Here is a 52585-nt window from a genome sequence, read left to right as displayed (position 1 = left end):
GTCGTTACGTTCGTTCGCCGCATTTAATTGCGTTTCGAGCTGGCGATATTCGCGATCGCCGTCGATAACATAATCAAGAGCCGGTTGCGCCAGCGCGGGCGTTTCCTGATTCACCCACGCCAGTTGCCAGGTGGCCGGGAACGTAAAGCTGCCGCCGTCGGCGCTGAGTTCATTTTTCAGCAGCGCCAGCAGGGTCGATTTTCCGCAGCCGTTTTTACCGACCAGGCCCACTTTCTGGCCCGGATTAATGGTGGCAGTGGCGTTATCCAGCAGGACACGCACGCCGCGACGAATTTGTAACGAGGAGAAAACAATCATAAGGTGCCGTATGTTCAGACTATGTTAATTTGTCATTATGATAATGTAAGGTGAAAGGCAATATGCCGCACCGGGGCGCAATGGTAGCCCAAAATGATGATTAAAACGACGCCCGGGAGGGGAATGATGTCGCAGACAGCGAAAGTATTGCTGCTGTATGCCCATCCGGAATCACAGGACTCGGTAGCCAACCGGGTTTTGCTTAAACCGGCCACGCAACTGCAAAATGTAACCGTGCACGATCTTTATGCGCATTATCCTGATTTTTTTATCGATATTCCGCGCGAGCAGGCGCTGCTGCTGGAGCATGACGTGATCGTGTTTCAGCATCCTCTTTATACCTATAGCTGCCCGGCACTGCTTAAAGAGTGGCTGGACCGGGTGCTCAGTCGTGGGTTTTCCAGCGGTCCGGGGGGAAATCAACTGGCGGGAAAGTACTGGCGTAGCGTGATCACTACCGGTGAGCCGGAAAGCGCTTACCGCTATGACGCGCTGAATCGCTATCCGATGAGTGATATTTTACGCCCTTTCGAACTGACGGCCGCCATGTGCCGTATGCACTGGCTTAATCCAATGATTGTTTACTGGGCCAGACGCCAGACGCCGCAGGAGCTGGCCAGCCGGGCGAAAGCTTACGGTGACTGGCTGGCGTCGCCCATCACGCCGGGAGGTCAGTAATGGAAGGTTCCAGTCTGTTACTGGCGGGGGTGCTGTTTTTGTTTGCGGCGGTGGTGGCCGTGCCGCTGGCGGCGCGTCTGGGCATCGGCGCGGTGCTGGGGTATTTGCTGGCGGGGATCGCTATTGGTCCGTGGGGGCTGGGGTTTATCAGCGATGTCGATGAAATCCTGCACTTTTCCGAATTAGGCGTGGTGTTCCTGATGTTTATCATCGGGCTGGAGCTGAACCCCGGTAAGCTCTGGGCGCTGCGACGGTCGATTTTTGGCGTCGGGGCTGCGCAGGTGGTTTTCAGCGCGGCGATCCTCGGCGGACTGCTGATGCTGACGGATTTTTCATGGCACGCGGCGGTGATCGGCGGGATCGGGCTGGCGATGTCCTCTACCGCGATGGCGCTGCAACTGATGCGTGAGAAGGGGATGAACCGCAATGAATCCGGGCAGCTCGGTTTTTCGGTGCTGCTGTTTCAGGATCTGGCGGTGATCCCCGCGCTGGCGCTGGTGCCGTTGCTGGCCGGGTCGGCGGACGATCATTTTGACTGGATCAAAATCGGTATGAAGGTGCTGGCGTTTGCCGGGATGCTGATTGGCGGACGGTATCTGCTGCGTCCGGTGTTTCGCTTTATCGCGTCTTCCGGGGTGCGTGAGGTGTTCACCGCTGCCGCGCTGCTGCTGGTGCTGGGATCGGCGCTGTTTATGGATGCGCTGGGGCTGTCGATGGCGCTGGGGACGTTTATCGCCGGGGTGCTGCTGGCGGAAAGTGAATACCGGCACGAGCTGGAATCGGCCATCGACCCCTTCAAAGGGCTGCTGCTGGGGCTGTTTTTTATTTCGGTGGGCATGTCGCTCAACCTCGGCGTTCTCTATACCCATCTGTTGTGGGTGATCGCGAGCGTGGCGGTGCTGGTGGCGATCAAATCGCTGGTGCTGTATCTGCTGGCGCGGATCTACGGCCTGCGCAGTTCGGAGCGGACGCAGTTTGCGGGCGTGCTGAGTCAGGGCGGAGAGTTCGCTTTTGTGCTTTTTTCCAGCGCCTCCTCACAAAAACTGTTTCAGGGCGATCAGATGGCGCTGCTGCTGGTCACGGTCACGCTGTCGATGATGACCACGCCGCTGCTGATGAAAATTATCGACAAACGCCTCTCCAGGCAGTTCAACGGCCCGGATGATGAAGATGAAAAACCGTGGGTCGATGACGATAAACCGCAGGTGATCGTAGTGGGATTCGGGCGTTTCGGTCAGGTCATTGGCCGCCTGCTGATGGCCAACAAAATGCGGATCACGGTGCTGGAGCGCGATATCAGCGCCGTCACACTGATGCGCAAATACGGTTATAAGGTCTATTACGGCGATGCCACGCAGGTCGAGCTACTGCGTGCGGCGGGGGCGGAAGCGGCGGAATCTATCGTTATCACCTGTAACGAGCCGGAAGATACCATGAAGCTGGTGGAGATCTGCCAGCAACATTTTCCGCATCTGAATATTATGGCGCGCGCGCGAGGGCGTGTAGAAGCGCATGAGCTCCTCCAGGCGGGCGTCACGCAATTTTCGCGCGAGACGTTTTCCAGTGCGCTGGAACTGGGCCGCAAGGCGCTGATTTCGCTGGGGATGCATCCGCATCAGGCGCAGCGTGCGCAGCTCCATTTCCGCCGTCTGGATATGCGGATGCTGCGCGAGTTAATGCCGGTACATACCGACACGGTACAGATTTCCCGCGTGCAGGAGGCCCGGCGCGAGCTGGAGGAGATTTTCCAGCGCGAAATGCAGCAGGAGCGTCGCCAGCTTGACGGCTGGGATGAACTGGATCAGGAGTAAACTATGCCAATACGTAAACGTTTTATTGCCGGGGCAAAATGTCCCTCCTGCCAGGCTCAGGATTCGCTGGCGATGTGGCGGGAAAATAATGTTGATATTGTTGAATGCGTTAAGTGTGGACACCAGATGCGCGAGGCGGATAAACAGGCGCGCGATCACGTTCGCAAAGAAGAGCAAGTCATCGGCATTTTTCATCCCGACTAGCGAGATGGCGCAGCTTTTTTTAAGCTAAGGGGTACACGGGTGCAGAATTCCGCTACAATCTGCGCCACTATTCTTCCCTTGCTCAGGAGATATCATGAAAGTAGCAAAAGACCTGGTGGTCAGCCTGGCCTATCAGGTACGTACAGAAGACGGTGTATTGGTTGATGAGTCTCCGGTAAGCGCGCCGCTCGACTATCTGCATGGTCACGGCTCCCTGATTTCCGGTCTGGAAAATGCGCTGGACGGCCATGAACCAGGCGATAAATTCGACGTTTCCGTTGGCGCGAACGACGCTTACGGTCAGTATGACGAAAACCTGGTACAGCGCGTTCCTAAAGACGTCTTTATGGGCGTTGACGAACTGCAGGTCGGTATGCGTTTCCTGGCTGAAACTGATCAGGGTCCGGTACCGGTTGAAATTACTGCCGTTGAAGACGATCACGTTGTGGTTGACGGTAACCACATGCTGGCAGGCCAGAACCTGAAGTTCAGCGTGGAAGTGGTCGCGATCCGCGAAGCGACGGCTGAAGAGCTGGAGCACGGTCATGTCCACGGTGCGCACGATCATCATCACGATCATGAACACGGTCACGATGGCTGCTGCGGCGGTCATGGTCATGACCACGATCATGAACACGGTAAAGGTGGTTGCGGCGGTCACGGCGGCTGCGGTTGCCACTAATCTGCTGATAAAATGCAAAAAAGCGGGGAGTACCCGCTTTTTTTATGCCCGTCAGTAATGAGGCGGCGGCGTCTCTTCCGACTGCGACGCGATGTTCGACGGCTGGCTGGCCTTGAGTTTTTCCGCCATTAAGCGCACGTGCTCCCGCAGTTTCGCCATCTCCATTTCGTGAGCGGTGACGGTCTGGTTAAGATCCTCAATCGTAATTTCCTGAAATGCCAGGCGGCTTTCCAGTTCCGCCAGTCGCGCGTCCAGTGTTTTGTCCTGCATGATGTACCTCTTCTCTGCGGCTTAGTGGTAGCTGGCGGGCGGATTCTACTCAACTTTTGCCGATTGCGCAGTATCTCTGCGCGAATGAAGAAACTAATTTAAACAAAAATAGTCTGAAAAGATTCGTAATTAGGGAGAGTCCGTCTGTAGATTTGTTCTGCAAGGCTTTATAGTACGCTTCTTATTTAAAAGTTAACCTGGGGTGAGATGCCCCGGCCCTGGAGATATGGATGAAATCACTGTTTAAAGTAACGCTGCTGGCGACCACGATGGCCGTTGCGCTGCACGCGCCGCTGACCTTTGCAGAAGACAAAGCTGCCCCGGCGAAAGAAACTACCGCCGCCGCGCCTGCAAGTAATGCCGCATTTAAAAACGACGACCAGAAGTCAGCTTACGCACTGGGTGCATCGCTGGGCCGTTACATGGAAAACTCCCTGAAAGAACAGGAAAAACTGGGCATCAAGCTGGATAAAGATCAGCTGATCGCCGGTGTACAGGATGCGTTTGCAGATAAGAGCAAACTGTCCGATCAGGAAATCGAGCAGACTTTACAGGCTTTCGAAACCCGCGTGAAAGCGTCCGCCCAGGCGAAGATGGAAAAAGACGCGGCTGACAACGAAGCGAAAGGTAAAACCTACCGCGACAAATTCGCCAAAGAAAAAGGCGTGAAAAAATCGGCGACAGGTCTGCTGTATAAAGTCGAAAAAGCCGGTTCTGGCGAAGCGCCGAAAGATTCCGATACCGTTGTGGTTAACTACAAAGGGACTCTGACCGACGGTAAAGAGTTTGATAACTCCTACACCCGTGGCGAACCGCTCTCCTTCCGTCTGGATGGTGTGATCCCTGGCTGGACTGAAGGCCTGAAAAACATCAAGAAAGGCGGCAAAATCACCCTGGTCATTCCACCGGAACTGGCTTACGGTAAAAACGGCGTTCCGGGTATCCCGGCTAACTCTACGCTGGTCTTTGACGTAGAGCTGCTGGATATCAAACCGGCCGCCCCGGCCGCCGCCGACCAGCCAGCCGCCGCAGCGGACGATAAAGCCGCCGAAGCGGATAAAAAATAAAAACTGAGAACCGCCGCCGCTTCATGCGGCGGTTTTTTTATTGCAGGCCGGGTATAATGATGAGTGGTCAGCGACCCCCTCGCTGTACTAAATTAGTTACCCGTGTAAATTGAGCCTGCCCTGAAAAGATAACGACAGGTTCCTGAAAAGGAGTGCTTTCTTTCATGTCCAGGTCGCTTTTAACCAACGAAACCAGTGAGCTAGATTTACTGGATCAACGTCCCTTCGATCAGACCGACTTCGATATCCTGAAATCCTACGAAGCGGTAGTGGACGGGTTAGCGATGCTCATTGGCTCCCATTGTGAAATCGTGCTGCACTCTTTGCAGGATTTAAAATGTTCGGCGATCCGTATCGCCAACGGTGAACATACCGGGCGGCAAATTGGTTCTCCGATTACCGATCTCGCGCTGCGGATGCTGCATGATATGACCGGCGCAGACAGCAGCGTCTCTAAATGCTATTTCACCCGCGCTAAAAGCGGCGTGCTGATGAAATCGCTGACGATTGCCATTCGTAACCGCGATCAGCGGGTGATTGGTTTGCTGTGCATCAACATGAATCTTGATGTGCCGTTCTCGCAGATCATGAATACGTTTATTCCTCCTGAAACCCCGGATGTCGGCTCGTCCGTCAACTTTGCGTCCTCGGTGGACGATCTGGTGGCGCAGACCCTTGAATTCACCATTGAAGAAGTGAATGCGGATCGCAACGTTTCCAACAATGCTAAGAACCGGCAGATCGTGCTGAACCTGTACGAGAAGGGGATCTTTGATATCAAAGATGCCATAAACCAGGTGGCGGACCGGCTTAATATCTCCAAACACACCGTGTATCTCTATATTCGCCAGTTCAAGAGCGGCGATTTCCTCGGACAGGATAAGTAATGCGCTTTACCCTGCTGGTTACCGGTCCGGCTTATGGCACGCAGCAGGCTTCCAGCGCGTGGCAGTTTGCCCGCGCGCTGCTGGCGGAAGGGCACGAGCTGGCGAGCGTTTTCTTCTATCGTGAAGGCGTCTACAACGCCAACCAGCTGACGTCTCCGGCCAGCGACGAGTTTGATCTGGTGCGTGGCTGGCAGCGTTTGCACGCAGAGCACGGCGTGGCGCTGCATATTTGCGTGGCGGCGGCGCTGCGTCGCGGCATCACCGACGTAACCGAAGCGGAACGTCTGGCGTTGCCGGGTGCAAATTTGCAGGCCGGGTTTTCACTTAGCGGCCTCGGGGCGCTGGCGGAAGCGGCGCTCACCTGTGACCGGGTGGTACAGTTCTGATGAAACGTGTCGCTTTTGTGTTTACCTCTGCGCCGCACGGCTCTGCCGCCGGACGGGAAGGACTGGATGCGCTGCTGGCAACCTCGGCGCTTACCGACGAGACGGGCGTGTTTTTTCTTGGCGACGGCGTGCTACAGCTGGTGACCGGGCAGCAACCGGCTGCCATTCTGGCCCGCGACTACATCGCAACCTTTAAAGTGCTGCCGCTGTACGATATCGAAAACTGCTGGCTGTGCGCGGCATCGCTGCGCGAGCGCGGTTTCAGCGCCAGCACGCCGTTAATTCTCGATGTTGAACGGCTGGAGCCAGATGCGCTGCGCGAACAGCTCGACGGCTACGACGTCATTTTGACCTTCTGAGGCTTGTATGTTGCATACCCTGCACCACTCACCCTGGCAGTGTGATATGACCGCTTTAGTGCGTATGCTGCGCGAAGGGGACGATCTGCTGTTAATTTCTGATGGCGTTCAGGCCGCCGTTGAAGGCAGCCGCTTTCTTGAAATCCTGCTGAATGCCCCCATATCGGTCTACGTGCTGGCAGAGGATGTTGATGCACGCGGATTTTCTGCTCAAATTTCGAACAGCATCGTCAGGGTTGACTATACTGGTTTCGTCAGGCTAACAACAAAAAATCGGGGCCAGATGGCCTGGTAATGACAAGATCGCTGTATATTTCTTGACACCTTTTCTGCACAGCCCTAAAATTCCGCGTCCTCATATTGTATGAGGGCGTTTTATTACGTGTTTACGAAGCAAAAGCTAAAACCAGGAGCTATTTAATGGCAACAGTTAACCAGCTGGTACGCAAACCACGCGCTCGCAAAGTTGCAAAAAGCAACGTGCCTGCGCTGGAAGCATGCCCGCAAAAACGTGGCGTATGTACTCGTGTATATACTACCACTCCTAAAAAACCAAACTCCGCACTGCGTAAAGTATGCCGTGTTCGTTTGACTAACGGTTTTGAAGTGACTTCCTACATCGGTGGTGAAGGTCACAACCTGCAGGAACACTCCGTGATCCTGATCCGTGGCGGTCGTGTAAAAGACCTTCCGGGTGTTCGTTACCACACCGTTCGTGGTGCGCTTGACTGCTCCGGCGTTAAAGACCGTAAGCAATCACGCTCCAAGTATGGCGTGAAACGTCCTAAGGCTTAATGGTTCTCCGTTAAGTAAGGCCAAACGTTTTATCTTAATGTCAAAACTAAACTCTTAGAGTTTTGGACAATCCTGAATTAACAACGGAGTATTTCCATGCCACGTCGTCGCGTCATTGGTCAGCGTAAAATTCTGCCGGATCCGAAGTTCGGATCAGAACTGCTGGCTAAATTTGTCAATATCCTGATGGTAGATGGTAAAAAATCTACTGCAGAATCAATCGTATACAGCGCGCTGGAGACCCTGGCTCAGCGTTCTGGTAAAAACGAACTGGAAGCCTTCGAAGTTGCGCTCGAGAACGTGCGCCCGACTGTCGAAGTTAAGTCCCGCCGCGTAGGTGGTTCAACTTATCAGGTTCCAGTTGAAGTCCGTCCGGTCCGTCGTAATGCTCTGGCAATGCGTTGGATCGTTGAAGCTGCTCGTAAACGCGGTGATAAATCCATGGCTCTGCGCCTGGCGAACGAACTTTCTGATGCTGCTGACAACAAAGGTACAGCAGTTAAGAAACGTGAAGACGTTCACCGTATGGCAGAAGCCAACAAGGCGTTCGCACACTACCGTTGGTAATCCCTTCGGAGTCATAGTAACCAGGCGGGCGCTTCAGTTAAGCGACCCGCACTGGCAAACTTATCTGAACGCCTAATGCAATAAACGAGGAATCAAATGGCTCGTACAACACCCATCGCACGCTATCGTAATATCGGTATCAGTGCGCACATCGACGCCGGTAAAACCACGACTACCGAACGTATTCTGTTCTACACCGGTGTAAACCACAAAATCGGTGAAGTTCATGACGGCGCGGCAACCATGGACTGGATGGAGCAGGAGCAGGAACGTGGTATCACCATCACGTCCGCAGCGACTACTGCATTCTGGTCTGGTATGGCTAAGCAGTATGAACCGCATCGCGTAAACATCATCGACACCCCGGGGCACGTTGACTTCACCATCGAAGTAGAACGTTCCATGCGTGTACTTGACGGTGCGGTAATGGTTTACTGCGCAGTTGGTGGTGTTCAGCCGCAGTCTGAAACCGTATGGCGTCAGGCAAACAAATATAAAGTTCCACGTATCGCGTTCGTTAACAAAATGGACCGTATGGGTGCGAACTTCCTGAAAGTTGTTGGTCAGATCAAATCCCGTCTGGGCGCGAACCCGGTTCCGCTGCAGCTGGCGATTGGTGCTGAAGAAGGTTTCACCGGTGTTGTTGACCTGGTGAAAATGAAAGCCATCAACTGGAACGACGCAGATCAGGGCGTGACCTTCGAATACGAAGAAATCCCGGCTGATATGCAGGATCTGGCTGAAGAATGGCACCAGAACCTGATCGAATCCGCAGCAGAAGCTTCTGAAGAGCTGATGGAGAAATACCTGGGTGGTGAAGAACTGACTGAAGAAGAGATCAAAAAAGCTCTGCGTCAGCGCGTTCTGAACAACGAAATCATCCTGGTAACCTGTGGTTCTGCGTTTAAGAACAAAGGTGTTCAGGCGATGCTGGATGCGGTAATTGATTACCTGCCATCCCCGACTGATGTACCGGCGATCAACGGTATCCTGGACGACGGTAAAGATACTCCGGCTGAGCGTCACGCTAGCGATGAAGAGCCGTTTGCAGCTCTGGCATTTAAAATCGCTACCGACCCGTTCGTGGGTAACCTGACCTTCTTCCGCGTGTACTCCGGTGTGGTTAACTCCGGTGACACCGTGCTGAACTCCGTGAAAGCGGCTCGTGAACGTTTTGGTCGTATCGTACAGATGCACGCCAACAAACGTGAAGAGATTAAAGAAGTTCGCGCGGGCGACATCGCAGCAGCTATCGGTCTGAAAGACGTAACGACGGGTGACACTCTGTGTAACCCGGATTCGCCGATCATTCTGGAACGTATGGAATTCCCGGAACCGGTTATCTCCATCGCTGTAGAACCGAAAACCAAAGCTGACCAGGAAAAAATGGGTCTGGCTCTGGGTCGTCTGGCTAAAGAAGACCCGTCATTCCGCGTATGGACTGACGAAGAGTCTAACCAGACTATCATCGCCGGTATGGGTGAACTGCACCTCGACATCATCGTTGACCGTATGAAACGCGAATTCAACGTTGAAGCGAACGTCGGTAAACCTCAGGTTGCTTACCGTGAAGCAATTCGCGCGAAAGTTACCGATATCGAAGGTAAACACGCCAAGCAGTCTGGTGGTCGCGGTCAGTACGGTCACGTCGTTATCGACATGTACCCGCTGGAACCGGGCTCTAACCCGAAAGGTTACGAGTTCGTCAACGACATCAAGGGTGGTGTAATTCCTGGCGAATACATCCCGGCCGTTGATAAAGGCATCCAGGAACAGCTGAAATCTGGTCCGCTGGCGGGTTACCCGGTAGTCGATCTCGGTGTGCGTCTGCACTTCGGTTCTTACCATGACGTTGACTCCTCCGAGCTGGCGTTTAAACTGGCTGCTTCTATCGCCTTTAAAGATGGCTTTAAGAAAGCAAAACCAGTTCTGCTTGAGCCGATCATGAAGGTTGAAGTAGAGACGCCGGAAGAGAACACCGGTGACGTTATCGGTGACCTGAGCCGTCGTCGCGGTATGCTGCGCGGTCAGGAATCTGAAGTGACTGGCGTTAAGATCCACGCTGAAGTTCCGCTGTCTGAAATGTTCGGATATGCAACCCAGCTGCGTTCTCTGACCAAAGGTCGCGCATCATACACGATGGAATTCCTGAAGTATGATGATGCGCCGAACAACGTTGCTCAGGCCGTAATCGAAGCCCGTGGTAAATAAGCCTCGGGGTTAAAAACCTAAGTCCCGTGCCCCCTTGCGAGGGGGCGCTATAGTAAGGAATATAGCCGTGTCTAAAGAAAAATTTGAACGTACAAAACCGCACGTCAACGTTGGTACTATCGGCCACGTTGACCACGGTAAAACTACCCTGACCGCTGCAATCACTACCGTACTGGCTAAAACCTACGGTGGTGCTGCTCGCGCATTCGATCAGATCGATAACGCGCCGGAAGAAAAAGCTCGTGGTATCACCATCAACACTTCTCACGTTGAATATGACACCCCGACCCGCCACTACGCGCACGTAGACTGCCCGGGCCACGCCGACTATGTTAAAAACATGATCACCGGTGCTGCGCAGATGGACGGCGCGATCCTGGTTGTTGCTGCGACTGACGGCCCGATGCCGCAGACCCGTGAGCACATCCTGCTGGGTCGTCAGGTAGGCGTTCCGTACATCATCGTGTTCCTGAACAAATGCGACATGGTTGATGACGAAGAGCTGCTGGAACTGGTAGAAATGGAAGTTCGTGAACTTCTGTCCCAGTACGACTTCCCGGGCGATGACACCCCGATCATCCGTGGTTCTGCTCTGAAAGCGCTGGAAGGCGAAGCTGAGTGGGAAGAAAAAATCATCGAACTGGCTGGCTTCCTGGATTCCTACATCCCTGAACCAGAACGTGCGATTGACAAGCCGTTCCTGCTGCCGATCGAAGACGTATTCTCCATCTCCGGCCGTGGTACCGTTGTTACCGGTCGTGTAGAGCGCGGTATCATCAAAGTTGGTGAAGAAGTTGAAATCGTTGGTATCAAAGATACCGCGAAATCCACCTGTACCGGCGTTGAAATGTTCCGCAAACTGCTGGACGAAGGCCGTGCCGGTGAGAACGTAGGTGTTCTGCTGCGTGGTATCAAACGTGAAGAAATCGAACGTGGTCAGGTACTGGCTAAGCCGGGTTCCATCAAGCCGCACACCAAGTTCGAATCTGAAGTGTACATCCTGTCCAAGGACGAAGGCGGCCGTCACACTCCGTTCTTCAAAGGCTACCGTCCGCAGTTCTACTTCCGTACAACTGACGTGACTGGCACCATCGAACTGCCGGAAGGCGTTGAAATGGTAATGCCGGGCGACAACATCAAAATGGTTGTTACCCTGATCCACCCGATCGCGATGGACGACGGTCTGCGTTTCGCAATCCGTGAAGGCGGCCGTACCGTTGGCGCGGGCGTTGTTGCTAAAGTTCTGAGCTAATTACTCGTTAATAAGCTTTGAATAAAAAAGGGTGCTTCGGCACCCTTTTTGCTGTCTGCAATTTAGCGCCGTTTCATTTCCCTGGTAGATCATCCACTTTATTATTTCCCCATGTCTGACTCCATTTTTTAAAACGAACACGTCCTTTTGATATTTATATTATCAATGAATTCCGGTAGTGATATTTTATTAATTTATATCAATTTAGTGAATATATTATCCAATTAGCTTTTCGGGCTTACTTGTTTATTGTCTTGTTGATGTTTATCTCTTTTAGTAATAACCTCCACCACCGCGCAACTATCAATTTAATTGCTGACTTTATTGTTAGTTATTTTCCTGGTTGTGCGGTTAATTAGTATTAATGAGATTATTAAGGATAATAAATGAAGATTAATATATTCACTAAAACAATGCTAGGTATGGGGCTGGTCTGTGCCTCGGTGCCAGCCTTTGCACTGGAAGCATGGAATAATCAGCAAGGCGGCGATAAATATCAGGTTATTTTTGACGGGAAAGTTTATGAAAATGCCTGGTGGGTTTCTTCTACAAATTGTCCGGCAAATGCGAAACCCAATGATGCCTCTAACCCATGGCGCTACCAGCGTGACGCGACCGCACAGGAAATATCTCAGGTTGGCAATCCTCAGAGCTGTAATAGCGATCAAAAACCGGTAGAGCCAGTGGTGCCTGATACCACACCGGTCACGCCGGTGCCAGCAACTGATAATACTGATAAGGCTGAAGAGTATGCCATCGAAGCGTGGCAGCATCAGGAAGGCGGTACTACATGGCATGTTATTTATGATGGCGCAATCTACCAAAACGCCTGGTGGGTAGCGGCTTCCAATTGCCCGGGTAACGCTAAAGCGGATGATGCTTCTAACCCGTGGCGCTATCTGCGTGACGCTACGGCCGCCGAAGAAGCGAAATACGGCAATCCGACATCCTGCGATACTGACGGCGAAGATGATGTGCCTGTACCCCCGGCTCCTCCGGTGCCAGACCCGGTTCCTTCAGACGATCCGACTCCGTCTCAGGATGACGACTCAACTTACGCTCTGGAAGCCTGGAGCGGCCAGGAAGGCAGTACCATTTATCACGTTATTTTTGACGGCAACGTATACAAAAATGCATGGTGGGTGGGCAGCAAAGATTGTCCTCTGACCGCCAGCCCAACCAACGCGAATAATCCATGGACCTTTGAGCGTGTGGCAACGCCAGCTGAAATCAGTCAGTACGGCAATCCACAGACCTGTGAAATCGCGGGTAACGATACTACCACCTATCCAGCCTGGTCTAATGAAAGCGCTTATAACGCCAACGATAAAGTTGAATATAACAATGCAACCTATGTGACGCAAAAAGCTCAGGATGCATGGGGATTTGCCCCTGGTGGCGACAACCCGTGGCAGAAATATGAAGCGGTTCAACCCTGGTCAGCATCAACGGTATACGTGAAGGGCGATCGTGTTGTCGTTGATGGTATGGTGTATGAAGCACTGTTCTGGACGCAGCATGACGATCCGTCCGATGTGGCCAACCAGAACCCGACGGGCGACAATAGCCGTCCGTGGAAACCACTGGGTAAACTGGTAGAGTACTCCAGCGAGGAGCTGAGCAATGCTCCGCAGTATGATGCGGGCACTCTTTACGAAAACGGTACGTTGATTCGTTTTAACGGCGAGAACTACGTAGCCCAGACGAAAGTGCAGAAAGTCTCTCCGACGGACACAAACCCGTGGCGCATTTTTGTTGACTGGAAAGGCACAAAAGAACGTGTCGGCACGCCGAAAAATTCGTGGCCAAAACATGTTTATGCGCCGTACGTCGATTTTACCCTGAACACCATTCCTGATTTTGCCGCGCTGGCAAAAAATGAAAATGTTAACCATTTCACGCTGGCATTCGTGGTCAGTAAAGATGCGGATACCTGTCTGCCGACCTGGGGAACATCCTACGGTATGCAGGATTACGCTCAGTACAGCAAGATCAAAGCCCTGCGTGAAGCTGGCGGCGATGTCATGCTGTCCATCGGTGGTGCGAACAACGCTCCGCTGGCCGCATCCTGTAAAAACGTGGATGACCTGATGCAGCATTACTACGATATCGTGGACAACCTGAATCTTCAGGTGCTGGACTTCGATATTGAAGGTACATGGGTTGCGGATCAGGCCTCTATTGAACGCCGTAATCTGGCGGTGAAAAAAGTACAGGATAAATGGAAGTCTGAAGGTAAAGACATCGGCGTTTGGTATACCCTGCCGATCCTGCCAACCGGTCTGACGCCTGACGGCATGAACGTTCTGCGCGATGCGCAGGCGAAAGGTGTAGAGCTGGCTGGCGTAAACGTCATGACCATGGACTACGGTAATGCGATCTGCCAGTCTGCCGGTACGGAAGGCCAGAACATCCACGGCAAGTGTGCGACCTCCGCCATTGAAAGTCTGCACACGCAGTTGAAGGGACTCTTCACCGAGAAAAGCGATGCCGAGATTGATGCGATGATGGGAACAACGCCTATGATCGGACTCAATGATGTCCAGGGTGAAACCTTCTATCTGTCCGATGCTCGTCTGGTTATGGAAGATGCGCAGAAGCGTAAACTGGGTATGATCGGGATCTGGTCTATCGCCCGTGATGTCCCCGGCGGCAACTATGTGTCACCGGAATTCCACGGTCTGACCGAGCAACAGGCTCCGAAATACGCCTTCAGCGAGATTTTCGCGCCGTTTACTAAGCAGTAATATCAGCGGCCACCGCCACGGGTGGCCGTTTCCCCTAACGGGTTTGTCTATAACCCGTTATTTTCAATTGTGTTTATAATTTGATGAAATTTCCAGCGCTCTCCTTGTTGAAATAAGAAGCATTTTCATTTATTTTTATGGAAAGTTAACGGGAGTCGATATGTTTGTTTGTCTTTGTAATGGTATCAGTGATAAAAAGCTGCGGCAGGCAGTCCGTCAGTTTTCCCCTCATTCATTTCAGCAGCTAAAGAAGTTTATTCCTGTGGGTAATCAATGCGGTAAGTGTGCCCGCGCCGCCCGTGAGATTATGGAAGATGAGCTTATGCAGATGCCGGAGTTTAAAGAAACCGCATAAACCAGACGTGTTTTTTTGACTTACCTGTAACGCCATCTACTCTTCAATGAGTGGAAGCGGAGGAGTCAAAAAAATGAAAGGTGATATTAAAGTCATAAATTATCTCAATAAACTGTTGGGAAATGAGCTTGTCGCAATCAATCAGTATTTTCTCCATGCCAGGATGTTTAAAAACTGGGGTCTGAAACGTCTGAACGACGTGGAATACCATGAATCTATTGATGAAATGAAACACGCCGACCGCTATATCGAGCGCATCCTGTTCCTGGAAGGCATCCCAAATCTGCAGGATCTCGGTAAGCTGAATATCGGTGAAGATGTCGAAGAAATGCTACGCTCCGACCTGGCGCTTGAACTGGAAGGCGCTAAGGATTTGCGCGAGGCGATCGCCTGGGCAGATAGCGTGCATGATTACGTTAGCCGGGATTTGATGATTGAAATCCTTGGGGAAGAAGAGCACCACATCGACTGGCTGGAAACCGAGCTGGATCTGCTTTATAAAATGGGTCTTCAGAACTATCTTCAGGCGCAGGTGCTTGACGAGAAGTAAGGTATTGAAGAGGGAGGGCACATGGCTCTCCCTGATAATTACCAGACCAGCCAGCAATAATAAAACCAGCCGCTAAAGGCCAGCCATGGCCCGAAGGCGATCATTGGTCCGCGATCGGGGCGGAGAACTTTCTGCGCCAGCGCAAAAATAACCCCGCAGAGCGAAGCGACCAGCAGAATAGTTGGCAGTGCCTGCCAGCCACACCATGCACCAGCCGCCGCCAGAAGTTTAAAATCGCCGTATCCCAGTCCTTCTTTACGCGTCAGTAGCCAGACCAGCCAGTATATCAACCACAAAACGCCATAACCCGCCGCTGCGCCGTAGACGGCATCGGTCAGAGCCGTAGTGCCATACAGTGCGTTAAGTAATAAACCCAGCCATAGCAAGGGCAGCGTCAGCTTATCAGGCAATAACAGCGTGCGAAAATCGATAGCGCTCATGGCCAGCGCGAACCAAAAGTAGATAAAAACGCTGCCCGCAATTCGGAAGTGTTCCCAGGCCAGCGCACAGCCGAACGCGCTGAGCATACAAACCAGTTCCAGCAACGGATAATGCCACGAGATTTTGCTATTGCAGTACCGGCAGCGGCCTCTTAATGCCAGCCAGCTGAACAGCGGAATGTTATCCAGCACGGCGAGAGGATGATGACAGTCGCAACAGCGTGAGCCTGGCCACCAGAGATTAAATGTCATCCGGGTGTCAGAGGCGTTCTGGATCATCAGCGGTAGACGGTAAACCGCCATGCCCATCACGCTACCGGAAAGCAGACCCGCCAGCGCAAACAGTAATGACCAGATAATAGTTTCATTTAACAAGGGACGGACTCCGTAATACCAGCCGCTCGACGTTGATATGGGTTTCAGTTTTTGGATCAATAGCAAACTGAAGCTCGTCAATAACGATGCCGTGGGTATATTGCAGGGCGTTCAGCCACTGCGAAAGATTTTCGAGCGGCAGGGTAGTGGGTTTGATTACCAGGCTCTCATTGTTGCTGCTGTCCAGCAGAATGGACAGGCGGGCCTGTTTCGCTTCATCCAGCACCGTTTTTTCCAGCGGTTGCGTGAGGGGATGCTGACGTAACAGCCCATGCGCGTTAGCCTGCTCCTGCATCCAGACCAGATCGCGCTGCATTTTTTGCAGCTGCATCTGCTGACTGTTAATCAGATTATCAACCGGTTTAACGATGCCATAGCCGATAAAAACGCCTGTACAAAGCGCGCCCAGAACAATCAGAAAGCATTTCTCCCGTGGCGGCTTATCTTCCCACCATGACTTAATCATGCGCTTTGCTCCTTAATGTCCAGACCGCATCATTACGGCTTTTTTCCAGCGGCAGCCACGGTGCCAGCGTCTGACAAAATCGATCTACTTCCGCCTCGCTGCTGGCTGCCACGGTCAGGTCGAGGGACTTTTTCTGCTGGCTGTAACGCATGGCCGTAAGACGAATGTCGGGCTGCGCCTGTAAGACGGTTTCCAGCTGGTGAAGGAGCGGGACTGCGGCAGGATACTGCTGCTTCAGTTGCAGGGCGAAATAGAAATGGTAATTGTCAGTGCGCTGAATCGCCGGGAAGTAGCTGTGCCAGGTGTCCTGCATTTGTTGGGTCAGCAGCGCTTCGGTTTGCTGCAACTGCCAGAAGGCGTATCCCCGGCTAACGATAAACGAAGCGATAGCGAACGCGACGCTGACCGCTGCCAGCCTGGGTAACCATTTGCCGCCGCGCGTCAGCGCAGGTTGAGGCAGGAACGCGCCCTGCAACAGGTTGTATCGCTGCGTTTGTGCATCAGGGACATAAAGCGTCAGCGGCGACGTCTGTCCATGCCGGGTGACTGAGGGCGGCAAAGCGATCCCGGCGGGTAAATCGCCGTAACTACAGAGCGTCTCAGGCTGAAACTGCGGGAGCAGGTGCCTTAGCCAGTTCTCATCCAGTTCATTAAAGGCATGTTCTTCCGAGCGGGTCAGCCAGCTATTTTCCTGATTAATCAACGTCCAGCTTTGTGGCTCCCAGGGCAGATAGCAGCCATCAGGCAGCACCTGGGTGACGTTCAATCCGGCCGCGTGAAGCCTGTCCAGATGCTCGCGGAGCGTTTCGACCGCAATGCCCACGACATGCGCCGTCATATCGCATTGCTGAATGAGGATCCAGTGGTAAACGATGGCGCTGTCAGGCAACGTCTCTTCGGTCAGCCAGTGAATCGTTTGCGGGGTGAGTTTATATTTCGCTTTTGGCAGAGTGAGTTCGCGAAATATCAGCCCTTCAGGCGGCAAAAGCAGGTGAACATTTTTTGCGCCCGGCTGGTCCGCGAGCTGCGCCAGTGGTTCATCGGCTGCGAGAGTGTGAACCTCGCTACGCTGTTCTTTGCCGGGCGTCATCCATTCTGACGTCTTACGCAGACTGGAGGCCAGGCGAATGACCATCACGGTTTCTGACATAACAATCCTTATTCTGGATAAACCAGGAGCAGGCTACGCTGGTAAATTTGTGCAGCGCGCTGCTTCGGGTCGTAATAGATATAGCTGCGCCATCCCTGAGACTGCTCTTCGCTGCTGCTGCGAACATCAAGCCAGAAAAGCTGACTGGTGGTGGACAACACCATTTTCACCTGCGTCACCAACGGCTTGACGCTGGAGTGATCCTGCTGTGCCCAGTACAAAAACGCATCGGTCGTTTGCCAGCCCTGTTCCGGCTGTTTGCGCAGTAATACCCGTGCGTCGGATTCCGTTATGTCGTTGAGAAAGAGCGCCATCAGCAGCGGCGCGTCTTTTTCAGTGAGGGCATTGATATTGATCGTCAGACGCGTCGTGGGCTGGACGCAAATGTAAGGCGCGATTTTCTGGTAGAGACTATCGGTCATGCCTTTAATGCCGTGTAATTCGCCGTTCAGAAATAGCCGCTGTCCGGCGCTGAGCCGGGCGGGCGTACGCGAAAGATAATATTCATCTTCCGCGCCGTGCAGCCGGGGCGAATCGTCGTTATCAATGTAATCCGCGATGGACTGCGCCAGCTCATCGCTTTTCGAACGATCAAACCCTGCATTCAACATCAGGGCAGTAAAGACCTGGACAGGATAGGGCGGGGTGTCCAGCGATTCGACCGGCACATTAGCCAGCGTATTGAGGTTGAAACAGTTTTGCGCGTCGTGCATTTTCCAGGTCAGCGTATTTCCCGACTCTGGCAACTGACGCGTCTGGGGCTGCGCCCAGTACTGGCCCGTCGTGGTCTGCTTTTCGTTATCGACTTTGTCCTGCGTCAGATTAGCCAGCGCGATGTGCTCCGCAAGATCGATGTCATATTTGCGCTGAAGCTGATGGTTCGACATTTGCGTGCGCTGGAGTTGGGTCTGAAAACTCAGCGTCATTTCTGCCGCCAGCGCCGCCATGATCGCCAGAAGCATCAGAACGATTAAAAGAGCGGCACCGCTCTGTCGGGCGTTCATCTTTGCGATTTCCTGTCGGTAGCATCCGTTGCGCTACTTCTCGTTTCTTCAATCGTAATCAGGCCGGGCAGGGCAAACGGGCGATCCAGTGCGCCGTAAGTCTGATGCTGAATATGCAGCGTGACGCGGGCGGGAAGCTCGCCACTGGCGCTGTCGTTAGCCTCCAGGCTGAACTGATCAACATGATCCAGCACCGGCTGGGCGGGAAGATCGACATCACTATCCACCGAGCGGCGCAGTGCGCGATAGAGAGTATGATCGCGCAGATACCAGTGCACAGTTTGCAGCAGTAGCGTATCGCTGAGCGGGTGACGCGGATCGCGGGTTTGCGTTGAAAATATCGCCTCGTTACCCGTCAACAGAATACGATCCGTACTGCGATTACGTCGGGCGACCAGTTGCAGGAGATCGTTGCCGAACAGCGTCATGGCTCGCTGGAGCTGGTTAAAGCGTCGGGTTTCCTCCTGCGCACGCTGGTGCGTGGTATTTGCCTGCGACATCACCATAAACGCCAGTATGCTGAGCATGGCGAAAATCGCCAGCGCGAGCATCACTTCAAGCAGTGTGAAACCGTTCTGCTTACTTTTCATGGGTAACCAGCCGATAACGGGTCAGCGATGAAGATTGCCCGTCGGGCAGCGTCACCGTTACAGTCTGACGAGCCGCATTCAGCGGTTCAGCGGTTTTTGTTTCTCTGCGCCACGACCAGGGTTGATCGGCAAAAGTCGTTTCGCCCATCCCGGCTTTTTCTTCCCCTGATGTCGACTGAAGTAAGGCGTCGGCAGCCCACAGGCTAAAGGTTTCATTACGCATACGGGCAATGGCATTGGCTTGCCCCTGCATACTGCCGATCAGTACCAGTGCAACCGCAGCAAAAATACTCATCGCCAGAAGCACTTCCAGTAATGACATTCCTTTTTCGCGTGTCATGGGCGGTCTTCACTCATCGGCTGAAGGTGTAAGGGAAGCGTGCCGGGGCTGGTGAGCGTCACAAGAGGTTGCCGCGTTTCCTGCGCGTTGAGGGCGAGAGTAAAAGGCGTGATCTGCCCATCCGGCAACACGAGGATTTGTGGTGTTTCACTCTCTGTAAGCTCAAAAGGCTGAACGCTTATTTTTATTGCTGAACCCCATTCCCCGGCCAGCGTCAGGCGACGATCGCCGGGCAACGGGATCCAGCGCCAGCGCTCATTTTTACTCTGCACGGGCTGCACGATTTGCCAGCCATCAGCAGACAGCAGAACGCCCAGCGGCTTTCCTTCAAAAGCCGCTTTATCAACGCAAAACTCAATCATGCTGTTGAGCTGGTCCGCGATCTGCAAGGCCGTCTTCTTCGCACTGTCGGCCTGCCCGTAAGAGAGCATGACGAGACTGCTGCTGACGGCGATGATGACCAGTACCAGCATTAACTCCAGGAGCGTGAAACCCCGCTGCGCCTTTCCCATGGACGGTTACTTTTTCTTCTGATTGAGGGTCCAGTTGGTAATGTCATCTTCAGTCCCCACTTCGCTGTCCGGCCCGGCGGAAATCAGGTCAACTGCGCCGTGCTCACCGGGGCTGACCAGCAGATAATCATTTCCCCACGGATCTACCGGCAGGCGTTTGATGTAGCCGCTGGTGTTGTAGTTGGTCGCAGCGGGAGGGATCGTCGGTGCCTCGATCAACGCGTTGAGTCCCTGATTCGTGGTGGGATAATGGTTATTGTCCAGCTTGTACATATCCAGCGCATTTTCCAGCGCGACAATATCGCTGGTTGCTTTTTGCCGGTCGGCTTTCTCTTTATTGCCCATCAGGCTTGGCACAACCAGACTCGCCAGTACGCCAAGAATGACAATAACCACCATAATTTCGAGGAGCGTGAAGCCGCGCTGCTGATGATTTTCCTGAGTGTTCATAATTATTCCCTAGCTAATCATTGAATTAAGTTGAAGGATGGGCTGGAGTACGGATACCACGATAAAGAGAACAATCACCGCCATAATGATGATGAGTGCCGGTTCAAAGATCGCCAGCGCCATCGCGATGCGGTTCTGGAGTAACGTCTCCTGGTTATCAGCCGCGCGCGTCATTAATGTGCCGAGCTGCCCGCTCTTCTCGCCGGAGGCGATCATATAAAGCATCATCGGCGGAAACAGGGCGGTTTTTTCCAGCGACGTGTGAATGCTGTTGCCCTGGCGAACGTTTTCGGCAGCGGCTGCCAGCCGTTGCCGCGCCGCCAGATTACTAATGCTCTCAGTGGCCAGATTCATCCCCTCAAGTAATGGGACACCGCTGGCCTGCAAAATACTTAGCGTCCGCAGGTAGCGGGCGCAGTTGAGGGCGCAAATCAACCTGCCGGGGAAGGAGTAGTGCAGGAGCGCGCCATGAAAACGATGGCGGTGGTCGCCTCGTTTTAACCAGCAAAGAAAACCACAACTGGCCAGGATCAGAGAAACAAGGATCGCCGGGCCGAAGCGCTGAAGAGCGTCGCTGATTGCCAGCAGCGTGCGGGTGGTCAGCGGAAGTTGCTGCTTCATGTGAATGAACTGTTCCGCGACGCGCGGTACGACGGTGGTCAGCAGGATAATAACCACGATAATCGCGACCGACGTCAGCATCACCGGATAAATAAGCGACTGCACCAGCTTTGCGCGGGTTTGCTGGCGGCTTTCGTTATAATCAGCCAGCTTTTCCATTACCGGAGCCAGCATACCGCTTTTTTCACCCGCTTTGATAAGCGTGCGATAGAGCGTGTCGAATATGGCCGGAAAACGGCCCAGCGCATCGGATAGCGTATGGCCTTCCAGAATGGCGCTGCGGATCTGCTCCAGGATTACATGCAGCTTTTTACTGGCGCTTTGACGGGCAATAACCGCCAGGCTTTCCTCCAGCGGCAAAGCCGCCGAGCACAGTGTTGCCAGCTGGCGGGTGAAGAGCGTCAGTTCGCCACCGCTGATGTTAATCTGCCGCTTTTGCAGGAGGGGCGGACGCAGGGATTTCATATTCAGCAGAAACAGGCCACTTTCCCGTAACTGCTGGCGCGCCTGGCGCTCATCGGTCGCCTCCAGCGTGCCTTGCTTTTTTTGCCCCGTTGCGTTCATCGCCTGATAGCGGAATTTCATTCCTCATCCTCCGGCGCAGCGTGGCTGATTTCAGAGGCCACGCGTAACACCTCTTCCAGCGAGGTTTCGCCATCAATCGCTTTTTGCAGGCCGTTTTCGATAAGCGAGCGGTGCTGCTGGCGGACAATTTGCTCAATGGTTTGTTCGTTAGCATTTTCATGAATCGCAGTACGCAACGCAGGGGTGATAATCATTAATTCATGGATCGCCAGACGCCCCTGATAGCCAGAACTGCGGCAGGCCGGACAGCCCACCGGTAGCCACAGGCGGCTGGCTTTTAGCTGGTGGTTTCGAAGCAGCGTGGCCTGCTGTGGCGTTGCGGGCGCTTGTCGGCGGCAGGCGGGGCACAGACGGCGAACGAGGCGCTGTGCCAGCACGCCCACCAATGAAGAAGAGAGCAGAAAAGGTTCCACGCCCATGTCCCGCAGGCGGGTAACGGCTCCGGTCGCGCTATTGGTATGCAGAGTGGAGAGCACCAGATGCCCGGTCAGCGATGCCTGCACGGCAATTTGCGCAGTTTCGGTATCGCGAATTTCACCGACCATCACCACATCGGGATCCTGACGCAGGATAGCGCGAAGCCCGCGCGCAAAGGACATATCGACGCGCGTGTTGACCTGCGATTGCCCGATCCCTTCCAGCTCGTACTCCACTGGATCTTCAACGGTCAGAATGTTGCGGTCAGGACTGTTAAGCGCGGAAAGAATGGCGTACAGGGTGGTGCTTTTTCCTGAGCCGGTTGGCCCCGTCACCAGAATGATCCCGTGAGGGGATTGAATAAGCTGCTTCAGGGCCAGGTTGTCCGCCGCCGACATACCCAGCGCATCGAGCGAAAGTTGCAGATTATTTTTGTCCAGCAAACGCAGCACCGCCCGCTCGCCGTACAGAGAGGGCAGCGTTGAAACGCGCACATCGATATTCCGTCGCCCGATGCGCAGCGCAATACGCCCATCCTGCGGGATCCGTTTTTCGGCGATATCCAGCCGCGCCATGACTTTAATACGTGAAATAAGGAGGGCAGCCAGTTTCTTATTTGGCTGCAAAATGGTACGCAGAATGCCATCCACGCGAAAGCGAATGGACATCGTTTTCTCATAGGTTTCGATGTGGATGTCAGATGCGCCTTCTTTGATCGCCTCGCTAAGAATGGCATTGATCAGGCGGATAACAGGCGCGGCAGACTCCTCATTCAGCAAATCTTCGTTTTCTGGCATTTCTTCTGAAAGCGAAAACAGATCGACGGACTGATCGATATCCTGCGCAATCTGCTGGGATTCGCCGGTATTCTGATGAAAAACCTGTTCCAGCCGGGCTTCAAAGGTGGCGCCATCGACCATCGTCATGATATCGCGCCCGCCGAGAAACCGCTGGGCATCAAGCAGGCGCGACAGCGGCGTGCCTGCGAGGTAAACCAGTTCGTTATCGGTCGCCAGATAACCTAATTTCTGCGCCTGCGACCAGCTGGCCGGATGGGGATAATGTCTGCTCATTTCTGTGAGTGGCCTTAACGAAACGGCGTCGGGGTACGCGATGGACGGCTGCCCGAGGTTGACGGCATTTCATCCTGGAATGATTTTTCATCCAGGACCGGCAGATTTTCACCTTTCACCAGCCCTTTGGCTTGCTGATCGATACGCTGCTTTTGATCATCGCGGTAGCGGGTATATTTTTCTTTTGATAATGAGCGATACACATCATCATCACGAATGATGGTTGGACGGATAAACACCATCAGATTGCGCTTCGCTTTTTCAGTGGAGGTGTAACGGAAAAGCTGGCCGAGCAGCGGAATATCTCCGAGCAAAGGGACTTTTGATACCTGCTCTTTGGAGGAGTCATCCAGCAGGCCGCCGAGCACGACCGTTTCACCGGTTTTCACCAGCACCGCATTCTGGATGGTTCGCGTATTAAAGGTTGGGCCAAGAGTGGAGTTAGACGAAGAATCTACGCTTGAGACTTCCTGCTCGATTTCCAGCAGTACTGAGTCGCCTTCGTTAATTTGTGGCGTGACCTTCAGCTTGGTACCGACAGTTTTGCGCTCAACGGTATTGAAAACGTTATCGCCAGAGGTGGTTTGCGATCCGGAAAGAACGGGGACATCCTGACCGACGTTAAAGGACGCCAGTTTGTTATCAAGAGTGACAATGCTGGGGGTGGCAAGAATATCGTTTTTGTTGTTATTAGCCAGCGCAGTGAGTAGCACCGACCAGTCGCCGTTGAAAAAGCCTGCCGCCATACCGTTATAGTTGCTGAACGCATCCCACGCCGGGTTATCGCCGGTCATCCCACCATTTTTTTTGTAATTATCAACGCCCTGTGCGGCGTTAAATATCGGTAGCCCCGTGCCAGTGAACTGCTGTGCGCCGACGTTTTTATTTGCCCACTGCACGCCAAGATTTAGTCCGTTACCATCCTGCACTTCAACGATAATCGCCTCGACCAGCACCTGCGCGCGGCGTATATCCAGACGGGCAATAACGGACTCCATTTTCTCCTGCACCGTCTGATCGCCGGTGATGACCAGCGAGTTAGTTTGTTCATCTGCGGTAATGGAAATATCGTTAGCACTTGAAGTCGACGAGCGGTTGCTGGCCTTATCCTTGTCATCTTTTAATTTTTCCGAGACGCCGTTAAGCACCTCAACGAGGTTTACGGCTTTGGCGTACTTCAGGTAGTACACGCGGGTATTGCCGCCTTCGCGATCTTTGATATCCAGCGTTTTCAGAAGCGTGACAATCCGCTGGCGCGCCTTCTCCGGGCCGCTGATGATAAGCGCATTCGTGCGTTTATCGGCAACAATTTTGGCAGACAACAGGGCGGGCATCTGGCTTTTGCCCCGGCTTTCATTGATTAGCTGATTTAATATTTCGCTCAGGTCTTCAGCCGAGGCATATTCCAATTGCACAATCTGCTGGTTTTCCGTGCCAATGACGTCGACGCGTTTAATCACCTCAATCAGTTTATTAACGGTGGTCGCCCTGCCCGTCAGGATCACCACGTTTGAGGGATCGTAATGCACCACGTTGCCCACGTTACCGCCATCCAGCATTTGCCTTAACAGCGGGGCAAGGTCGCGAGCGGGGACATTTTCAAGGGCAATGATGCGCGTCACCACTTCATCGCCGCTGCCTGGGCGAATGTGATCGGCAATGATTCCGGGAGCGGTTTTTACGCTCGCTGAGCGCACCACTTTAAGCATCCCGTTATCCTGGGTGATGACGGAATAGCCGTAAAGGTCGAGAATACTTAAAAAGAACTGATAATATTCATCCTTGTTAAAGGAATCGTAGCTTCTTACTGATATTGTCCCCTGCACGCTGGGATCAATAAGGATAGTTTTGCCAAGCTGCTGACTCATAATTTCAACAAATTCCCGGATGTCGGCATTGTTAAAATTAGCGGCATACTGCGAGTTTTCTGCCTGCGCGGCGGACGGCAACAGCAGCGCCAGTAGCAGCAAACCTGCTTTTTTATTGAATCCTTTCATTATTCTTTTCATTTTTTCCCATAATATCTTTCACCGAAACATTAATCAGTCGCGGAACGCCATTGCGACGCACCGTAAACTGAACGCTTTGCAGGGTGAGTAATGAGCTTAGCGCTTCGGCTATCTCGTCCGGACCGGTCAACGAAATGTTATTCAGCCTGATAGCCACATCGCCGGGCTGAAGCAGCGTATTCCGAAAGCCTGCGTAGCCCGTTTTAGGCTGGAGGCGTAAACCGTGGATCTTTTCACCTTCGCGAATGGGCGTGGCAATGAGTGCATCCGCGAGGACCGCACTGGTATCAGAAGAAAAAGGATTTTCATTGCCGGACGCCTTACCTGGCGTCAGCATCACCTTTTCCATCCTGCCATGATTTTCGAAAATGACGCTGGTACGGTTAATCTTCCTGATGATGATCGCCGGGTTGGACCCCAGCGCGTCATTAACCTGATACCTCTTTTGATTCTTTCCCTCGCTGACCAGAACATAGGTATCTTCCGCTCGCGAAGTCACAATAATACCATTGATAATAACATTTAGCGTATTGGCAGTTGTATCGTCGGTATGGCTTTCATTTACGGCGCTGAGCTTTACATTACGCCAGATGTTTTGCAGCGTGATACTTTGCTGGGCGACAGTGCCCGGTTGCAATATGATCGTATCATTCTTATTTTTTATCGAAACTGCCTTTATTATATTTGCCGTAAATATAATTATGCACATAAATATCATTGCACAATACAGTGAGCTTAATCCAAAGCGGCTTATGATTTTTTTAGCTAATTTTTGTGTCAGCACGATATTCTTGTGGTGAATTATTTAGATGAATTGCATCTTGTGAAAGCGGCGAATAATATTAGCCACTTTCATCGGGCAGGCAAGAACTTTTTAGGCATTCATGTAGCATATATGAAAGGGGCATTCATTGTATCAGGGAACGAATGGGTTATTTTATGGAAATACATGATCCGGCGATGATGGTTTCTGCCAGCTTGCAGGCCGTTGTAGATTATTTAGCCTCGTATAATACACACAGGTCAATTATTTGCATGAGTGGCGGCCATGGTAGCGGTAAAACGTGTCTGGCGCAGAGGCTTCATCAGCGGGCTCCGGGGCGGGTAGTGACGCTGGGATGGTCAGACAAAAACCGCTATCGCGCGCAATGGATCATTCTGGCTGACAATGCTCAACAGAATAATTGTCGCTATAACAGTTATCCTCGCAATCAGTTCTGTCTGGCATTCGTTAAAGATCTCAATCCTGCTCCAGAGCAGCCGCTGACGTTGATCGTTGAGAATGCCCATTGGTGTGGATGCGAGATCGTAAAAGATATCGAGCTATTACAGCAACACCTTAATGGCGTCCGGTTGATTCTGCTGGGGAGCCGAGACCGTAAGCTACGCAAGAAATTACGGCATTTACCCACTGAATTCATCACTCTGGCAGAGCCCACATGGCAGGAGGCCAGAGACTATCTTATTCGGCAAAGCAACATCAGCTCTTCGGAGACGGTTTTTACAAAGCCATTTGTGCAGCGGCTACTGCGCCTGAGCCGTGGGGATGTCGGCCAGTTGAATTATGCCGCCGCAGCGACAGCGTTATTATTGCAGGCTGAACAAACACCCACCCTGAATCGCGAGCAGCAGAGGGTGATTTATCGTTCACTGGGCGACAAACGCGGGCATCGGTATTGTCTGGGCAGCTTATTTTGCGCCGCACTCGCGGCGGTTGCGATTGGTTGGAGTCTTCCCTCCTTTTTATCGCTCTCCTTGCCACCACTTCCGCCATTATTACAGCCGGCGCCACCGACAGAAAAATCGAGTGCGACAACGGATATCACGCGCGTCGTTGCCTCCGATCGGGACGCGCTCAGCCTTCTTTTTGCGACCTGGGGGTATGACGTGCCGCCAGATGAAGCCTGGTGCGATCGGGCGCAGCGAGCGGAATTGCTCTGCAGGACAGGTAAATCTTCGTTACAAGCGCTGGCGGCGCAAGGCGTTCCATGGATTGCTTCCTTACACACAGGTCAGAAGACGATCCCGGCAGTCGTGGTTCACGTCAGCGCTGATTCACTGGATGTGCTTATTGCCCAACAGACCTGGACATTAAAACGCGAATGGTTCGAGGCGGCATGGCGCGGAGATTATCTTTTACTGTGGAAGCCTTCACCGTTGGGGGAGACGAGCATCACGCGTGACAGCGACGAAGAAGATATTCTGTGGCTGGAAACCACATTGAATCGCGTCCTGAACCTGACTTCTTCACCAACCGGGGAGTGGTCCCCGGTGCTGACCGAGAAAGTGATGCTTTTTCAGAAACAGAATCAGCTCGCGAAAGATGGGCTTGTCGGCTCGTCGACCCTGATCCGCTTATGGCAGGCGGCAGGTGAGGGCGCACGGCTTTTTAATGATAATGACACGCGGTCATAAGGATATCTTCGCTATGTTCAATTTCTTTTATGCGGCGTTGCAGCAGCAGGGATCGGGAAATGCTGTAAAAGTTGCGCGGTACCGGCCGGGTAAGAAAACGGTCTGCGTGCGCTTCGCGCTGGGCATACTTTGCGGTACAGCGCTGCTACTGGCAGGGCACTATGGCCATCTGCTTTATTCTGTATGGTTTGCAGAAAGTCCGCCCGTGGTGGAGCGGCCTTACAAACCCTCAACACAACGTTATTTTTACAAAAAACAGCCGTTGCCCGAGGCAGTTGAAGCAATCGAATCAGAGACAGCGTTGCCAGACGATACACAACCAGACGAGGTGGATATAGAGCCGTCTGAGCCAGACAATCGTACTGATTTACGTGAACGAGTTGAGCAGGCCATAAAAGAACTTCAGCCTTAGGTGAACGGATGCTCACTTTCGCGACGATTTACTTGCGCCATCGCCTTATCTGTGTATAATGCGCGGGCTTGTCGTAATTGACGGCTGGTTCGATATGAACCCCGGCAACGCAGTTTGTTGTCAACAATGCTCCCAATTGGGGAGCTACGTAAGAACGATTACACTCCCCCATCAATCGTAATGGGTGTGAGGAGTAATTATTTTCGTCTATAAAATAACTGGAGCTTCTGGTCTCATGCAGAACCAAAGAATCCGTATCCGTCTTAAAGCGTTTGATCATCGTCTGATCGATCAATCAACCGCGGAAATCGTCGAGACTGCCAAGCGCACTGGTGCGCAGGTCCGTGGTCCGATCCCGCTGCCGACCCGCAAAGAGCGCTTTACCGTTCTGATCTCTCCGCACGTTAACAAAGATGCGCGTGATCAGTACGAAATCCGCACTCACAAGCGTCTGGTTGACATCGTTGAGCCAACTGAAAAAACCGTTGATGCTCTGATGCGTCTGGATCTGGCTGCCGGTGTTGACGTGCAGATCAGCCTGGGTTAATCAGGTCATCGAGCGATTGAGAGGTTGAAACAATGATTGGTTTAGTCGGTAAAAAAGTGGGCATGACCCGCGTCTTCACTGAAGACGGCGTTTCTATCCCAGTAACCGTAATCGAAGTTGAAGCAAACCGCGTTACTCAGGTTAAAGACCTGGCTAACGATGGCTACCGCGCAATTCAGGTTACCACCGGTGCTAAAAAAGCTAACCGTGTAACCAAACCTGAAGCGGGTCACTTCGCTAAAGCTGGCGTTGAAGCTGGCCGTGGTCTGTGGGAATTCCGCCTGGCTGAAGGCGAAGAGTTCACTGTAGGTCAGGACATTAGCGTTGAGCTGTTTGCTGAAGTTAAAAAAGTTGACGTAACTGGCACCTCTAAAGGTAAAGGTTTCGCTGGTACCGTTAAGCGCTGGAACTTCCGTACCCAGGACGCTACCCACGGTAACTCCTTGTCTCACCGCGTTCCGGGTTCTATCGGTCAGAACCAGACTCCGGGCAAAGTGTTCAAAGGCAAGAAAATGGCAGGTCAGATGGGTAACGAACGCGTAACCGTTCAGAGCCTTGACGTAGTTCGCGTTGACGCTGAGCGCAACCTGCTGCTGGTTAAAGGTGCTGTCCCGGGTGCAACCGGCTGCGACCTGATCGTTAAACCAGCTGTGAAGGCGTGAGGAGATAGCAATGGAATTAGTATTGAAAGACGCGCAGAGCGCGCTGACTGTTTCCGAAACTACCTTCGGTCGTGACTTCAACGAAGCGCTGGTACACCAGGTTGTAGTTGCTTACGCAGCTGGTGCTCGTCAGGGCACTCGTGCTCAGAAGACCCGTGCTGAAGTAACTGGTTCCGGCAAAAAGCCGTGGCGTCAGAAAGGCACCGGCCGTGCGCGTTCAGGTTCTATCAAGAGCCCGATCTGGCGTTCAGGTGGCGTGACCTTCGCTGCGCGTCCGCAGGACCACAGTCAAAAAGTTAACAAAAAGATGTACCGCGGCGCGCTGAAAAGCATTCTGTCCGAACTGGTACGTCAGGATCGTCTGATCGTTGTCGAGCAGTTCTCTGTAGAAGCGCCTAAAACTAAGCTGCTGGCACAGAAACTGAAAGACATGGCTCTGGAAGATGTGCTGATCATCACCGGTGAGCTGGACGAAAACCTGTTCCTGGCTGCGCGCAACCTGCACAAGGTTGACGTACGCGATGCAACTGGTATCGACCCGGTTAGCCTGATCGCCTTCGACAAAGTCGTAATGACTGCTGATGCTGTTAAGCAAGTTGAGGAGATGCTGGCATGATTCGTGAAGAACGTCTGCTGAAGGTGCTGCGCGCACCGCACGTTTCTGAAAAAGCGTCTACTGCGATGGAAAAAACTAACACCATCGTTCTCAAAGTTGCTAAAGACGCGACCAAAGCAGAAATCAAAGCTGCTGTGCAGAAACTGTTTGAAGTCGAAGTCGAAGTCGTTAACACCCTGGTAGTTAAAGGGAAAGTTAAACGTCACGGACAGCGTATCGGTCGTCGTAGCGACTGGAAAAAAGCTTACGTCACCCTTAAAGAAGGCCAGAACCTGGACTTCGTTGGCGGCGCTGAGTAAGTCGGAGGAGTAATACAATGGCAGTTGTTAAATGTAAACCGACATCTCCGGGTCGTCGCCACGTCGTTAAAGTGGTCAACCCAGAGCTGCACAAGGGCAAACCTTTTGCTCCGCTGGTTGAAAAAAACAGCAAATCCGGTGGTCGTAACAACAATGGCCGTATCACCACTCGTCACATCGGTGGTGGTCATAAGCAGGCTTATCGTCTGGTTGACTTCAAACGCAACAAAGATGGTATCCCGGCTGTTGTTGAACGTCTTGAGTACGATCCGAACCGTTCCGCGAACATCGCGCTGGTTCTGTACAAAGACGGCGAACGCCGTTACATCCTGGCCCCTAAAGGCCTGAAAGCGGGCGACCAGATTCAGTCTGGCGTTGATGCTGCAATCAAAGCGGGTAACACCCTGCCGATGCGCAATATCCCGGTTGGTTCTACCGTTCATAACGTAGAAATGAAACCAGGTAAAGGCGGTCAGCTGGCACGTTCTGCTGGTACCTATGTTCAGATCGTTGCTCGTGATGGTGCCTATGTCACCCTGCGTCTGCGTTCTGGCGAAATGCGCAAAGTCGAAGCTGACTGCCGCGCAACTCTGGGCGAAGTTGGCAATGCTGAGCATATGCTGCGCGTTCTGGGTAAAGCAGGTGCTGCACGCTGGCGTGGTGTTCGTCCTACCGTTCGCGGTACGGCGATGAACCCGGTGGACCACCCACATGGTGGTGGTGAAGGTCGTAACTTTGGTAAGCACCCGGTAACTCCGTGGGGCGTACAGACCAAAGGTAAGAAGACCCGCAGCAACAAGCGTACTGATAAATTTATCGTACGTCGCCGTAGCAAATAATATTAGAGGATAAGCCATGCCACGTTCTCTCAAGAAAGGTCCTTTTATTGACCTGCACTTGCTGAAGAAGGTAGAGAAAGCGGTGGAAAGCGGAGACAAGAAGCCCCTGCGCACCTGGTCCCGTCGTTCAACGATCTTTCCAAACATGATCGGTTTGACCATCGCTGTCCATAATGGTCGTCAGCACGTTCCGGTATTTGTTTCCGACGAAATGGTCGGTCACAAACTGGGTGAATTTGCACCGACCCGTACTTATCGCGGTCACGCGGCTGATAAAAAAGCCAAGAAGAAATAAGTAGGAGGAAGAGATGGAAACTTTAGCTCAACATCGCCACGCTCGTTCTTCTGCTCAGAAGGTTCGCCTTGTTGCTGACCTGATTCGCGGTAAGAAAGTGTCGCAGGCTCTGGACATTTTGACCTACACCAATAAGAAAGCGGCTGTACTGGTCAAGAAAGTCCTGGAATCTGCCATTGCTAACGCTGAACACAACGATGGCGCTGACATTGACGATCTGAAAGTTGCGAAAATTTTCGTAGACGAAGGCCCGAGCATGAAGCGCATTATGCCGCGTGCAAAAGGTCGTGCAGATCGCATCCTGAAGCGCACCAGCCACATTACTGTGGTTGTGTCCGATCGCTGAGACTCTGGAGACTAGCAATGGGTCAGAAAGTACATCCTAATGGTATTCGCCTGGGTATTGTAAAACCATGGAACTCTACCTGGTTTGCGAACACCAAAGAATTCGCTGACAACCTGGACAGCGATTTTAAAGTCCGTCAGTACCTGACGAAGGAACTGGCGAAAGCGTCTGTATCTCGTATCGTTATCGAGCGTCCGGCTAAGAGCATCCGTGTGACCATTCACACCGCTCGTCCGGGTATCGTTATCGGTAAGAAAGGCGAAGACGTAGAAAAACTGCGTAAGGTCGTAGCGGATCTCGCTGGCGTTCCTGCACAGATCAACATCGCCGAAGTACGTAAACCTGAACTGGACGCAAAACTGGTTGCTGACAGCATCACTTCACAGCTGGAACGTCGCGTTATGTTCCGTCGTGCTATGAAGCGTGCTGTACAGAACGCAATGCGTCTGGGCGCTAAAGGTATCAAAGTTGAAGTTAGCGGCCGTCTGGGCGGCGCGGAAATCGCACGTACCGAATGGTACCGTGAAGGTCGCGTACCGCTGCACACTCTGCGTGCTGACATTGACTACAACACCTCTGAAGCGCACACCACTTATGGTGTAATCGGCGTTAAAGTGTGGATCTTCAAAGGCGAGATCCTGGGTGGTATGGCTGCTGTTGAACAACCGGAAAAACCGGCTGCGCAACCTAAAAAGCAGCAGCGTAAAGGCCGTAAATAAGGAGCGTCGCTGATGTTACAACCAAAGCGTACAAAATTCCGTAAGATGCATAAAGGCCGCAACCGTGGTCTGGCTGCGGGCGCGGATGTTAGCTTCGGCACTTACGGTCTCAAAGCTGTTGGCCGTGGTCGTCTGACTGCCCGTCAGATCGAAGCAGCACGTCGTGCTATGACCCGTGCAGTTAAGCGTCAAGGTAAGATCTGGATCCGTGTATTCCCGGACAAACCGATCACTGAAAAGCCGCTGGCAGTGCGTATGGGTAAAGGTAAAGGTAACGTGGAGTATTGGGTTGCCTTGATTCAGCCGGGTAAAGTCCTGTATGAAATGGACGGAGTACCGGAAGAGCTGGCCCGTGAAGCATTCAAGCTGGCAGCAGCGAAACTGCCGATTAAAACCACCTTTGTAACTAAGACGGTGATGTAATGAAAGCAAAAGAGCTGCGTGAGAAGAGCGTTGAAGAGCTGAACACCGAGCTGCTGAACCTGCTGCGTGAGCAGTTTAACCTGCGTATGCAGGCAGCAAGTGGCCAGCTGCAACAGTCTCACCTGTTGAAGCAAGTGCGTCGTGATGTCGCACGCGTTAAGACTTTACTGACTGAGAAGGCGGGTGCGTAATGTCCGATAAAATCCGTACTCTGCAAGGTCGTGTTGTTAGTGACAAGATGCAGAAATCCATCGTTGTTGCTATCGAACGTTTCGTGAAACACCCGATCTACGGTAAATTCATCAAGCGTACGACCAAACTGCACGTACATGACGAGAACAACGAATGCGGTATCGGTGACGTGGTTGAAATCCGCGAATGCCGTCCGCTGTCCAAGACTAAATCCTGGACGCTGGTTCGCGTTGTAGAGAAAGCAGTTCTGTAATACAGTACTGTGCTCGATACGAATAAACGGCTCAGCAATGAGCCGTTTATTTTTTCTACCCATATTCGAAAAGCGGTGTTATAATGCCGCGCCCTCGATATGGGGCTTTTTAACGACCCTGATTTTTTGGGTCTCAGGTAGTAGTTGACATTAGCGGAGCACTGAAATGATCCAAGAACAGACTATGCTGAACGTCGCCGACAACTCCGGTGCACGTCGCGTAATGTGTATCAAGGTTCTGGGTGGCTCGCACCGTCGCTACGCAGGCGTCGGCGATATCATCAAGATCACCATCAAGGAAGCAATTCCGCGTGGTAAGGTCAAAAAAGGTGATGTGCTGAAGGCGGTAGTGGTGCGCACCAGGAAGGGTGTTCGTCGCCCTGACGGTTCTGTCATTCGCTTCGATGGTAATGCATGCGTTATTTTAAACAATAACAGCGAGCAGCCTATCGGCACGCGTATCTTTGGGCCGGTAACTCGTGAACTTCGTACTGAAAAGTTCATGAAAATTATCTCTCTGGCACCAGAAGTACTCTAAGGAGCGAATCATGGCAGCTAAAATCCGTCGTGATGACGAAGTTATCGTGTTAACCGGTAAAGATAAAGGTAAGCGCGGTAAAGTTAAGAATGTCCTGTCTTCCGGCAAGGTCATCGTTGAAGGTATCAACCTGGTTAAGAAACACCAGAAGCCGGTTCCGGCTCTGAACCAACCAGGCGGCATCGTTGAAAAAGAAGCTGCTATTCAGGTTTCTAACGTTGCACTCTTCAATGCGGCAACCGGCAAGGCTGACCGTGTAGGCTTTAGATTCGAAGACGGCAAAAAAGTCCGTTTCTTCAAGTCTAATAGCGAAACTATCAAGTAATTTGGAGTAGTACGATGGCGAAACTGCATGATTACTACAAAGACGAAGTAGTTAACAAACTCATGACTGAGTTTAACTACAATTCTGTCATGCAAGTCCCTCGGGTCGAGAAGATCACCCTGAACATGGGTGTTGGTGAAGCGATCGCTGACAAGAAACTGCTGGATAACGCAGCAGCTGACCTGGCAGCAATCTCCGGTCAAAAGCCGTTGATCACCAAAGCACGCAAATCAGTTGCAGGCTTCAAAATCCGTCAGGGCTATCCGATCGGCTGTAAAGTAACTCTGCGTGGCGAACGCATGTGGGAGTTCTTTGAGCGCCTGATCACTATTGCTGTACCGCGTATCCGTGACTTCCGTGGCTTGTCCGCTAAGTCATTCGACGGTCGTGGCAATTACAGCATGGGTGTCCGTGAGCAGATCATCTTCCCAGAAATCGACTATGACAAAGTCGACCGCGTACGTGGTATGGATATCACCATCACCACTACTGCGCAATCTGACGAAGAAGGCCGTGCTCTGCTGGCTGCCTTTGACTTCCCGTTCCGCAAGTAAACCAGGGTTACGTTCATGGCAAAGCAATCAATGAAAGCACGCGAAGTAAAGCGCGTGGCTTTAGCTGAAAAATTCTTCGCTAAACGCGCTGAACTCAAAGCAATCATCTCTGATGTGAACGCTTCCGACGAAGATCGTTGGGACGCTGTTCTCAAGCTGCAGACTCTGCCGCGTGATTCCAGCCCGTCTCGTCAGCGTAACCGCTGCCGTCAAACTGGTCGTCCGCACGCTTTCCTGCGGAAGTTCGGGTTGAGCCGTATTAAGGTCCGTGAAGCCGCCATGCGCGGTGAAATCCCGGGTCTGAAAAAGGCTAGCTGGTAATTGTCACCAATTGAATCACGGGAGTAAAGACAGATGAGCATGCAAGATCCGATCGCGGATATGCTGACCCGTATCCGTAACGGTCAGGCCGCGAGCAAAGCTGCGGTCACCATGCCTTCCTCCAGGCTAAAAGTGGCAATTGCCAATGTGCTGAAGGAAGAAGGTTTTATTGAAGATTTTAAAGTTGAAGGCGACACCAAGCCGGAACTGGAACTGACTCTTAAGTATTTCCAGGGTAAAGCTGTTGTAGAAAGCATTCAGCGTGTCAGCCGCCCAGGTCTGCGCATCTATAAGAAAAAAGATGAGCTGCCGAAAGTTATGGCCGGACTGGGTATCGCAGTTGTTTCTACCTCTAAAGGTGTTATGACTGATCGTGCAGCGCGCCAGGCTGGTCTTGGCGGCGAAATTATCTGCTACGTAGCCTAATCGGAGGAAAAAATGTCTCGTGTTGCTAAAGCACCGGTCGTTGTTCCTGCCGGCGTTGACGTAAAACTCAACGGTCAGGTTATTACGATCAAAGGTAAAAACGGCGAGCTGACTCGTACTCTCAACGATGCTGTTGAAGTTAAACATGCAGATAATGCACTGACCTTCGGTCCGCGTGATGGTTACGTTGACGGATGGGCTCAGGCTGGTACCGCGCGTGCCCTGCTGAACTCAATGGTTATCGGTGTTACCGAAGGCTTCACTAAGAAGCTGCAGCTGGTTGGTGTAGGTTATCGTGCAGCGGTCAAAGGCAATGTAGTAAACCTGTCACTGGGTTTCTCTCATCCTGTAGACCATCAGCTGCCGGCTGGGATCACTGCTGAATGCCCAACTCAAACTGAAATCGTGCTGAAAGGCGCTGATAAGCAGGTGATTGGACAGGTTGCAGCCGATCTGCGCGCCTACCGTCGTCCTGAGCCTTATAAAGGCAAGGGTGTTCGTTACGCCGACGAAGTCGTGCGTACCAAAGAGGCTAAGAAGAAGTAAGGTAACACTATGGATAAGAAATCTGCTCGTATCCGTCGTGCGACCCGCGCACGCCGCAAGCTCCAGGAGCTGGGTGCGACTCGCCTGGTGGTACATCGTACCCCGCGTCATATTTACGCACAGGTAATCGCACCGAACGGTTCTGAAGTTCTGGTAGCTGCTTCTACTGTAGAAAAAGCTATCGTTGAACAACTGAAGTACACCGGTAACAAAGACGCCGCAGCAGCTGTAGGTAAAGCTGTCGCAGAACGCGCTCTGGAAAAAGGCATCAAAGATGTGTCCTTTGACCGTTCCGGGTTCCAATATCATGGTCGTGTCCAGGCACTGGCAGATGCTGCCCGTGAAGCTGGCCTTCAGTTCTAAGGTAGAGGTGTAAGATGGCTCACATCGAAAAACAAGCTGGCGAACTGCAGGAAAAGCTGATCGCGGTTAACCGCGTATCTAAAACCGTTAAAGGTGGTCGTATTTTCTCCTTCACAGCTCTGACTGTAGTTGGTGATGGTAACGGTCGCGTTGGTTTTGGTTACGGTAAAGCACGCGAAGTTCCGGCAGCGATCCAGAAAGCGATGGAAAAAGCCCGTCGCAATATGATTAACGTCGCGCTGAACCACGGCACCCTGCAGCACCCGGTTAAGGGTACTCACACGGGTTCTCGTGTCTTCATGCAGCCGGCTTCCGAAGGTACCGGTATTATCGCCGGTGGTGCAATGCGCGCCGTCCTGGAAGTCGCTGGAGTTCGTAACGTTCTGGCTAAAGCGTATGGTTCCACCAACCCGATTAACGTGGTTCGTGCAACTATCGATGGCCTGGAAAATATGAAATCTCCGGAAATGGTCGCTGCCAAGCGTGGTAAATCCGTTGAAGAAATTCTGGGGTAATAAACCATGGCAAAGACTATTAAAATTACTCAAACCCGCAGTGCAATCGGTCGTCTGCCGAAACATAAGGCAACGCTGCTTGGCCTGGGTCTGCGTCGTATTGGTCACACCGTAGAACGCGAGGATACTCCCGCTGTTCGTGGTATGGTCAACGCGGTTTACTTCATGGTTAAAGTTGAGGAGTAAGAGATGCGTTTAAATACTCTGTCTCCGGCCGAAGGCTCTAAAAAGGCGGGTAAACGCCTGGGTCGTGGTATCGGTTCTGGCCTCGGTAAAACCGGCGGTCGTGGTCACAAAGGTCAGAAATCTCGTTCTGGCGGTGGCGTACGTCGTGGTTTCGAGGGCGGCCAGATGCCTCTGTACCGTCGTCTGCCGAAATTCGGCTTCACCTCTCGCAAATCAGCGATCACAGCCGAAGTTCGTCTGTCTGACCTGGCGAAAGTTGAAGGCGGTGTAGTAGACCTTAACACGCTGAAAGCAGCTAACATTATCGGTATCCAGATCGAGTTCGCGAAAGTGATCCTGGCTGGTGAAGTTTCTACTCCGGTAACTGTTCGTGGCCTGCGCGTGACTAAAGGCGCTCGTGCTGCTATCGAAGCTGCTGGCGGTAAAATCGAGGAATAAGTAGCAGATGGCTAAACAACCGGGATTAGATTTTCAAAGTGCCAAAGGTGGCTTAGGCGAGCTGAAACGCAGACTGTTGTTTGTAATCGGTGCGCTTATTGTGTTCCGTATTGGCTCTTTCATTCCGATCCCTGGTATTGATGCCGCTGTACTTGCCAAACTGCTTGAGCAACAGCGAGGCACCATCATTGAAATGTTCAACATGTTCTCTGGTGGTGCTCTCAGCCGTGCTTCAATCTTTGCACTGGGTATCATGCCGTATATTTCGGCATCGATTATTGTCCAGTTGCTGACGGTGGTTTATCCGCCGCTGGCAGAACTGAAGAAAGAAGGGGAGTCTGGTCGTCGTAAGATCAGCCAGTACACCCGTTACGGCACTCTGGTGCTGGCGATATTCCAGTCGATCGGTATTGCTACCGGTCTGCCGAATATGCCTGGTATGCAGGGCCTGGTAATGAATCCAGGCTTTGCATTCTATTTCACCGCTGTTGTAAGTCTGGTCACAGGAACGATGTTCCTGATGTGGCTCGGCGAACAGATTACTGAACGAGGTATTGGTAACGGTATCTCAATCATTATCTTCGCCGGTATCGTTGCGGGACTCCCGCCAGCCATTGCCCACACTATTGAGCAAGCGCGTCAAGGCGACCTGCACTTCCTCCTGTTGCTGTTGGTTGCAGTATTAGTATTTGCAGTGACGTTCTTTGTTGTATTTGTTGAACGTGGTCAACGCCGCATTGTGGTAAACTACGCGAAACGTCAACAGGGTCGTCGTGTGTATGCTGCACAGAGCACACATTTGCCGCTGAAAGTGAATATGGCGGGTGTAATCCCGGCAATCTTCGCTTCCAGTATTATTCTGTTCCCGGCGACCATCGCGTCATGGTTCGGGGGCGGTACTGGTTGGAACTGGCTGACAACAATTTCGCTGTATTTGCAGCCTGGGCAACCGCTTTATGTGTTACTCTATGCGTCTGCAATCATCTTCTTCTGTTTCTTCTACACGGCGTTGGTTTTCAACCCGCGTGAAACAGCAGATAACCTGAAGAAGTCCGGTGCATTTGTACCAGGAATTCGTCCGGGAGAGCAAACGGCGAAGTATATCGATAAAGTAATGACCCGCCTGACTTTAGTCGGTGCGCTTTATATTACTTTTATCTGCCTGATCCCGGAGTTCATGCGTGATGCAATGAAAGTACCGTTCTACTTCGGTGGAACCTCGCTGCTGATCGTTGTTGTCGTGATTATGGACTTTATGGCTCAAGTGCAAACTCTGATGATGTCCAGTCAGTATGAGTCTGCATTGAAGAAGGCGAACCTGAAAGGCTATGGCCGCTAACAGGTCGCTCGAGAAGTTACGGAGAGTAAAAATGAAAGTTCGTGCTTCCGTCAAGAAATTATGCCGTAACTGCAAAATCGTTAAGCGTGATGGTGTCATCCGTGTGATTTGCAGTGCCGAGCCGAAGCATAAACAGCGCCAAGGCTGATTTTTTCGCATATTTTTCTTGCAAAGTTGGGTTGAGCTGGCTAGATTAGCCAGCCAATCTTTTGTATGTCTGTACGTTTCCATTTGAGTATCCTGAAAACGGGCTTTTCAGCATGGTGCGTACATATTAAATAGTAGGAGTGCATAGTGGCCCGTATAGCAGGCATTAACATTCCTGATCAGAAACACGCCGTAATCGCATTAACTTCGATCTACGGTGTCGGCAAAACTCGTTCAAAAGCCATTCTGGCTGCTGCGGGTATCGCTGAAGATGTTAAGATCAGTGAGCTGTCTGAAGAACAAATCGACACGCTGCGTGACGAAGTTGCCAAATTTGTCGTTGAAGGTGATCTGCGCCGTGAAGTTAGCATGAGCATCAAGCGCCTTATGGACCTTGGTTGCTATCGCGGTTTGCGTCATCGTCGTGGTCTCCCGGTTCGCGGTCAGCGTACCAAGACCAACGCACGTACCCGTAAGGGTCCGCGCAAACCGATCAAGAAATAATCGGGGTGATTGAATAATGGCAAAGGCACCAGTTCGTGCACGTAAGCGTGTAAGAAAACAAGTCTCTGACGGCGTGGCTCATATCCATGCTTCTTTTAACAACACCATCGTGACCATTACCGATCGTCAGGGTAACGCGCTTGGTTGGGCAACAGCCGGTGGTTCCGGTTTCCGTGGTTCTCGCAAATCTACTCCGTTCGCAGCTCAGGTTGCAGCAGAGCGTTGTGCAGAAGCCGTTAAAGAATACGGCATCAAGAATCTGGAAGTTATGGTCAAAGGTCCGGGTCCGGGTCGCGAATCTACCGTTCGTGCTCTGAACGCCGCTGGTTTCCGCATCACTAATATTACTGATGTGACTCCGATCCCTCATAACGGTTGTCGTCCGCCGAAGAAACGTCGCGTATAACGCTGCGTTTTCCAGGTTTGTTGGAGAAAGAAAATGGCAAGATATTTGGGTCCTAAGCTCAAGCTGAGCCGTCGTGAGGGCACCGACTTATTCCTTAAGTCTGGCGTTCGCGCGATCGATACCAAGTGTAAAATTGAACAAGCTCCTGGCCAGCACGGTGCGCGTAAACCGCGTCTGTCTGACTATGGTGTGCAGTTGCGTGAAAAGCAAAAAGTTCGCCGTATCTACGGTGTGCTGGAGCGTCAGTTCCGTAACTATTACAAAGAAGCAGCACGTCTGAAAGGCAACACCGGTGAAAACCTGTTGGCTCTGCTGGAAGGTCGTCTGGACAACGTAGTATACCGTATGGGCTTCGGCGCGACTCGTGCTGAATCACGTCAGCTGGTTAGCCATAAAGCTATCATGGTAAACGGTCGTGTTGTTAACATCGCTTCTTATCAGGTTAAAGCGAATGACGTTGTTAGCATTCGTGAGAAAGCGAAAAAGCAATCTCGCGTGAAAGCCGCTCTGGAGCTGGCTGAGCAGCGTGAAAAGCCAACCTGGCTGGAAGTTGATGCTGGCAAGATGGAAGGTACGTTTAAGCGTAAGCCTGAGCGTTCTGATCTGTCTGCGGACATTAACGAACACCTGATCGTCGAGCTTTACTCCAAGTAAAGCTTAGTACCAAAGAGAGGACACAATGCAGGGTTCTGTGACAGAGTTTCTAAAACCGCGCCTGGTAGATATCGAGCAAGTGAGTTCGACGCACGCCAAGGTGACCCTTGAGCCTTTAGAGCGTGGCTTTGGCCATACTCTGGGTAACGCACTGCGCCGTATTCTGCTCTCATCGATGCCGGGTTGCGCGGTGACCGAGGTTGAGATTGATGGTGTACTACATGAGTACAGCACCAAAGAAGGCGTTCAGGAAGATATCCTGGAAATCCTGCTCAACCTGAAAGGGCTGGCGGTGAGAGTTCAGGGTAAAGATGAAGTTATTCTTACCTTGAATAAATCTGGCATTGGCCCTGTGACTGCAGCCGATATCACCCACGACGGTGATGTCGAAATCGTCAAGCCGCAGCACGTGATCTGCCACCTGACCGATGAGAACGCGTCTATTAGCATGCGTATCAAAGTTCAGCGCGGTCGTGGTTATGTGCCGGCTTCTACCCGAATTCATTCGGAAGAAGATGAGCGCCCAATCGGCCGTCTGCTGGTCGACGCATGTTACAGCCCTGTAGAGCGTATTGCCTACAATGTTGAAGCAGCGCGTGTAGAACAGCGTACCGACCTGGACAAGCTGGTCATCGAAATGGAAACCAACGGCACAATCGATCCTGAAGAGGCGATTCGTCGTGCGGCAACCATCCTGGCTGAACAACTGGAAGCTTTTGTTGACTTACGTGATGTACGTCAGCCAGAAGTGAAAGAAGAGAAACCAGAATTCGATCCGATCCTGCTGCGCCCTGTTGACGATCTGGAATTGACTGTCCGCTCTGCTAACTGCCTCAAGGCAGAAGCAATCCACTATATCGGTGATCTGGTACAGCGTACCGAGGTTGAGCTTCTTAAGACGCCTAACCTGGGTAAAAAATCTCTTACTGAGATTAAAGACGTGCTGGCTTCCCGTGGACTGTCTCTGGGTATGCGCCTGGAAAACTGGCCACCGGCAAGCATCGCTGACGAGTAACCGGATCGCAGGTTAAGGTTTTACTGAGAAGGATAAGGTCATGCGCCATCGTAAGAGTGGTCGTCAACTGAACCGCAACAGCAGCCATCGCCAGGCTATGTTCCGCAATATGGCAGGTTCACTGGTTCGTCATGAAATCATCAAGACGACCCTGCCGAAAGCGAAAGAGCTGCGTCGCGTAGTTGAGCCGCTGATTACTCTTGCCAAGACTGATAGCGTTGCTAATCGTCGTCTGGCATTCGCCCGTACTCGTGATAACGAGATCGTGGCAAAACTGTTTAACGAACTGGGCCCGCGTTTCGCGAGCCGTGCCGGTGGTTACACTCGCATTCTGAAGTGTGGTTTCCGTGCAGGCGACAACGCGCCGATGGCTTACATCGAGCTGGTTGATCGTTCTGAATCGAAAGCAGAAGCTGCTGCAGAGTAATCTGTAGTAACGTAAAAAAACCCGCTTCGGCGGGTTTTTTTATATCTACCAAACCTCCACTCTTCTAAAATAGCTGTACTGTTTTTGTTCATCCCCTGGAGAATGTCTATGTGGTTATTAGACCAGTGGGCAGAACGCCATATCAATGATGCCCAGCGCAAAGGTGAATTTGATAACCTGCGCGGACAGGGTAAGCCTTTACTGCTGGATGATGATTCCCACGTTCCTGCCGATCTGCGTGCCGGTTATCGTCTGCTTAAAAATGCGGGCTGTTTGCCACCGGAGCTGGAGCAGCGTAAAGAGGCCATCGCACTGGCAGATCTTTTGAAAACCGTTCAACGTGATAGTCCTGAACATCAGGAATTGAGTCGCCGCCTGGTATTACTTGAAGTGAAGCTACGTCAGGCCGGAGTTAATACTGATTTCCTGCATGGTAACTATGCTCAAAGGCTGCTGAATAAAATAACTGAGGAGTGATCGTGTATCGTATTGGAGAACTGGCAAAGCTGGCTGAAGTCACACCCGACACTATTCGCTACTATGAAAAGCAGCAGATGATGGAGCATGAAGTGCGCACGGAAGGAGGATTTCGTCTTTATAGCGAACAGGATCTTCAGCGACTGAAATTCATTCGTTATGGACGTCATCTGGGTTTTACTCTTGAATCGATCCGCGAGCTTTTGTCTATTCGCATCGATCCTGAGCATCATACTTGTCAGGAGTCGAAAAGCATTGTGCAGAATCGACTAACCGAAGTTGAAGCCCGTATTGAGGAACTGGAAACAATGCGCCGTTCGCTGCAAAGGCTGAATGATGCCTGCTGCGGTACCGCCCACAGCAGCGTTTATTGTTCTATTCTTGAGGCGCTCGAGCAGGGAGCTAGTGGAACCATGCGGGGCTGTTGATTTATCAGACGGGTGATATTACACTCACGCCGTTTTACTACAATCTGGAGAATTTATGAGTCGCTATCAGCACACCAAAGGGCAAATTAACGATAATGCGCTTGAAGCCTTACTGCACGATCCTTTATTCAGGCAGCGTGTAGAAAAGAATAAAAAGGGAAAAGGAAGTTTCCTGCGTAAAGCGAAGCACGGTAAAAAAGGTAACTGGGAGGCCAGTGGCAAACAAGCAAAGTGCTTTTTTACCACTGGCCTTCTGGCTTTTACGGCCTGTTAAGGACGACTATTTTGTTCTTTTAGCAGGTCACGAATTTCGGTAAGTAATACTTCTTCTTTCGACGGCGCTGGAGGAGCTTTGGGCTCTTCTTTCTTGCGGCGATGAAGTTTGTTAATCACCTTGATGGCCAGAAAAATGGCAAACGCCACAATAACAAAATCAAAAATATTCTGAATAAATATCCCGTAGTGCATTACTACTGCTGGCGTATCGCCAATAGCGGGCCTTAACGTTAGCGCAAACTGTTTGAAATCCACTCCACCAATCAGAAGCCCTAGCGGGGGCATAATAATATCTGCGACCAGCGACGATACGATTTTACCGAATGCGGCCCCGATAATCACACCAACTGCCAGATCGACCACATTTCCGCGCATTGCAAATTCACGGAACTCTTTAAAAAAGCTCATTTTTTTCTCCTTAATGCCTTCAGATAACACTAAGTTTAACAAATGTCTTCACAATTTCCATTTGCATTAACAATTTGACCGACGAAATATGCCATAGGAAATAAAGGGTTATACGAAAAATGAGTCAGGCACCACCAGGGTGCCTGCCAGTTATAAGAAGAAAGGACTGGGCTGGAAGAGACGCTCAACGTCGGTGATAAATTTTTTGTCGGTTAAGAACATGATGACATGATCTCCCTGCTCAATACGCAGGTTGTCATTAGCGATCATTACATCGGTACCACGGACCACCGCACCAATAATGGTTCCCGGCGGCAGTTTAATATCGTCGATAACCCGGCCCACCACGCGCGAAGTGCTTTCATCACCATGTGCCACGGCTTCGATTGCTTCGGCAACGCCACGACGTAGTGAAGAAACACCGACAATATCTGCTTTACGAACGTGGCTAAGCAGCGCTGAAATTGTGGCCTGCTGCGGGGAAATTGCAATGTCGATGACACTTCCCTGAACCAGATCGACATAGGCGCGCCGTTGGATCAGCACCATAACTTTTTTCGCGCCCATCCGTTTAGCCAGCATGGCGGACATAATATTTGCCTCGTCGTCGTTAGTGACGGCGATAAACAGATCAACCTGATCGATATGCTCTTCCGCCAGAAGCTCCTGATCTGAAGCGTCACCAAAAAAAACGATCGTGTTTTGCAGCTTTTCAGCCAGCTCTGCGGCACGTTGCTGATCGCGTTCGATCAGTTTAACGCTGTAATCTTTTTCCAGACGATGGGCCAGACCCGCACCGATATTGCCGCCGCCGACCAGCATGATGCGCTTATAGGGTTTTTCCAGTCGCTGTAATTCACTCATTACCGCGCGGATGTGCTGAGAAGCTGCGATGAAAAACACCTCATCACCGGCTTCGACAATAGTCGAGCCCTGAGGGCGAATCGGGCGGTCGTGACGGAAAATAGCCGCCACGCGGGTATCAATATGTGGCATATGTTCGCGCATGGTCGAAAGCGCGTTACCGACCAGCGGGCCGCCATAGTAGGCTTTTACCACGGCCAGGCTGACCATTCCTTCGGCGAAGTTGACTACCTGTAACGCTCCGGGGTACTCGATCAGGCGGTAGATGCTGTCGATCACCAGTTGCTCTGGGGCGATCAGGTGATCGATAGGGATGGCATCTGAATGAAAAAGTTTTTCGGCATCGCGGACATAATCTGGAGCACGGATACGGGCGATACGGTTTGGCGTGTTGAACAGGGAATAGGCGACCTGGCAGGCCACCATATTGGTTTCATCGGAACTGGTGACGGCGACCAGCATATCGGCGTCGTCTGCGCCGGCCTCGCGCAGCACGCGGGGATGAGAGCCATGCCCCTGCACGACGCGAAGATCGAACTTATCCTGCAATATCCGCAGGCGCTCGCCATTAGTATCGACAACGGTAATATCGTTATTTTCCCCGACCAGGTTCTCTGCCAGCGTACCGCCAACTTGTCCCGCACCCAGAATAATAATTTTCATCAGTCGCGACCCGTTATCTTCACTGTTTGATTAGCTTAGCGTAAAAGAAGCCATCACCTTCTTCCGCGCCCGGCAGATTTTGCAGACCCGGTTGTTCAGGTGTGCCGGTTATGCTGAGTTGTGCATCCGGCGTGCGTTTGAGGAAAGCTGCGATTTGCAGGCTATTTTCTTCTGGCAAAACTGAACACGTGGCATAAACCAGCGTGCCGCCTTTTTTCAAATGCGGCCAGACAGCATCCAGAATTTCGGCCTGTAACTGGGCCAGTTCCGGGATATCTCGATCGCGACGTAGCCATTTGATATCGGGGTGGCGGCGAATCACGCCCGTGGCGGAGCAGGGGGCATCCAGCAGGATACGATCGAATTGCTGCTCGCCGCACCATTGTGCAGGGAAGCGTCCATCGCCCTGTTTAACTTCAGCCTTCATGCCGAGGCGTTTCAGGTTATCGTAAACCCGGGAAAGGCGCTGTTCATCGACATCAACCGCCAGTACGCGAGCTTCAGGGGCCACCTCAAGAATATGCGTTGTTTTTCCACCCGGTGCGGCACAAAGATCTAAAACAGACTCACCGTTTTGGGGGTCGAGAAACGTCATGCAGCGCTGCGCTGCAGCATCCTGGACCGTGACCTGGCCCTCTTCAAAACCCGGCAGGGCATGTACCGGCACCGGAGCGGCAAGACGCACGGCATCTGGATAATCAGAATGGGTAAAGCCTTGCATTCCGGCGTCTTCCAACTGCGCCAGCCAACTGTCGCGGGAGTGATGATTGCGGTTTACGCGCAGCCACATGGGGGGACGCTGATTATTCGCCTCGACAATTGCTTCCCACTGCGTCGGATAGGCTTTCTGCAGGCGCTTAAGCAACCACGCCGGATGTAAAAAACGGTTTTCGCTGCTGGCAAACTCGTTCAGCAATTCTTCCTGCTGACGCTGAAACTGGCGCAGCACACCGTTAATTAATCCCTTTAACTGCGGGCGTTTAATGACCACTGCCCCCTCAACCGTCTCAGCCAGCGCGGCATGAGGCGGAATACGGGTATGCAGCAATTGATAAAAACCAATCATGATTAAATAATGGACTGTACGTTGCTTACCGGTCATCGGGCGCGACATTAACTTATTGATCAACCAGTCCATTTGAGGCAGGGTGCGCAATACGCCAAAGCACAGTTCCTGAAGCAGCGCTTTATCTTTGTCTGATACTTTTTGCTGCAAGGCTGGCAGAACCTGAGTAAGAGACTGGCCCTGTTCGACTACTTGTTCAACGGCCTGTGCCGCCATGCTGCGTAAATTGAGTTGTTTTTTCATAACCGCAAAAATAAAAATGCCCGGTCACACCGGGCTTATTAATAAGTAATCGTCAGGCCAGACTATTGCCTGGGATAAACCATTCCCGACGCGAATTTAATAGATCCTGCGCGCTCATTGCTTTTTTACCAGCGGGCTGTAGCGACTCCAGATTCAGCACGCCATCTCGGGTCGCAACCTGAATACCCTGTTTGCCGGCGTCAATAATCGTGCCAGGCGTCGCGCTACTTTGCCGGTCAATCACTGAAGCCTTCCAGACCTTAACCGGCTGGTCTTCGATCAGCAGATAACTCATCGGCCATGGATTAAAAGCGCGGATGCAACGCTCAAGCTGAGCAGCAGACAGTGACCAGTCAATACGCGCCTCTTCTTTACTGAGTTTTTCCGCATAAGTGACAAGCGTTTCATCCTGCACTTCTGGCTTTGCATTACCGTTTGCCAACTGTTGCAGCGTCTCAATCAGACCATGAGGGCCGAGCTGGGCTAATTTGTCATACAGCGTGGCGCTGGTGTCTTCTGCTGTTATCGGACAGGCGAGTTTATAAAGCATATCACCCGTATCCAGGCCGACATCCATTTGCATGATCGTCACACCCGTTTCGTTATCGCCAGCCCAGAGTGAACGCTGAATAGGAGCCGCACCGCGCCAGCGTGGAAGCAGAGAGCCGTGAACATTGATGCATCCCAGACGGGGCATTTCCAGCACGACTTTTGGCAGGATCAGGCCATAGGCGACAACAACCATTACATCCGCCTGTAAATCAGCGACCAACTGCTGGTTTTCCTGTGGGCGTAGAGAAGAAGGCTGGTAAACCGGCAATCCTTTTTCTTCTGCCAGCACTTTCACCGGGCTGGGCATCAGTTTTTTACCGCGTCCTGCAGGACGATCGGGCTGGGTAAATACGCCAACCACCTGATGTTCAGATGACAGCAGCGCGTCGAGATGACGCGCTGCAAAGTCGGGCGTACCCGCGAAAATAATGCGAAGTGAATCTGACACGATATCCTTTATCCTTACGCCCGTGCGTTCATGCGATCCAGTTTTTCTACTTTCTGGCGGATGCGCTGCTGCTTCAGTGGCGACAGGTAATCAATAAACAGCTTGCCGACCAGATGGTCCATTTCGTGCTGTATACAGATAGCCAGCAGGCCGTCTGCTTCTAACTCAAAGCTTTTGCCGTCACGATCCAGCGCACGAATCTTAACTTTCTCGGCGCGAGGCACCAGTGCACGCTGTTCTGGAATAGACAGACAGCCTTCTTCAATACCCGTTTCGCCACTCTTTTCCAGTAGCTCCGGGTTGATGAGCACCAGACGACCATTACGATCTTCTGAAACATCAATCACGATAATACGTTGATGAATATCGACCTGAGTCGCGGCCAGACCAATACCCTCTTCGGCATACATCGTTTCGAACATATCATCAACGATGCGCTGAATATCTGCATTCACTTCTTTTACCGGTTCAGCGACTTTGCGAAGACGCTCGTCCGGAATATGTAACACGTGCAAAACCGCCATAGATTTCCAGAGTTGTGTTCAGGATTAAGAAAGATTATTACCTCTATTCTAGACAAATCCCCTGCTGATTGACAGCATCAGTGACCAATCGCAAGGATTGTCGGAAGTGCTTGTGGCAAGGGGAAAAGGATGACGCCTGTTGAGATTTGGTTACGCCTGATAAACATTCGCCAGTTTTATGGCGACAGAATGGTACGGCTTGCAGAATACCTGATTAAGCAGCCTTATATTGGGGACGAGCTTCTGCTGGCGGCTGGACTAACGTCGCGGCAAAAAAACGCGTTTATGGCACTCAAGCCAGAAGAGCTGGAGCGGAGTCTGGAATGGCTCGAACAGCCCTCGCATCATCTGATTCTTGCCAGTGACGCCCGCTATCCGGCACAGCTGCGCGCAGTAACCGACTATCCGGGCGCGCTTTTTGTTAATGGCGATCCGGCAAGCCTGAATAACCCACAGCTGGCAATCGTCGGTAGTCGCCACCACTCCTGGTATGGGCAGCATTGGGGAGAAACTTTCAGCAAAGGGCTTTCGGCCAGCGGGCTGACCATTACCAGTGGTCTTGCGCGAGGGATTGATGGTGTAGCGCACCGTGCAGCGCTTAACGTGAAGGGTAAAAGCGTGGCGGTGCTGGGCAATGGCTTATTCAGCGTCCATCCGCGTAGCCACACTTCACTTGCGGCGGCTATCGTTCACGGTGGCGGCGCCGTCATTTCGGAATTCCCACTTTCTGCGCCGCCGAGGCCGGAAAATTTTCCCCAGCGTAACCGTATTATCAGCGGGTTAAGTTTCGGCGTGCTGGTGGTTGAAGCGGCTATTCGCAGTGGTTCTCTTGTTACCGCACGGTGTGCATTAGAACAGGGCCGTGATGTTTTCGCACTGCCCGGACCGTTAGGTAATCCCGGCAGCGAAGGGCCACACTGGCTGATTAAGCAGGGCGCAACACTTGTGACCTCGCTTGAGGATATCCTTGAAAATTTGCAATTTGGGCAGCATTCATTGCCAGATGACGCAGAAATTACAATTTATTCACCAGAACAGGAAGTCGTGGCATTGCCATTTCCTGAGCTCCTGGCTAACGTAGGAGATGAGGTAACACCTGTTGACGTCGTCGCTGAACGTGCCGGCCAACCTGTGCCAGTGACAGTGGCTCAGCTACTTGAACTGGAGTTAGCAGGGTGGATCGCAGCTGTACCCGGCGGCTATGTCCGATTAAGGAGGGCAAGCCATGTTCGACGTACTAATGTATTTGTTTGAGACTTACATCCATAACGAAGCAGAGATGCGTGTGGACCAGGATAAACTAACGCGGGATCTTACCGACGCTGGTTTTGACCGTGAGGATATCTACAACGCACTGGTGTGGCTTGAAAAGCTGGCGGATTATCAGGAAGGTCTTGTCGAACCGATGCAGCTTGCTTCCGATCCACTCTCTGTGCGTATTTATACCGCAGAAGAATGCGAAAGACTGGATGCCAGTTGCCGGGGATTCCTGTTATTCCTGGAGCAGATTCAGGTGCTCAACCTCGATACGCGAGAAATGGTGATTGAGCGTGTGCTGGCGCTGGACACGGCCGAATTTGAACTGGACGATCTGAAGTGGGTAATTCTGATGGTTCTGTTCAATATTCCCGGCTGTGAAAATGCTTACCAGCAGATGGAAGAATTACTCTTTGAAGTGAATGAAGGTATGCTGCATTAATCTTTTTTGCAGCATCAAGAATAGTTATGGCCAAATCAGCACTTTTCACAGTGCGTAAAAACGAGCCCTGCCCACAGTGCGGGGCTGAACTTGTCATTCGGTCCGGGAAACACGGTCCGTTTCTCGGTTGTTCCCATTATCCAGAATGCGACTACGTCCGTCCCCTGAAAAGTCAGGCAGATGGACATATCGTCAAGGTTCTGGAGGGACAAACATGCCCAGCCTGCGGCGCTGTACTGGTACTGCGTCAGGGGCGCTTCGGCATGTTTATCGGCTGTAGCCGCTATCCCGAATGCGAACACACCGAACTAATCGACAAGCCAGACGATACGGCAATTACCTGCCCGCAATGTCAGACGGGGCACCTCGTTCAACGCCGATCTCGTTTTGGTAAAACCTTTCACTCCTGCGATCGCTATCCAGAGTGTCAGTTCGTTATTAATTTCAAACCTGTCGCGGGCGAATGTCCTGAATGTCATTACCCGCTATTAATAGAAAAGAAAACCGCGCAGGGTGTGAAGCTCTTTTGTGCGAGTAAACAATGTGGAAAGCCCGTCGCGGCGAAACAAAATAGTGAAGAATAACCTGCCTTCTAAGACCATTGCGGATGCGGTGGCCGAACTGAATAATCAACACGTCATCGCGTATCCAACCGAAGCCGTCTTTGGCGTTGGCTGCGATCCTGACAGTGAACTCGCGGTAAATCGCCTGTTAACGTTAAAGCAGCGTCCGGTAGAAAAAGGCTTAATCCTGATCGCCGCTAGCTTTGAGCAACTTCAGCCTTACATTGACGAAAGTCTTCTTAGCGCTGACCGGCGTGACGCTATTTTTGCGCGCTGGCCGGGGCCGGTGACGTTTGTCTTTCCGGCAAAAGCTACCATCCCGCGCTGGTTGACGGGGCGCTTTGATTCGCTGGCGGTGCGCGTGAGCGATCATCCACTGGTTGTGGAGCTATGTCAGGCCTACGGGAAACCGCTGGTATCCACCAGTGCTAATCTCACCGGGCTACCGCCATGCCGTACTACAGAAGAAGTCCGGGCACAGTTTGGTGCTGATTTCCCGATTGTCGAAGGGGAAACCGGCGGTCGCCTGAATCCATCCGAAATCCTTGATGCTCTGACGGGCAAACAGTTTCGACAGGGGTAATACTATGGAAACCTATGCGGTGTTTGGTCATCCGGTTGCGCACAGCAAATCTCCTTTTATTCATCAGCAGTTTGCTGAGCAACTGAAAATAGATCATCCGTACGGGCGCATTCTGGCTCCGCTTGATGGATTTGTGATGACGCTGGAGCAGTTTTTTGCCGCTGGCGGGAAGGGGGCCAATGTAACGGTGCCTTTCAAAGAGCAGGCGTTCGCGCGCGCAGATGAACTGACGGAACGAGCGGCTCTGGCCGGAGCGGTCAATACGCTTATGCGTCTGCAGGATGGCCGGTTGCTGGGCGACAATACCGACGGTATTGGGCTGTTAAGCGATCTGGAACGGCTAAAATTCATCAGGCCGGGCGCGCGCGTCCTGCTGATTGGCGCAGGCGGTGCTTCACGCGGGGTATTACTGCCTTTACTTTCTCTCGACTGCGCGGTGACGATTGTCAATCGAACCGTTGCTCGTGCTGAAGAACTGGCGAAGCTTTTCGCTCATACAGGCAGCGTCAACGCAATTGCGATGGACGAACTGGTTGGGCATGAATTCGATCTCATCATCAATGCCACGTCCAGCGGAATAACCGGCGATATTCCTGCTATTCCCGACTCTGTAGTTCATTCTTCAACCTACTACTACGATATGTTTTATCAGAAGGGAACTACGCCTTTTCTGACCTGGTGCAAGCAGCAGGGCGCGCAGCAGTGTGCAGACGGGCTAGGTATGCTGGTGGGGCAGGCAGCGCATGCGGTCCTGCTCTGGCATGGCGTTTTGCCGGAAGTAATCCCGGTCATTGAGAAACTTCGCCGGGAGCTGGCGGCGTGAATCAGGCGATCCAATTTCCTGACCGTGAAAGCTGGCATGAGGAAGCGCAGGCGCTGTGCTTTCCGGCGCTGGTTAACGGTATGCAGCTAACGTGCGCCATCAGAAGAGAGGTCCTGGCGCATCGTTTTGGTAACAATACGCCAGAGCAATGGCTGGTCGCTTTCCGTGACCAGCGCTGGGATCTTGAAGAAGAAGCCGAAGCGCTGATCCTGGCGCAGCAGGAAGACGATCACGGCTGGGTCTGGTTATCCTGATTCAGATATTCGTCTTTCCACTTTACGTAATTATTGGCGGAATAGCGTAGCCCTTCTATTTCCGCTTCTTTCAAAGGACGGATCTGTTTTACCGGGCTGCCAAGATACAGGTAGCCACTCTCCAGACGTTTATTCTGCGGTACCAGACTACCTGCGCCAATCATCACGTCATCTTCAATTACCGCGCCGTCGAGCAATATAGAGCCCATTCCCACCAGAACACGATGACCGATAGTGCAACCGTGCAGCATCACTTTATGGCCTACTGTAACGTCCTCTCCAATGATGAGAGGATTACCGTCCGGGTTATAAGAGGATTTGTGCGTCACATGTAAAACGCTGCCATCCTGAATATTACTTCGCGCACCAATCTCGACATAATTAACGTCACCACGAATCGCGACCAGCGGCCAGATACCGACATCATCGGCAATTCGCACGTCACCAATTACCACGCTGGTGGAATCGATCATCACGCGCTGGCCCACTTTTGGAAACAGATCTCTATAAGGACGTAAAACAACAGACATGATCACCTCTGACAAAACGCATTGTGATAATGACTTTGGGTGCTTTATTGCGCGGGAGCAAGCCTTTTGTACGGCAAAATTTGCGCAGATCGAGCAGGATCACAGCGAAAAGGCTGAAAAAGCAACAGTCGGAAAAAAAGATCGAAAAAAGGCTTGTGCTAAAAACTGGGATCCCTATAATGCGCCTCCGTTGAGACGACAATGTGAAACACTTCACAAGATGGTCGTAACAACACAGAGAAAAATCCTGAAAAACGGGGTTGACTCTGAAAGAGGAAAGCGTAATATACG

General features: G+C 52.1%; 76 protein-coding genes (1 of these 76 cut by a window edge). 56 read left to right on the top strand and 20 right to left on the bottom strand.

Annotated features, from left to right (window positions below):
- Positions 1-318 carry the beginning of an ABC transporter ATP-binding protein gene (locus RT197_RS19730; protein ID WP_312952864.1) on the bottom strand. Its footprint begins 1587 nt before the window's first position, so 318 of the gene's 1905 nt are visible here — the first part of the coding sequence; the start codon lies at positions 316-318; its stop codon lies off the left edge, out of view.
- A 126-nt stretch (positions 319-444) separates the two neighbouring features.
- Here RT197_RS19730 and kefG point away from each other — a divergent pair, with 126 nt between their 5' ends.
- The 4 genes from kefG (at position 445) to slyD (ending at position 3693) form a co-directional block, all read left to right on the top strand.
- On the top strand, positions 445-996 hold the full coding sequence (gene kefG / locus RT197_RS19725; protein ID WP_312952896.1) for a glutathione-regulated potassium-efflux system ancillary protein KefG: 552 nt from the start codon (positions 445-447) through the stop codon (positions 994-996).
- Positions 996-2807, top strand: coding sequence for a glutathione-regulated potassium-efflux system protein KefB (gene kefB, locus RT197_RS19720; RefSeq protein WP_312952862.1), 1812 nt, complete (start codon positions 996-998; stop codon positions 2805-2807). Before kefG ends, kefB begins: the two co-directional genes overlap by 1 nt.
- Positions 2808-2810: 3 nt before the next feature.
- Positions 2811-3011 carry a YheV family putative zinc ribbon protein gene (locus RT197_RS19715; RefSeq protein WP_312952860.1) on the top strand — a complete coding sequence of 67 codons (201 nt, stop codon included), beginning with the start codon at positions 2811-2813 and terminating at the stop codon, positions 3009-3011.
- A 94-nt stretch (positions 3012-3105) separates the two neighbouring features.
- Positions 3106-3693 carry a peptidylprolyl isomerase gene (gene slyD / locus RT197_RS19710; RefSeq protein ID WP_312952859.1) on the top strand — a complete coding sequence of 196 codons (588 nt, stop codon included), beginning with the start codon at positions 3106-3108 and terminating at the stop codon, positions 3691-3693.
- A 51-nt stretch (positions 3694-3744) separates the two neighbouring features.
- Here the strand turns inward: slyD and RT197_RS19705 are convergent, their stop codons facing one another.
- On the bottom strand, positions 3745-3963 hold the full coding sequence (locus RT197_RS19705) for a SlyX family protein (RefSeq protein WP_312952858.1): 219 nt from the start codon (positions 3961-3963) through the stop codon (positions 3745-3747).
- 230 nt (positions 3964-4193) lie between these two features.
- Here RT197_RS19705 and fkpA point away from each other — a divergent pair, with 230 nt between their 5' ends.
- The 12 genes from fkpA to bfr all read left to right on the top strand — a co-directional run bounded on the left by fkpA (position 4194) and on the right by bfr (position 15139).
- The gene (fkpA, locus tag RT197_RS19700) at positions 4194-5030 is read left to right on the top strand and encodes an FKBP-type peptidyl-prolyl cis-trans isomerase (RefSeq protein ID WP_312952857.1); all 837 of its coding nucleotides are present in this window, start codon (positions 4194-4196) and stop codon (positions 5028-5030) included.
- Positions 5031-5194: 164 nt separating this feature from the next.
- Positions 5195-5917, top strand: coding sequence for a transcriptional regulator (locus tag RT197_RS19695; protein ID WP_176916738.1), 723 nt, complete (start codon positions 5195-5197; stop codon positions 5915-5917).
- Positions 5917-6303 carry a sulfurtransferase complex subunit TusD gene (gene tusD / locus RT197_RS19690; RefSeq protein WP_312952856.1) on the top strand — a complete coding sequence of 129 codons (387 nt, stop codon included), beginning with the start codon at positions 5917-5919 and terminating at the stop codon, positions 6301-6303. Before RT197_RS19695 ends, tusD begins: the two co-directional genes overlap by 1 nt.
- A complete protein-coding gene (tusC, locus tag RT197_RS19685; protein WP_312952855.1) occupies positions 6303-6662 on the top strand; it encodes a sulfurtransferase complex subunit TusC in 360 nt (119 codons plus the stop codon). Before tusD ends, tusC begins: the two co-directional genes overlap by 1 nt.
- A gap of 7 nt (positions 6663-6669) precedes the next feature.
- Complete coding sequence (tusB, locus tag RT197_RS19680; RefSeq protein ID WP_312952853.1) at positions 6670-6957, top strand: sulfurtransferase complex subunit TusB; 288 nt, start codon at positions 6670-6672, stop codon at positions 6955-6957.
- A 125-nt stretch (positions 6958-7082) separates the two neighbouring features.
- Positions 7083-7457 (top strand): 30S ribosomal protein S12, encoded by a 375-nt coding sequence (gene rpsL / locus RT197_RS19675; protein WP_003023654.1) that lies wholly within the window; start codon positions 7083-7085, stop codon positions 7455-7457.
- 96 nt (positions 7458-7553) lie between these two features.
- Positions 7554-8024, top strand: a complete 471-nt coding sequence (rpsG, locus tag RT197_RS19670; protein ID WP_035894363.1) for a 30S ribosomal protein S7 — start codon at positions 7554-7556, stop codon at positions 8022-8024.
- A 96-nt stretch (positions 8025-8120) separates the two neighbouring features.
- The gene (gene fusA, locus RT197_RS19665; protein ID WP_312952852.1) at positions 8121-10235 is read left to right on the top strand and encodes an elongation factor G; all 2115 of its coding nucleotides are present in this window, start codon (positions 8121-8123) and stop codon (positions 10233-10235) included.
- A gap of 67 nt (positions 10236-10302) precedes the next feature.
- Complete coding sequence (tuf, locus tag RT197_RS19660) at positions 10303-11487, top strand: elongation factor Tu (protein WP_312952851.1); 1185 nt, start codon at positions 10303-10305, stop codon at positions 11485-11487.
- Positions 11488-11873: 386 nt separating this feature from the next.
- The gene (locus tag RT197_RS19655; protein WP_312952849.1) at positions 11874-14234 is read left to right on the top strand and encodes a carbohydrate-binding protein; all 2361 of its coding nucleotides are present in this window, start codon (positions 11874-11876) and stop codon (positions 14232-14234) included.
- Between the two features lie 160 nt (positions 14235-14394).
- Positions 14395-14589, top strand: coding sequence for a bacterioferritin-associated ferredoxin (bfd, locus tag RT197_RS19650; RefSeq protein ID WP_312952848.1), 195 nt, complete (start codon positions 14395-14397; stop codon positions 14587-14589).
- A 73-nt stretch (positions 14590-14662) separates the two neighbouring features.
- Positions 14663-15139, top strand: coding sequence for a bacterioferritin (bfr, locus tag RT197_RS19645; protein ID WP_312952847.1), 477 nt, complete (start codon positions 14663-14665; stop codon positions 15137-15139).
- A 38-nt stretch (positions 15140-15177) separates the two neighbouring features.
- Here bfr and RT197_RS19640 read toward each other — a convergent pair whose 3' ends face one another.
- Genes RT197_RS19640 through gspC form a run of 12 tightly spaced genes read right to left on the bottom strand, consistent with a single transcriptional unit; the run spans position 15178 to position 25955 of the window.
- Positions 15178-15954: an A24 family peptidase gene (locus RT197_RS19640; RefSeq protein ID WP_312952845.1), complete on the bottom strand. Its 777-nt coding sequence runs from the start codon at positions 15952-15954 to the stop codon at positions 15178-15180.
- A complete protein-coding gene (locus RT197_RS19635; RefSeq protein ID WP_312952844.1) occupies positions 15944-16420 on the bottom strand; it encodes a type II secretion system protein M in 477 nt (158 codons plus the stop codon). The genes RT197_RS19640 and RT197_RS19635 overlap by 11 nt, the downstream gene beginning before the upstream one ends.
- Complete coding sequence (gspL, locus tag RT197_RS19630; RefSeq protein ID WP_312952843.1) at positions 16413-17570, bottom strand: type II secretion system protein GspL; 1158 nt, start codon at positions 17568-17570, stop codon at positions 16413-16415. The genes RT197_RS19635 and gspL overlap by 8 nt, the downstream gene beginning before the upstream one ends.
- Positions 17571-17578: 8 nt before the next feature.
- A complete protein-coding gene (gene gspK / locus RT197_RS19625; protein WP_312952842.1) occupies positions 17579-18574 on the bottom strand; it encodes a type II secretion system minor pseudopilin GspK in 996 nt (331 codons plus the stop codon).
- Positions 18571-19164 carry a type II secretion system minor pseudopilin GspJ gene (gene gspJ / locus RT197_RS19620; RefSeq protein WP_312952840.1) on the bottom strand — a complete coding sequence of 198 codons (594 nt, stop codon included), beginning with the start codon at positions 19162-19164 and terminating at the stop codon, positions 18571-18573. Before gspJ ends, gspK begins: the two co-directional genes overlap by 4 nt.
- Entirely contained in the window at positions 19154-19504 is a 351-nt protein-coding gene (gspI, locus tag RT197_RS19615; RefSeq protein WP_312952838.1) for a type II secretion system minor pseudopilin GspI, read from the bottom strand. The genes gspJ and gspI overlap by 11 nt, the downstream gene beginning before the upstream one ends.
- Positions 19501-20016: a type II secretion system minor pseudopilin GspH gene (gspH, locus tag RT197_RS19610; protein WP_312952836.1), complete on the bottom strand. Its 516-nt coding sequence runs from the start codon at positions 20014-20016 to the stop codon at positions 19501-19503. The genes gspI and gspH overlap by 4 nt, the downstream gene beginning before the upstream one ends.
- 6 nt (positions 20017-20022) lie before the next feature.
- Positions 20023-20466 carry a type II secretion system major pseudopilin GspG gene (gene gspG, locus RT197_RS19605; RefSeq protein ID WP_312952834.1) on the bottom strand — a complete coding sequence of 148 codons (444 nt, stop codon included), beginning with the start codon at positions 20464-20466 and terminating at the stop codon, positions 20023-20025.
- 9 nt (positions 20467-20475) lie between these two features.
- Positions 20476-21672: a type II secretion system inner membrane protein GspF gene (gene gspF / locus RT197_RS19600; protein WP_312952833.1), complete on the bottom strand. Its 1197-nt coding sequence runs from the start codon at positions 21670-21672 to the stop codon at positions 20476-20478.
- Positions 21669-23162 carry a type II secretion system ATPase GspE gene (gene gspE, locus RT197_RS19595; protein ID WP_312952832.1) on the bottom strand — a complete coding sequence of 498 codons (1494 nt, stop codon included), beginning with the start codon at positions 23160-23162 and terminating at the stop codon, positions 21669-21671. The genes gspF and gspE overlap by 4 nt, the downstream gene beginning before the upstream one ends.
- A 14-nt stretch (positions 23163-23176) precedes the next feature.
- Positions 23177-25159: a type II secretion system secretin GspD gene (gene gspD / locus RT197_RS19590; protein ID WP_312952831.1), complete on the bottom strand. Its 1983-nt coding sequence runs from the start codon at positions 25157-25159 to the stop codon at positions 23177-23179.
- Complete coding sequence (gspC, locus tag RT197_RS19585; protein ID WP_312952830.1) at positions 25143-25955, bottom strand: type II secretion system protein GspC; 813 nt, start codon at positions 25953-25955, stop codon at positions 25143-25145. Before gspC ends, gspD begins: the two co-directional genes overlap by 17 nt.
- A 143-nt stretch (positions 25956-26098) precedes the next feature.
- On the opposite strand from gspC, the gene RT197_RS19580 reads away from it, so the two are divergent.
- From RT197_RS19580 to RT197_RS19420, 33 genes are all read left to right on the top strand, one after another.
- On the top strand, positions 26099-27586 hold the full coding sequence (locus tag RT197_RS19580) for a peptidoglycan-binding domain-containing protein (protein WP_312952829.1): 1488 nt from the start codon (positions 26099-26101) through the stop codon (positions 27584-27586).
- A 13-nt stretch (positions 27587-27599) separates the two neighbouring features.
- Positions 27600-27998: a hypothetical protein gene (locus RT197_RS19575; RefSeq protein WP_312952828.1), complete on the top strand. Its 399-nt coding sequence runs from the start codon at positions 27600-27602 to the stop codon at positions 27996-27998.
- Positions 27999-28233: 235 nt separating this feature from the next.
- On the top strand, positions 28234-28545 hold the full coding sequence (rpsJ, locus tag RT197_RS19570) for a 30S ribosomal protein S10 (protein ID WP_001181005.1): 312 nt from the start codon (positions 28234-28236) through the stop codon (positions 28543-28545).
- A gap of 32 nt (positions 28546-28577) precedes the next feature.
- Positions 28578-29207: a 50S ribosomal protein L3 gene (rplC, locus tag RT197_RS19565; protein WP_312952827.1), complete on the top strand. Its 630-nt coding sequence runs from the start codon at positions 28578-28580 to the stop codon at positions 29205-29207.
- 10 nt (positions 29208-29217) lie between these two features.
- Complete coding sequence (rplD, locus tag RT197_RS19560) at positions 29218-29823, top strand: 50S ribosomal protein L4 (protein WP_007369811.1); 606 nt, start codon at positions 29218-29220, stop codon at positions 29821-29823.
- Entirely contained in the window at positions 29820-30122 is a 303-nt protein-coding gene (gene rplW / locus RT197_RS19555; RefSeq protein ID WP_000617546.1) for a 50S ribosomal protein L23, read from the top strand. Before rplD ends, rplW begins: the two co-directional genes overlap by 4 nt.
- A gap of 17 nt (positions 30123-30139) precedes the next feature.
- Positions 30140-30961: a 50S ribosomal protein L2 gene (gene rplB / locus RT197_RS19550; RefSeq protein ID WP_312952824.1), complete on the top strand. Its 822-nt coding sequence runs from the start codon at positions 30140-30142 to the stop codon at positions 30959-30961.
- A 16-nt stretch (positions 30962-30977) separates the two neighbouring features.
- Positions 30978-31256 (top strand): 30S ribosomal protein S19, encoded by a 279-nt coding sequence (rpsS, locus tag RT197_RS19545; protein WP_001138115.1) that lies wholly within the window; start codon positions 30978-30980, stop codon positions 31254-31256.
- 13 nt (positions 31257-31269) lie between these two features.
- Positions 31270-31602 carry a 50S ribosomal protein L22 gene (rplV, locus tag RT197_RS19540; protein WP_002919773.1) on the top strand — a complete coding sequence of 111 codons (333 nt, stop codon included), beginning with the start codon at positions 31270-31272 and terminating at the stop codon, positions 31600-31602.
- 17 nt (positions 31603-31619) lie between these two features.
- Entirely contained in the window at positions 31620-32321 is a 702-nt protein-coding gene (rpsC, locus tag RT197_RS19535; protein WP_302463531.1) for a 30S ribosomal protein S3, read from the top strand.
- 12 nt (positions 32322-32333) lie between these two features.
- A complete protein-coding gene (rplP, locus tag RT197_RS19530) occupies positions 32334-32744 on the top strand; it encodes a 50S ribosomal protein L16 (protein WP_049839667.1) in 411 nt (136 codons plus the stop codon).
- Positions 32744-32935 (top strand): 50S ribosomal protein L29, encoded by a 192-nt coding sequence (rpmC, locus tag RT197_RS19525; RefSeq protein WP_000644742.1) that lies wholly within the window; start codon positions 32744-32746, stop codon positions 32933-32935. The genes rplP and rpmC overlap by 1 nt, the downstream gene beginning before the upstream one ends.
- Positions 32935-33189, top strand: coding sequence for a 30S ribosomal protein S17 (rpsQ, locus tag RT197_RS19520; RefSeq protein WP_312952820.1), 255 nt, complete (start codon positions 32935-32937; stop codon positions 33187-33189). The genes rpmC and rpsQ overlap by 1 nt, the downstream gene beginning before the upstream one ends.
- A 166-nt stretch (positions 33190-33355) precedes the next feature.
- Positions 33356-33727 (top strand): 50S ribosomal protein L14, encoded by a 372-nt coding sequence (rplN, locus tag RT197_RS19515; protein WP_004160583.1) that lies wholly within the window; start codon positions 33356-33358, stop codon positions 33725-33727.
- 10 nt (positions 33728-33737) lie between these two features.
- Positions 33738-34052 carry a 50S ribosomal protein L24 gene (gene rplX / locus RT197_RS19510; RefSeq protein ID WP_007724317.1) on the top strand — a complete coding sequence of 105 codons (315 nt, stop codon included), beginning with the start codon at positions 33738-33740 and terminating at the stop codon, positions 34050-34052.
- A gap of 14 nt (positions 34053-34066) precedes the next feature.
- Positions 34067-34606, top strand: a complete 540-nt coding sequence (gene rplE / locus RT197_RS19505) for a 50S ribosomal protein L5 (protein WP_176918763.1) — start codon at positions 34067-34069, stop codon at positions 34604-34606.
- 15 nt (positions 34607-34621) lie between these two features.
- Complete coding sequence (gene rpsN / locus RT197_RS19500) at positions 34622-34927, top strand: 30S ribosomal protein S14 (RefSeq protein WP_049839671.1); 306 nt, start codon at positions 34622-34624, stop codon at positions 34925-34927.
- Between the two features lie 33 nt (positions 34928-34960).
- On the top strand, positions 34961-35353 hold the full coding sequence (gene rpsH / locus RT197_RS19495; RefSeq protein ID WP_312952818.1) for a 30S ribosomal protein S8: 393 nt from the start codon (positions 34961-34963) through the stop codon (positions 35351-35353).
- Positions 35354-35365: 12 nt separating this feature from the next.
- Positions 35366-35899, top strand: a complete 534-nt coding sequence (rplF, locus tag RT197_RS19490; RefSeq protein WP_312952816.1) for a 50S ribosomal protein L6 — start codon at positions 35366-35368, stop codon at positions 35897-35899.
- A 9-nt stretch (positions 35900-35908) separates the two neighbouring features.
- Entirely contained in the window at positions 35909-36262 is a 354-nt protein-coding gene (gene rplR / locus RT197_RS19485; protein ID WP_238715161.1) for a 50S ribosomal protein L18, read from the top strand.
- Positions 36263-36276: 14 nt separating this feature from the next.
- On the top strand, positions 36277-36777 hold the full coding sequence (gene rpsE / locus RT197_RS19480; RefSeq protein WP_002445361.1) for a 30S ribosomal protein S5: 501 nt from the start codon (positions 36277-36279) through the stop codon (positions 36775-36777).
- A gap of 6 nt (positions 36778-36783) precedes the next feature.
- On the top strand, positions 36784-36963 hold the full coding sequence (rpmD, locus tag RT197_RS19475) for a 50S ribosomal protein L30 (RefSeq protein ID WP_003863301.1): 180 nt from the start codon (positions 36784-36786) through the stop codon (positions 36961-36963).
- 3 nt (positions 36964-36966) lie between these two features.
- The gene (gene rplO, locus RT197_RS19470) at positions 36967-37401 is read left to right on the top strand and encodes a 50S ribosomal protein L15 (RefSeq protein WP_312952814.1); all 435 of its coding nucleotides are present in this window, start codon (positions 36967-36969) and stop codon (positions 37399-37401) included.
- Positions 37402-37408: 7 nt separating this feature from the next.
- On the top strand, positions 37409-38740 hold the full coding sequence (gene secY / locus RT197_RS19465; RefSeq protein WP_176917735.1) for a preprotein translocase subunit SecY: 1332 nt from the start codon (positions 37409-37411) through the stop codon (positions 38738-38740).
- A gap of 31 nt (positions 38741-38771) precedes the next feature.
- Complete coding sequence (rpmJ, locus tag RT197_RS19460) at positions 38772-38888, top strand: 50S ribosomal protein L36 (RefSeq protein ID WP_000868187.1); 117 nt, start codon at positions 38772-38774, stop codon at positions 38886-38888.
- Between the two features lie 146 nt (positions 38889-39034).
- Entirely contained in the window at positions 39035-39391 is a 357-nt protein-coding gene (gene rpsM / locus RT197_RS19455; protein WP_003031135.1) for a 30S ribosomal protein S13, read from the top strand.
- A gap of 16 nt (positions 39392-39407) precedes the next feature.
- Positions 39408-39797 carry a 30S ribosomal protein S11 gene (gene rpsK, locus RT197_RS19450; protein ID WP_003863312.1) on the top strand — a complete coding sequence of 130 codons (390 nt, stop codon included), beginning with the start codon at positions 39408-39410 and terminating at the stop codon, positions 39795-39797.
- 33 nt (positions 39798-39830) lie between these two features.
- Positions 39831-40451: a 30S ribosomal protein S4 gene (gene rpsD / locus RT197_RS19445; RefSeq protein ID WP_002445357.1), complete on the top strand. Its 621-nt coding sequence runs from the start codon at positions 39831-39833 to the stop codon at positions 40449-40451.
- 25 nt (positions 40452-40476) lie between these two features.
- Entirely contained in the window at positions 40477-41466 is a 990-nt protein-coding gene (locus RT197_RS19440; protein WP_001162094.1) for a DNA-directed RNA polymerase subunit alpha, read from the top strand.
- Between the two features lie 40 nt (positions 41467-41506).
- A complete protein-coding gene (rplQ, locus tag RT197_RS19435) occupies positions 41507-41893 on the top strand; it encodes a 50S ribosomal protein L17 (protein ID WP_001216372.1) in 387 nt (128 codons plus the stop codon).
- 108 nt (positions 41894-42001) lie between these two features.
- A complete protein-coding gene (locus tag RT197_RS19430) occupies positions 42002-42370 on the top strand; it encodes a DUF1992 domain-containing protein (RefSeq protein WP_312952811.1) in 369 nt (122 codons plus the stop codon).
- 2 nt (positions 42371-42372) lie between these two features.
- Positions 42373-42798: a Zn(2+)-responsive transcriptional regulator gene (gene zntR, locus RT197_RS19425; RefSeq protein ID WP_312952809.1), complete on the top strand. Its 426-nt coding sequence runs from the start codon at positions 42373-42375 to the stop codon at positions 42796-42798.
- A 55-nt stretch (positions 42799-42853) separates the two neighbouring features.
- On the top strand, positions 42854-43072 hold the full coding sequence (locus tag RT197_RS19420) for an alternative ribosome-rescue factor A (RefSeq protein WP_312952808.1): 219 nt from the start codon (positions 42854-42856) through the stop codon (positions 43070-43072).
- Here RT197_RS19420 and mscL read toward each other — a convergent pair.
- The 5 genes from mscL to def form a co-directional block, all read right to left on the bottom strand.
- Positions 43069-43482 carry a large-conductance mechanosensitive channel protein MscL gene (gene mscL, locus RT197_RS19415; protein WP_312952807.1) on the bottom strand — a complete coding sequence of 138 codons (414 nt, stop codon included), beginning with the start codon at positions 43480-43482 and terminating at the stop codon, positions 43069-43071. The genes RT197_RS19420 and mscL overlap by 4 nt on opposite strands.
- A gap of 150 nt (positions 43483-43632) precedes the next feature.
- Entirely contained in the window at positions 43633-45009 is a 1377-nt protein-coding gene (trkA, locus tag RT197_RS19410) for a Trk system potassium transporter TrkA (RefSeq protein WP_312952806.1), read from the bottom strand.
- Between the two features lie 19 nt (positions 45010-45028).
- Positions 45029-46318, bottom strand: coding sequence for a 16S rRNA (cytosine(967)-C(5))-methyltransferase RsmB (gene rsmB / locus RT197_RS19405; protein WP_312952805.1), 1290 nt, complete (start codon positions 46316-46318; stop codon positions 45029-45031).
- Between the two features lie 52 nt (positions 46319-46370).
- Entirely contained in the window at positions 46371-47318 is a 948-nt protein-coding gene (gene fmt, locus RT197_RS19400; protein ID WP_312952804.1) for a methionyl-tRNA formyltransferase, read from the bottom strand.
- 14 nt (positions 47319-47332) lie between these two features.
- Positions 47333-47842: a peptide deformylase gene (gene def, locus RT197_RS19395; RefSeq protein ID WP_312952803.1), complete on the bottom strand. Its 510-nt coding sequence runs from the start codon at positions 47840-47842 to the stop codon at positions 47333-47335.
- Between the two features lie 129 nt (positions 47843-47971).
- Here def and dprA point away from each other — a divergent pair, with 129 nt between their 5' ends.
- Genes dprA through RT197_RS19365 form a run of 6 tightly spaced genes read left to right on the top strand, consistent with a single transcriptional unit; the run spans position 47972 to position 51764 of the window.
- Entirely contained in the window at positions 47972-49096 is a 1125-nt protein-coding gene (dprA, locus tag RT197_RS19390; protein ID WP_312952802.1) for a DNA-protecting protein DprA, read from the top strand.
- A complete protein-coding gene (smg, locus tag RT197_RS19385; protein WP_312952801.1) occupies positions 49068-49541 on the top strand; it encodes a DUF494 family protein Smg in 474 nt (157 codons plus the stop codon). The genes dprA and smg overlap by 29 nt, the downstream gene beginning before the upstream one ends.
- A gap of 26 nt (positions 49542-49567) precedes the next feature.
- Positions 49568-50125 (top strand): type I DNA topoisomerase, encoded by a 558-nt coding sequence (locus RT197_RS19380; protein WP_312952800.1) that lies wholly within the window; start codon positions 49568-49570, stop codon positions 50123-50125.
- Positions 50115-50687: an L-threonylcarbamoyladenylate synthase type 1 TsaC gene (gene tsaC / locus RT197_RS19375; RefSeq protein ID WP_312952798.1), complete on the top strand. Its 573-nt coding sequence runs from the start codon at positions 50115-50117 to the stop codon at positions 50685-50687. The genes RT197_RS19380 and tsaC overlap by 11 nt, the downstream gene beginning before the upstream one ends.
- Positions 50688-50691: 4 nt before the next feature.
- Positions 50692-51510, top strand: coding sequence for a shikimate dehydrogenase (aroE, locus tag RT197_RS19370; protein WP_312952797.1), 819 nt, complete (start codon positions 50692-50694; stop codon positions 51508-51510).
- Complete coding sequence (locus RT197_RS19365; protein WP_312952796.1) at positions 51507-51764, top strand: DUF1488 domain-containing protein; 258 nt, start codon at positions 51507-51509, stop codon at positions 51762-51764. Before aroE ends, RT197_RS19365 begins: the two co-directional genes overlap by 4 nt.
- Here RT197_RS19365 and RT197_RS19360 read toward each other — a convergent pair.
- On the bottom strand, positions 51740-52294 hold the full coding sequence (locus RT197_RS19360; RefSeq protein WP_312952795.1) for a gamma carbonic anhydrase family protein: 555 nt from the start codon (positions 52292-52294) through the stop codon (positions 51740-51742). The two genes, RT197_RS19365 and RT197_RS19360, sit on opposite strands and share 25 nt — an antisense overlap.
- Between RT197_RS19360 and RT197_RS19355 the strand changes: the two genes are divergently transcribed.
- Positions 52293-52585, top strand: a 293-nt coding sequence (locus RT197_RS19355) for a hypothetical protein (protein ID WP_312952794.1), incomplete at its 3' end; no start/stop codon positions are given. The genes RT197_RS19360 and RT197_RS19355 overlap by 2 nt on opposite strands.

Source organism: Superficieibacter sp., assembly GCF_032071645.1.
GTDB lineage: Bacteria > Pseudomonadota > Gammaproteobacteria > Enterobacterales > Enterobacteriaceae > Superficieibacter.
The sequence above is the reverse complement of the archived record's forward strand: the minus strand, read 5'-3'. Positions and strand labels throughout refer to the sequence as shown.

Excerpts from the sequence above, each read along its gene's own strand:
- rpsK (WP_003863312.1), top strand. The coding sequence starts at position 39,408 with ATGGCAAAGGCACCAGTTCGTGCACGTAAGCGTGTAAGAAAACAAGTC.
- gspH (WP_312952836.1), bottom strand. The coding sequence starts at position 20,016 with ATGGGAAAGGCGCAGCGGGGTTTCACGCTCCTGGAGTTAATGCTGGTA.
- tusD (WP_312952856.1), top strand. The coding sequence starts at position 5,917 with ATGCGCTTTACCCTGCTGGTTACCGGTCCGGCTTATGGCACGCAGCAG.
- dprA (WP_312952802.1), top strand. The coding sequence starts at position 47,972 with ATGACGCCTGTTGAGATTTGGTTACGCCTGATAAACATTCGCCAGTTT.
- gspL (WP_312952843.1), bottom strand. The coding sequence starts at position 17,570 with ATGTCAGAAACCGTGATGGTCATTCGCCTGGCCTCCAGTCTGCGTAAG.
- gspJ (WP_312952840.1), bottom strand. The coding sequence starts at position 19,164 with ATGAAAAGTAAGCAGAACGGTTTCACACTGCTTGAAGTGATGCTCGCG.
- smg (WP_312952801.1), top strand. The coding sequence starts at position 49,068 with ATGTTCGACGTACTAATGTATTTGTTTGAGACTTACATCCATAACGAA.
- fkpA (WP_312952857.1), top strand. The coding sequence starts at position 4,194 with ATGAAATCACTGTTTAAAGTAACGCTGCTGGCGACCACGATGGCCGTT.
- RT197_RS19360 (WP_312952795.1), bottom strand. The coding sequence starts at position 52,294 with ATGTCTGTTGTTTTACGTCCTTATAGAGATCTGTTTCCAAAAGTGGGC.
- tusB (WP_312952853.1), top strand. The coding sequence starts at position 6,670 with ATGTTGCATACCCTGCACCACTCACCCTGGCAGTGTGATATGACCGCT.
- RT197_RS19635 (WP_312952844.1), bottom strand. The coding sequence starts at position 16,420 with ATGATTAAGTCATGGTGGGAAGATAAGCCGCCACGGGAGAAATGCTTT.
- rplR (WP_238715161.1), top strand. The coding sequence starts at position 35,909 with ATGGATAAGAAATCTGCTCGTATCCGTCGTGCGACCCGCGCACGCCGC.
- RT197_RS19380 (WP_312952800.1), top strand. The coding sequence starts at position 49,568 with ATGGCCAAATCAGCACTTTTCACAGTGCGTAAAAACGAGCCCTGCCCA.
- rpsS (WP_001138115.1), top strand. The coding sequence starts at position 30,978 with ATGCCACGTTCTCTCAAGAAAGGTCCTTTTATTGACCTGCACTTGCTG.
- bfd (WP_312952848.1), top strand. The coding sequence starts at position 14,395 with ATGTTTGTTTGTCTTTGTAATGGTATCAGTGATAAAAAGCTGCGGCAG.
- mscL (WP_312952807.1), bottom strand. The coding sequence starts at position 43,482 with ATGAGCTTTTTTAAAGAGTTCCGTGAATTTGCAATGCGCGGAAATGTG.
- rpsN (WP_049839671.1), top strand. The coding sequence starts at position 34,622 with ATGGCAAAGCAATCAATGAAAGCACGCGAAGTAAAGCGCGTGGCTTTA.
- rpsE (WP_002445361.1), top strand. The coding sequence starts at position 36,277 with ATGGCTCACATCGAAAAACAAGCTGGCGAACTGCAGGAAAAGCTGATC.
- slyD (WP_312952859.1), top strand. The coding sequence starts at position 3,106 with ATGAAAGTAGCAAAAGACCTGGTGGTCAGCCTGGCCTATCAGGTACGT.
- RT197_RS19420 (WP_312952808.1), top strand. The coding sequence starts at position 42,854 with ATGAGTCGCTATCAGCACACCAAAGGGCAAATTAACGATAATGCGCTT.
- def (WP_312952803.1), bottom strand. The coding sequence starts at position 47,842 with ATGGCGGTTTTGCACGTGTTACATATTCCGGACGAGCGTCTTCGCAAA.
- trkA (WP_312952806.1), bottom strand. The coding sequence starts at position 45,009 with ATGAAAATTATTATTCTGGGTGCGGGACAAGTTGGCGGTACGCTGGCA.
- rplF (WP_312952816.1), top strand. The coding sequence starts at position 35,366 with ATGTCTCGTGTTGCTAAAGCACCGGTCGTTGTTCCTGCCGGCGTTGAC.
- rpsL (WP_003023654.1), top strand. The coding sequence starts at position 7,083 with ATGGCAACAGTTAACCAGCTGGTACGCAAACCACGCGCTCGCAAAGTT.
- gspD (WP_312952831.1), bottom strand. The coding sequence starts at position 25,159 with ATGAAAGGATTCAATAAAAAAGCAGGTTTGCTGCTACTGGCGCTGCTG.
- rpsC (WP_302463531.1), top strand. The coding sequence starts at position 31,620 with ATGGGTCAGAAAGTACATCCTAATGGTATTCGCCTGGGTATTGTAAAA.
- rplE (WP_176918763.1), top strand. The coding sequence starts at position 34,067 with ATGGCGAAACTGCATGATTACTACAAAGACGAAGTAGTTAACAAACTC.
- kefG (WP_312952896.1), top strand. The coding sequence starts at position 445 with ATGTCGCAGACAGCGAAAGTATTGCTGCTGTATGCCCATCCGGAATCA.
- rplQ (WP_001216372.1), top strand. The coding sequence starts at position 41,507 with ATGCGCCATCGTAAGAGTGGTCGTCAACTGAACCGCAACAGCAGCCAT.
- rpsD (WP_002445357.1), top strand. The coding sequence starts at position 39,831 with ATGGCAAGATATTTGGGTCCTAAGCTCAAGCTGAGCCGTCGTGAGGGC.
- tusC (WP_312952855.1), top strand. The coding sequence starts at position 6,303 with ATGAAACGTGTCGCTTTTGTGTTTACCTCTGCGCCGCACGGCTCTGCC.
- RT197_RS19655 (WP_312952849.1), top strand. The coding sequence starts at position 11,874 with ATGAAGATTAATATATTCACTAAAACAATGCTAGGTATGGGGCTGGTC.
- rpmC (WP_000644742.1), top strand. The coding sequence starts at position 32,744 with ATGAAAGCAAAAGAGCTGCGTGAGAAGAGCGTTGAAGAGCTGAACACC.
- RT197_RS19705 (WP_312952858.1), bottom strand. The coding sequence starts at position 3,963 with ATGCAGGACAAAACACTGGACGCGCGACTGGCGGAACTGGAAAGCCGC.
- RT197_RS19695 (WP_176916738.1), top strand. The coding sequence starts at position 5,195 with ATGTCCAGGTCGCTTTTAACCAACGAAACCAGTGAGCTAGATTTACTG.
- rpsJ (WP_001181005.1), top strand. The coding sequence starts at position 28,234 with ATGCAGAACCAAAGAATCCGTATCCGTCTTAAAGCGTTTGATCATCGT.
- rplD (WP_007369811.1), top strand. The coding sequence starts at position 29,218 with ATGGAATTAGTATTGAAAGACGCGCAGAGCGCGCTGACTGTTTCCGAA.
- gspK (WP_312952842.1), bottom strand. The coding sequence starts at position 18,574 with ATGAACGCCCGACAGAGCGGTGCCGCTCTTTTAATCGTTCTGATGCTT.
- rpsQ (WP_312952820.1), top strand. The coding sequence starts at position 32,935 with ATGTCCGATAAAATCCGTACTCTGCAAGGTCGTGTTGTTAGTGACAAG.
- bfr (WP_312952847.1), top strand. The coding sequence starts at position 14,663 with ATGAAAGGTGATATTAAAGTCATAAATTATCTCAATAAACTGTTGGGA.
- rplC (WP_312952827.1), top strand. The coding sequence starts at position 28,578 with ATGATTGGTTTAGTCGGTAAAAAAGTGGGCATGACCCGCGTCTTCACT.
- rplB (WP_312952824.1), top strand. The coding sequence starts at position 30,140 with ATGGCAGTTGTTAAATGTAAACCGACATCTCCGGGTCGTCGCCACGTC.
- RT197_RS19580 (WP_312952829.1), top strand. The coding sequence starts at position 26,099 with ATGGGTTATTTTATGGAAATACATGATCCGGCGATGATGGTTTCTGCC.
- RT197_RS19440 (WP_001162094.1), top strand. The coding sequence starts at position 40,477 with ATGCAGGGTTCTGTGACAGAGTTTCTAAAACCGCGCCTGGTAGATATC.
- rplP (WP_049839667.1), top strand. The coding sequence starts at position 32,334 with ATGTTACAACCAAAGCGTACAAAATTCCGTAAGATGCATAAAGGCCGC.
- gspF (WP_312952833.1), bottom strand. The coding sequence starts at position 21,672 with ATGAAATTCCGCTATCAGGCGATGAACGCAACGGGGCAAAAAAAGCAA.
- rpmD (WP_003863301.1), top strand. The coding sequence starts at position 36,784 with ATGGCAAAGACTATTAAAATTACTCAAACCCGCAGTGCAATCGGTCGT.
- RT197_RS19715 (WP_312952860.1), top strand. The coding sequence starts at position 2,811 with ATGCCAATACGTAAACGTTTTATTGCCGGGGCAAAATGTCCCTCCTGC.
- rplX (WP_007724317.1), top strand. The coding sequence starts at position 33,738 with ATGGCAGCTAAAATCCGTCGTGATGACGAAGTTATCGTGTTAACCGGT.
- rplW (WP_000617546.1), top strand. The coding sequence starts at position 29,820 with ATGATTCGTGAAGAACGTCTGCTGAAGGTGCTGCGCGCACCGCACGTT.
- secY (WP_176917735.1), top strand. The coding sequence starts at position 37,409 with ATGGCTAAACAACCGGGATTAGATTTTCAAAGTGCCAAAGGTGGCTTA.
- rplO (WP_312952814.1), top strand. The coding sequence starts at position 36,967 with ATGCGTTTAAATACTCTGTCTCCGGCCGAAGGCTCTAAAAAGGCGGGT.
- kefB (WP_312952862.1), top strand. The coding sequence starts at position 996 with ATGGAAGGTTCCAGTCTGTTACTGGCGGGGGTGCTGTTTTTGTTTGCG.
- rpsH (WP_312952818.1), top strand. The coding sequence starts at position 34,961 with ATGAGCATGCAAGATCCGATCGCGGATATGCTGACCCGTATCCGTAAC.
- gspI (WP_312952838.1), bottom strand. The coding sequence starts at position 19,504 with ATGACACGCGAAAAAGGAATGTCATTACTGGAAGTGCTTCTGGCGATG.
- aroE (WP_312952797.1), top strand. The coding sequence starts at position 50,692 with ATGGAAACCTATGCGGTGTTTGGTCATCCGGTTGCGCACAGCAAATCT.
- rplV (WP_002919773.1), top strand. The coding sequence starts at position 31,270 with ATGGAAACTTTAGCTCAACATCGCCACGCTCGTTCTTCTGCTCAGAAG.
- RT197_RS19430 (WP_312952811.1), top strand. The coding sequence starts at position 42,002 with ATGTGGTTATTAGACCAGTGGGCAGAACGCCATATCAATGATGCCCAG.
- rplN (WP_004160583.1), top strand. The coding sequence starts at position 33,356 with ATGATCCAAGAACAGACTATGCTGAACGTCGCCGACAACTCCGGTGCA.
- rsmB (WP_312952805.1), bottom strand. The coding sequence starts at position 46,318 with ATGAAAAAACAACTCAATTTACGCAGCATGGCGGCACAGGCCGTTGAA.
- fusA (WP_312952852.1), top strand. The coding sequence starts at position 8,121 with ATGGCTCGTACAACACCCATCGCACGCTATCGTAATATCGGTATCAGT.
- gspE (WP_312952832.1), bottom strand. The coding sequence starts at position 23,162 with ATGAGCAGACATTATCCCCATCCGGCCAGCTGGTCGCAGGCGCAGAAA.
- gspG (WP_312952834.1), bottom strand. The coding sequence starts at position 20,466 with ATGAACACTCAGGAAAATCATCAGCAGCGCGGCTTCACGCTCCTCGAA.
- RT197_RS19575 (WP_312952828.1), top strand. The coding sequence starts at position 27,600 with ATGTTCAATTTCTTTTATGCGGCGTTGCAGCAGCAGGGATCGGGAAAT.
- rpsG (WP_035894363.1), top strand. The coding sequence starts at position 7,554 with ATGCCACGTCGTCGCGTCATTGGTCAGCGTAAAATTCTGCCGGATCCG.
- rpmJ (WP_000868187.1), top strand. The coding sequence starts at position 38,772 with ATGAAAGTTCGTGCTTCCGTCAAGAAATTATGCCGTAACTGCAAAATC.